Origin of the sequence: Acidiferrimicrobium sp. IK (assembly GCF_025499425.1) — a bacterium.
Taxonomy (GTDB): domain Bacteria; phylum Actinomycetota; class Acidimicrobiia; order Acidimicrobiales; family Palsa-688; genus Acidiferrimicrobium.
The window spans coordinates 1-56,221 of the sequence record NZ_JAIMCB010000007.1; the positions used below are offsets into that span (position 1 = coordinate 1).

The following is a 56,221-nucleotide window of genomic DNA, read 5'->3' on the forward strand; positions in this document are numbered from 1 at the left end:
GCTCCAAGCAGTCCACGTCAACCACGGACGCCGAAAAGGCTTACGAATCAACGTAAACGCCGCAGGACCTGGACTGTTCGACACACCCCGATGAAAGGAAACGCAGTGTCAACCACAGCCGACTGGGCCTACGAGACACACGTTCTCGTGTGCGTCGATCCACTCGAGGCCGCCCAGGTAGTCGAAGGTGGCGGGGGGCACCGACGAGGCGGCGACGTCGAACTCGTCGAGGGTCTTTCTCACCGGGAAGGCAGCGGCCTTCATCCGTCCGGCGGCGTTGGAGGCGTCGCGTGAGGTGATCTCGGCCTCGACCAGGGTGCGCAAGAGCTCCTCGGGGGTCCAGCGCTGGGTCTTGGCCACCACCAGCAGTTCGGGGGCCAGGCGTCGCATGGCGCCGAGGCGCAACCGGCGCAGCCCGGACTCCAGATCGGCCGGGAGAGCGGGCGGGGTGGTGTTCATGACGCACCGCCCACGGCGTAGTCGTCGAGCGAGCCGGTGCCGACCGCGGGCAGGGCGACGATGAGGGCGTCACCGGGGCCACGGGGTCGGGGCACGCCACGGCCAGCGGCCAGGATCGAGCGCACGTCCGCCGCCCGGAAGCGTCCGAACTCTCTGGCCCGGGCGATGGCGGCGAGGAAGGCGCTGGCGTCGTGGGCGGCCGCCATAGCCACCAGGTCCGCCAGATCAGCCGACAGGGTGGTGACCCCGTGAGCGACCGCCGCGGTGATGAAGTCCTCGGCCACTGGACCGAGCGCGCAGAACGCCTTTTCGGTGGCGGTCTTGGGCCGAACCGCCCGGTTAGGCGCCGGCCGCGCACCCCCGTAGTGGTCGTCGACAATGGACGTCTCACCAGGAGCAACGACGGTGTGGGCGGCGATGACCTCGCCCAGGAATACCACGATCACCTCGCCGTCGGCCACCTTCAACTCGACCGTGCGCCCGATATGGATGGTCGGCACCGAGTAGCGGGCCGACCCAAAACGCACACAGCTCAACCGATCGACCTTGCGGACCACCACCGTGCCGATCCGGGCCCGCAACGACGGCAGGGCGCCGAGCAGCGGCCGCTCGGTCTCGAGACGCTCGTTGGGGACGGCCACGATGTCGGCGTGCTCGTTGGCGTTCACCTCGGCGCACCATGCCCGACCCGCCTCATTCGCCGCCTTCAGGTCCGACACGGTGAGCCCGGCGGGGATCATCAGGTCGGACTTCACGTAGCCGACGAGATGCTCGACGATGCCCTTCGACGCCGGGTCCGCAGCCAGACAGAAATCCGGCCGGGTGCCATAGTGGGAGACGACGAAACGCACGTAGTCCGGTGTCGGCACGACCAGGCCGGCCACCGTGGTCGCCTTCAAGCACCCCATCCGGTCGGTCAACAGGGTCTTGGGCACCCCGCCGATCGTCTCCATGCACTGCGCCAGGGCCGACAGGGTGGCGTCGGCCCCCAGGTTGTCGGCGAAGCACACGAAGCGGAACCGGCTCCACGCCAGCACCGCGCAGAACACGAACAGCGGGCCGATCTCGCCCCAGTCGAACACCAACATGTCCCCCGGCGTCCACACCCCCGGGCGCCGGCCCCGATGGTGGTCGATGCGCCACTGCGCCTTCGCGTCGGCGACCGCCCGGCGCAAGTTGCGCGCCGACCCCGTGTAACCCGCGGCCCGAACCGTCGGCAGCAGGCGCTTGGCCGTGATCTTCCCCTTGGTCTTCTCGACCCGCTCGGCGATCACCGCGGCCACATCGTCATAGTTGTGCTCGACCGCACCAGCGCCCGGCGCCTCCCCAGCGGCAGTGGCCCGGGCCACCGCCCTCCTAACAGTCTTGTCCGTGCTGCCGCACACCTCGGCGGCAGCCCTATAGGAGCCGAGCTCCTTGTAGGCGGCATGCATGTCCATTCGTTCCCTCGCTGATTTCATGGAGGCGTCCCCTCAGTCGGTCCGGCGGTTGGCTAGCACCGCCACCGTGACCGGCCGGGGAGACCCCAAGGTGGATGCTTCAGCGAGAGGTGCGCACGCCTACAACGTCAACACTGCCGACACTCTCATGGCCACCAGTGCGGACTTTCCATGGCCATAAGTGCGGACTTTTTGGTGGCCATGGACATCGCCAACCGGAGGATGAGCCCGGTGGTGCCCTTCGCGGTGCCTGGCCGGCCGGGTCGGCGGTGCAGGTAGGTCCAGCGCTTGGCGACAAGGTCCCGGTGCCAGCGCAGCAGGGTCGCCGGTTGTATGAAGAAACGTCCGAGACCCTGGCGGGGGAGGAGTCGTGCGAGTCCCGCCAGCACCGCTCGGTCTGCCGGCTCCAGCTCCGGTCTATGGACCTGGCGTCGAAGGACCGCCACCTCGTGGCGCAGACGACGACCTCGACGGCGAGATCGGTGTCACGGCGAAAGAAGAGTCGGATCAGCTGGAGGACGCGGTAGAACGCCCGGTAGAGGAACGAGAGGGTCACGGCCGGATGCTCGCCGCGCCCGGCGCCAGCCGTCAAAGTCCAGCTCACAGCCGATAGATGACATTCTCGGCACGCACTAGTCGAGGTCAGGGAAAAGAGCGCCTGCGACTGCTCTCTAAGAGTTTCTAAGGGGGGGTGACCCGGGCTTAGACAGTGTTAGACTGGTCGCCACGCAGCGGCGGGACAATCCGTACACGCCGGGAGCGGGCCGCAAACCGCCCTATCTGGCCGGTCGGGACCGGGACCTCGAGGAGTTCAGCTCGCTGATCGAGATCCTCGCCTCGGGGGGCGCCGATCGCAGCCGGATCTTCTACGGCCTGCGGGGGGTGGGGAAGACCGTGCTGCTCATGGAGCTGGACCTCCTCGCCTCCGAAGCGGGGTGGGCCACGACCGACGTGCAGGAGGTCGGCTCCCAGCCCGACTTCAGGTCTACCTTCGCCCAAATGGCCGCCAGGTTGCTGCGGGAGATGAGCCGTCGGCACCGCATCCGCGACCGGGTCGAGCGGGCTCTCGGGGTGGTCAAGGCGTTCAGCGTGGTCGCTCCGGGTGGCGTGCAACTGAAGCTCGACGTCGATGCCGTCGCCGGCGTAGCCGACTCGGGGGATCCAGAACAGGACCTTGTCGAGCTGCTACGCGAGATTGGCCACACGGCGGCGAGCGTCCAGAGCGGCGCGCTGTTCCTCATCGACGAGATGCACAACCTCGACGCCGCTTCGCTGGCGGCGGTGTGCATGGCCTTCCAGGCTGTCAGCCGCGACGCCCTACCGGTAGCGTTGGCCGCGGCCGGTCTGCCGGATTTGCAGGTGCGCTTGATGCGGGCGAAGCCCTACGCCGATCGGCTCTTCGAGTACCGCGAGCTTGGCCGGCTACGGGATCCCGAGGCACGGGTGGCGCTGGTCAAGCCGGCCTCGCTGCTCGGGGTGGAGTTCGCTGCCGACGCCGCCGATGAGGTGGTGCGCCTGGCTGCCGGCTACCCGTACTTCTTGCAGGAGTATGGGAGGGAGCTGTGGAACGCTGCGGAATCCTCGCCGATCATCACGGCCGACGTCGAGGAGGTGCGCGACCTGGTTCAAGAACAGCTCGCACGCACCTTCTATGGCACTCGCTTCGAGATGGCGAGTGACGCCGAGCAGCGCTACCTGGCTGCTATGGCCTCGTTGGGCGGCCCGCCCTACGCCACGGCCGAGGTGGCCCGGGCATGGGGAGCGGAGAACCAGCGCCAGACCTCCCCGCATCGCGACAGCCTCATCCAGAAGGGCCTCATCTGGGCGCCTCGGCGGGGCCAGGTCGACTTCACCGTCCCGCTCTTTGCGGAGTTCCTCCTCGAACACCACCCGATTGGCGGTTTCGATGGCGAATTACCGCCGCGGGCCCTCGGGCCAGAACCGCGACTCGAAAGCAGAATCGACCCATGAAGGCACCGAAGCCAAGCTGCTGTCTCCCCTGGAAGATCTGAGCTTGGTTGGGTCCTCGGCTGATCACCCTGCCGGACGTAGACAGACGTATGCCGGTGATCACCGCTCAGCTCGACGACGGGTAGTTCACGGTGAGGACCGGATCGACCTCGGATGCGGAGGGGTCCTACAGGCGAGCAATGGTGTGGGTGCCGAGAACCCCGTCCACCCAGCTCAGGCAGCGATCCGGTACTCGTGGATGAGTCCGCCCAGGCGGTCGGGTCTTCGTAGCCGGGTGGGGTGGACATCGCCGATCGGCGCGGGAGGCGTGTCGAGCGCGGAGGGTGCACGTTGGTCCAGAGAGCGGTGCGGGCGGTGGACGTTGTAGTGCTCGACGTGCTCGGCAAGGACTGCTTGGAGGTGACGGCGGCCGAGGATGAGCATCCGGTCGAGGCGCTCGCGCCGGATGGTGCCGATCACGCGCTCACAGATGGCGTTCGCCCGGGGTGCCCGGACCGGGGGTCTGATGATCCTGGTGCCCTCTGCGGCGAAGATGGCGTCGAAGGAGGCGGCGAACTTGGCGTCGCGATCGCGGATGAGGAACTTGACACGGTTTGCCTGGTCGGCGACGTCCATCGAGAGATTGCGGGCCTGTTGGGTGACCCAGTCTGCGACCGGGTTGGATGACATTCTCGGCACGCACAGGTTGTGCGCGAGGACGGCGCAGGCGAGCCAGGCGCCGTTCGCGGCGAACACGCCGGAGGGGACGTGGTCGAGCCCGGCGTTTTCTTTGAGGTCGCGGATGGCGAGCTCGACCACGGCGTGATGCCGATGGAACGCGTCGACCTTGACGGTGCCGGCGGCCAGGTTGGTGAGGAACGAGTGGTGCCGCCAGGTCGGGAACAACGCCGGATGGTCGCCATCGGCGAGTCGGGTGCGTCGAACGATCAGACGCAAACCTTTGTAGGCGCATTCGGCGACCTGGGCGGCGCCGCCGTTGTCGGTGTAGTCGATGTCGACCCACGCCGCCTCGGCGATCCCAGCGATCGCTGCGTTGATGGCGACGTTGGAGCGGACCGTCATCGTGAAACGCACCCCGAGGCGGGTGAGGGTGGCGATGGTCTTGTTCGACCAGAACCCCGAGTCGACCCGCACCACGATCCCTCCGGTGGCCCCGGCCGAGCGGACTCTGGCGATGAGCTCCTCGACGAAACGGTTCGCTCCCCGGCTGGTGTTCGCGGAGCCTTTGCGCATCCGGGCGTGGAGGATCTCGCCGGTATCGGCCCTGGTCGCGAGCAGCGGGTGGTAGCCGTGGACCTTGGTGTAGCCGTAAGAGGCGCCGGCCTTCTTATGTCCGTGGACCTCGCAGATCGTCGAGTCGATGGAAGTCGAGAAACGCCGAGCGACGGTGCGGCGCTCGCTGGCACGGCTGACGTCCTCCCGGGTGAGTGCCCGAACGAGCGAGCAGATCGATCCTGACACCGGCGAGCGTTCTCGTGTCGAGTCCGTGGCGCCGACGCTGGACGAAGGGAGCGCGATATCGACTATGCGATGACAGGTCGCTGCGGAGAGCTGCTCCGGGCTGGAACGTTCGGTGCGGGGCTGCCGTTAGTCAGCTTCTCCTGCCGGTACGACCCACTGGGTGCGCTGGCCGGTGACCTCGGCGATGAGGTCGAAGTCGCTGTCGTAGTGGAGCACAGTCAGGTTGAAGGCTTCGCCGGCTGCTGCGATGAGCAGGTCGGGAATCTTGCGGCCTCGCTGGCTGCGATCCGCCAAGAGGCGCTGGACCTGCAAGGAGCGATGGAGGTGAGCCGCGGTGGTCTCGACGGGGGCGAAGACGGCGAGAGACTCCATGAGCTGATCCCATTCGGCGGCGTTGCGCGCCGAGTAGCCGATCTCGAGGTCGCAGATGGTTGGGCGCGCGACCTGGCCTTGCGCAGCGAGGGGTTCGACAGCCGCGCGCACGAGCGGCTGGCTCATCCGCATGAGGACGCTCGTGTCGATGAGGTGGGTTAGCGCCACGCTTCGGAGCGGTCGATCAGGTTGGCGCTCCCCAGCACGTCAAGGGCGGCGGCGACCTCGGTCTCGTGGTCTTCGCCCGCGCGGCGCAGTGCGGCGTTAACGGTGTCCTTGATGGTCGTGGTGCCGAGTCGGGCCTGGGCGACGCTCAGTGCGTCCTCGTCCAAGTCGACCAGGTGCTTGCTCATGGGAGCCAGTATATACGTAGCCTCGAGGTGGATATATTCTGCTCGCTGTCCGGCATCAACGAACCCGTCGTCGTCCATCAGCACCTACGTCGGCGTGCTCGCCGCCTTGATCGTCCTCCTGCTGGTCTTCGGCTCGTTCATCGCCGCCTCGCTCCCGCTGCTGAGCACCGCCATCGCCTTGCTGTCAGCGCTGTCGCTCATCGGCGTGCTGTCCAACTCGATCTCGATGGCCAGCTTCACGTCCCAGCTGTGCATCCTCATCGGGCTCGGTGTAGGGATCGACTATTCGCTGTTTATCCTCACCCGGACGAGGAGCGGCCTTCGCCGTGGGCTGACGGTCGACGAGGCAGTGGCCGCCGCCGGTGCTACCGCCGGGCGAGCGGTCCTCTTCGCCGGGATCACCGTGTGCATCGCCTTGCTCGGCATGCTCGTTGTCGGTGTCGGGGTGCTCTCCGGCGCAGCGATAGCCGCGTCTATAGCGGTCTTGCTGCCGATGGCTGCGGCGCTCACCCTCTTGCCCGCCTTCATTGGCCTGTTCGGCCGGCGGGTCCTGACCCGACGCCATCGCGCCGGCCTGGCCAGGGGCGAGACCGACGTCCCCGAGTTCTCCAAGCGTTGGAGTTCGTGGGCGACCACCGTGCAGGGGCGGCGGGTCGGCTTCGGGCTGGCCGCCCTCGCCGTCTTGGTCGCCCTCGGCGCGCCGTTCTTCTCGATGCGCCAGGGGACCGCGGACTACAGCACCGACCCCACCACGACCACCACCACCACCACCTACCGGGCCTACGAACTGCTGGTCAAGGGCTTCGCCCCCGGTTTTAGCGGCCCGCTGCAATTCGTCGCCCCGGTGTACAGCCAGGCCGATCAGGCGACGTTCGCGACTGTCGTAGCCGCCGCCGGGGCGGCCCCGGGGGCAGTGGCGGCGACCCCGCCCGCCTACTTCCCGGCCGGTCCAGGACATCCAGCGGTTGACGTAGCAGAGGTGTACCCGGCAACCAGCCCCCAGGCCGCCGCCACCTCACGGCTGATCACCAGCCTGCGGTCGACGACGATCCCCCATGCTCTTGGCGGTTCGCATCTCCAGGTGTTGGTGGGCGGCCAGACGGCCCTGGCGGACGACACGGCCAGCCAGCTGTCGTCCAAGCTTGCGATATTCGTCGGGATGATCGTGGCCCTGTCGTTCCTGCTGTTGATGGTGGTGTTCCGCAGCCTGCTCATCCCGGCCACCGCGGCCGTCATGAACCTGCTCTCGGCGGCCGCGGCCTTCGGCGTGGTGGTGGCCGTGTTCCAGTGGGGCTGGCTGGGCAGCCTGGTGGGCGTCACCCACACCGGCCCGGTCAGTCCGCTTGTCCCGATCCTGATGTTCGCCGTGCTCTTCGGTCTGTCCATGGACTACGAGGTGTTCCTTGTCAGCCGGATCCAGGAGGAATGGCTCAAGCGGCGCGACAACTCCGCAACGGTCAACCTCGGGCAGGCCATCACCGGGCGGACCATCACCGCCGCCGCCATCATGACGGTCGTCTTCGCATCCTTCACCCTCACCACTGACCGGACGATCAAGATGATCGGGCTCGGTATGGCCACGGCCATCGTCGTCGACGCTCTGATCATCCGGACCGTGCTCGTCCCGGCGGTCATGCACACCCTCGGCAAGCGCAACTGGTACCTCCCCGACGTCATCGACCGTCGGCTCCCGCCCTTGCGCCTCGAAGACGACGGGGTGCCCCGAGGCGACGACCGCGCCCCCGTCAGCGTCGCATAGGCCCCGCGTCTCGGGAAGCGCCTCCGGCGGGCTACGACCGGCCTCGCCCGCCGGAGGCGCAACGACCGAACGGTCCCTGTCGGGACCGACGGGGCCCTCACCCCCTGGGCGGCGCCGCTCCACGAGCACCGCCACCGTGGCCGTCGGCGGTTTCGGCGTCGAGCACCGCGAGGACCTTCTCGGCGGCTGAGGTGATGGCGTCCAGCTCGCTTCGGGTGAGCGAGTCGATGAACAAGCGGCGGACCGTGGCCACGTGGTGGGGCGCAGCAGCCTCGATCGCCTTGCGGCCCGGCGCCGTGATCACGACGAAGGCCCCGCGCCGGTCACCGTCGCAGCGCTCTTTTCGCAGCAGTCCGCGGGCGGTCATGCGCGTGACTTGGTGGGAGACGCGGCTTCGTTCCCAGCCGAGGGCCTCGGCCAGCTCGAAGAGGCGGGCCCGGCCCTCGGCCCGGTCGCTGAGCGCGACGAGGACCAGGTAGTCGGGGTAGGAGAGGTCGGAGGTAGCGGCCACATCGGCAGCCAGGCGGCCGGTGAGACGCAGCTGCATGAACTGGAGGGCCCTCCATGCTCGTTGTTCCTGCTCGTCGAGCCACCGAACCTCAGCCATGAGCCCAGTGTACGCCGGAATAGATGATCTATCACCTATGTTGTATGACATGTCCACTACATGAGGAGCAGACCTGTGAGCACGCCCACCATCCCCGCCACCCTGACCGGTACCTACACCATCGACCCAGCTCACAGCCGGATCGGGTTCGTTGCCCGCCACGCGATGGTCACCAAGGTCCGCGGCTCGTTCAACGAGTTCGAGGGCTCCGGCTACTTCGACGCCGCCAACCCGGGGAACTCCAAGCTGCAGCTTTCGATCAAGGCGGCCAGCATCGACACCCGCAACTCGGAGCGCGACACCCATCTGCGCTCGAACGACTTCTTTGACATGGACGCCTACCCCCAGATCACCTTCTCCTCGACCAGCGTCGAGCAGACCGGCGAGGGCCTATTCCGGGTCACCGGGGACCTGACCATCAAAGGAGTCACCCGCTCCGTCACCATCGACTTCGAGTACACCGGCAATGCCGTCGACCCGTACGGCAACCAGCGGATCGGCTTCGAAGGAACGACGGTCGTCAACCGCAAAGACTGGGGCGTCAACTGGAACGCGGCGCTCGAAGCCGGCGGTGTGTTGGTCAGCGAGAAAGTCACGCTGGAGTTCGATGTGTCCGCTATCCGCAGCGGCGAGACCGCTTGAGCGGCCTCCGAGGCCTTAGCGCTCCCGGTACCAAGACCGTCCACTCCGAGCCCGCCCCGCGGACCGTTGCCCGCGCCCCCGTCCGAAAGAACCCCAATGCCTGTGTCACCTGTACGTCTCAACCATGCTGTGCTCTTCGTCGCCGACCTCGAGCGCTCGGTCCGCTTCTACACCGAGGTGTTCGCCATGGAGGTGATTGCCCGTGAACCGCGCGCCGACGCGGCGTTCTTGCGCCTCCCGCGGTCGGGGAACCACCACGACCTTGGCCTGTTCGGCGTCGGAACCGCCGGCACCCAGAGGCGTCGCGGCGCGGTCGGCCTGTACCACCTGGCGTGGCAGCTCGACACCATCGACGAGCTGGCCGCCGCCCGCCAGACCCTCCTCGGTGCCGACGCGTATACCGGCGAATCAAGCCACGGTGCCACCAAGAGCGTCTACGGCGTGGACCCCGACGGCAACGAGTTCGAGCTGATGTGGATGCTTCCACGCGGCAGCTGGGGGGTCTACGAGAGCTCCGCTCCCATCGACCGTCTCGACCTGACCGGGGAGATCGAACGCTGGAAGGGCGTGGCCACCGCCGGCGAGACCACCGCAAAGACCGCGACAGCCAGCCTGCCCGGGGCGGTCCGGTCATGACCGCCTTCGCCCCGCCGGCGGTGGCCTGGCACGGTGACTCTGACGCGGCGGCCCCACTCGTAGTGCTGCTACACGGAAGGGGCTCCAACGAGACCGACATCATCGGCCTCGCCGATCATCTGCCCGCCGGAGCGGCCTACGCGGCGCTGCGGGCCCCGATCGGCGAGGGCGGCGGATACGCCTGGTTCGCCAACCGGGGTATCGGGCGGCCCACCGCGGCGTCACTCGCGGAGACCATGGCTTGGTTCCGGGCCTGGCTCGACCAGGTGGCGCCGCCCGGACGCCCGGTGGTGCCGGTCGGCTTCAGCGGCGGCGGGGCCTTCGCCGGCGGCCTGATCTTGTCCGACCCGTCGCGCTACGCCGGCGCCGGGATCCTCTACGCCACCTTGCCCTTCGACGCCGGCGTCCCCACCACCCCGGACCGGCTGGCCGGCCTGCCGGTGCTCGTCGCCCACGGCGACGCCGACAACGTCATCCCCCGCGAGCTGTTGCAGCGCACCTGGGCCTACCTCAACGGCGAGGCCGGCAGCCAGACCACCGCGGTACGCGACCCAGGCGGCCACGGCCTGAGCGCCGGTGTCGTCGAGGCCACGTCGGCCTGGCTGGACCGGCTGCTGGGGCTGGGGCAGGTCTCGGCATGACCGGCGGAGAAGGCCGGGGCTTCGAGATCGGGGTCTTCACCTTCGGTGAGGTCACCGGCGATCCGGTCACCGGCCGGGCTGGCGACCCGGCGCGGCGGCTGCGGGAGTTCGTTGACCTGGCCCGCATCGCCGATCAGGCCGGCCTGGATGTGTTCGGCGTCGGCGAGCATCACCGTCCCGACTTCGCCATTTCGTCCCCGCCGGTAGTCCTCGCCGCGGTGGCCCAGGTCACCGGGCGCCTCCGGCTCACCAGCACCGTGAGCGTGCTGTCCACCGCCGACCCGGTCAAGCTGTTCGAGGACTTTGCCACCGTCGACCTTCTCTCCGGGGGACGCGCCGAGATCACCGCCGGCCGCGGCGCCTACACCGAATCGTTTCCGCTGTTCGGCCACGACATCGCCGACTACGACGAACTCTTCGAGGAAAAGCTCGACCTTCTCCTCCAGCTGAACCGGGCAGAGCGAGTCACCTGGTCGGGACGCCACCGTGCCCCCCTCGCCGATGCCGGCGTCTACCCGAGACCGGTCCAGGGGCAGCTCCCCGTGTGGATCGCGGTGGGCGGCACCCCGGCCAGCGTGGTGAGAGCCGGTCGCCACGGTCTGTCGCTCTACCTCGCGATCCTCGGCCAGCCCGACCGCTTCGTCCCCCTCGCCGACCTTTACCGCCGATCCGGCGTCGGCGCCGGTCACGATCCTGCGGCGCTGCGTGTCGGGGTGACCAGCCACTTCTACGTGGAGGACACCTCCCAAGGCGCCCGGGACACCTTCTACCCCTACTACTCGCGCTACATCGGCGAAAACATGCCCGCCGCGCGCGGCCAAGTCCTCCCCCGAGACGCCTTCGACGCCTGGGCGGGCCCGCACGGTGCACTGGTGGCCGGCAGCCCGCAAGAAGTGATCGACAAGATCCTGTGGGAACACGAGCTGCTCGGCCACGACCGGTTCCTGGCCCAGATCGGCCTTGGCGGCCTCCCCTTCGCCGAGACCGCCCGGTCCATCGAACTCCTGGCAACCGAGGTCCTGCCAGTCGTGCGGCGAGAAACGGCGCCGGCGAGCCGGATGAACGTCGGATCCTGACGCCGACCTGATGAAGGCCGGCTTCGATGTCATCGGCTTGGATGTCATCGGCTTGGATGTCGTCGGCTTCGACGCCTTCAAGGGTGGTTTGCGACAAGGCGAGCGGGCCCGGCACGACGATGGTGCAGGCCCTGAGAGAGGTAGCGGGTCGAGCCGATGACGCGCTGATCTCGATGGTCCGTGACTACCCTCATAACCTGAACATCCTCTTCGGTGATGACGGCGTCGATCTGACTTCCGGCGAGACGCACTCGACTGGTCCGACGTGGCGAACCGGACGGCGGACACCGCGCTGGCTGTGATGCCCAAGGACTTGAAGTCCGCCCTCCTCGAAAGCGCCGAGTACAACGTGGCTCGCCCCGACCGCCACCCAGCTGCTCGATTTCATGGCAACGGGCAACCCCCAAGCGCACTGACCCGAGTCGGCGCGACGCGGCTAGGCGACTGGTCGCCGGCCGCCGAAGATGACGTGGTCCAGCTCCTTCCAGTAGACGTCGACCGCTTCGAAGCCCGCCGAACGGAGATACTCGAGCTGAGGGCCCAGCGGGATGATGTGGCGTACGTGGTTGTCCCAGCGGGCCTGCTCCTCGGGCGTCCGGTGGGCCCGCTTGAGGGCGGTCTGCGGATCCCGGCGATCCTGCACCCGCCTCCACGCGTCCTCCACCGCCGGGTCCTCGTTGGAGACGGGGTCGTAGTTGAGATACCAGCCTCCCGGGGCCAACCGGGCGAACACCTCCCGGAAGAGACCGTCCTTGCGCTCGTCGGTCAGGTGGTGCACGCAGAGGGAGGAGATCACCGCAGGCAGCCCCCCGGCTAGATCATCCGGCCACCGGCCGGCGGCCATGTCGATCTCGACGTAGCGGTAGCGCCCAGCGTATGCAGCGAGCGCCCGCTGCCCCTCCTGCATCATCTGCGTCGAGTAGTCCGCCAGAACGGCGGTAGCGGAGGGGTAGCGATCCAGCACGGCCCGCGACGCGGCGCCGGTACCTGCTCCCAGGTCTACGAAGGTGAACTCCTCGTGTTCGGCGAATGGCAGGAGCTCGGCCAGGAGCCGACGGGGCCAAGCCCGGGCCCGCTCCCGCTCCTCCTCGGTGGCGACCCACTGCGCCACGCTGGCATCCGACTTCCATACCGCTGCGTTTGACTCCGCGCTGCCGACCATGGCGACACCGTATCTCGGCGGCCCCCTCACCTCGCGGAATACCCCTAGGGGTATGATGGTTGTGTACTGCGTGGGCCGGGGATCCGGCCGGAAGAAACAGAGGAGGAGGCTCTCGTGGCCACTGTGGCGCTGACAAAGGACACCTTCGAGGAGACGGTGCAGTCCAACGACGTGGTGCTGGTGGACTTCTGGGCCGGTTGGTGCGGTCCGTGCCGGATGTTCTCACCCGTCTTCGAGGCGGCGGCGCAGCGACACCCCGACATGGTGTTCGCCAAGGTTGACAACGAGGCGGAGTCCGAGCTGGCCAGACAGTTGGGGATCATGTCCATCCCCACCCTGATGGTCTTCCGGGACCAGATCCTGTTGTTCTCCCAGGCCGGCGCCCTGCCCCAGGCCGCGCTCGAGGACCTGATCAAGCAGGTCAAGGACCTGGACATGGACGACGTGCGCCGCCGCATCGAGGAGCAGCACGCAAGTGCAGCTTCCTGAGGAGGTGACCGCCGAGGTCCGCACCCGGCTTCGCCGGATCGCCGGACAGGTTCAGGGAGTGGAGCGCATGTTGCAAGAAGGCCGCGACTGCAGGGAGATCGTGGCCCAGATCTCGGCCGCCACCAAGGCTCTTGAGCAGGCCGGGTTCCGCCTGGTGGCCGAAGGGCTGACCTACTGCATCCAGCGACCGGAGGAGGCCGAAGCCGACGGCTACGGCGTCGACGTGGTGCAGAAGATGTTCATGAAGCTGGCCTGACCGAGCGGGTAGGAGGTTCCCGTTGGGCTGTTGTGGCTGGAGTAGCGGTGGGGACGAGCCGGTAGGGACGGCGCGGCGGTCGACAAACCGCCGGGCGAAGGAGGAAACGATGGGATACGCGCGCATGGTGACGCTGGACGAACGGTTCGAAGAGGCGGTCACCAAGGTCAAGGAGGCGTTCAAAGATCAAGGCTTCGGGGCCCTGACCGAGATCGACGTCCAGGCCACGTTGCGGGAGAAGCTCGGCACGGAAATGGAGCCGTACCTGATCATCGGGGCGTGCAACCCCCAGCTAGCGCACCGGGCGATCGGAGCGGTGCCGGCGGTCGGGGTCTTCCTGCCATGCAACGTGGTCGTCCGGGCAGACGCCGGCCGTACGGTCGTCGAAGCGATGGACCCCGACATCATGGCCAAGGTGATCGCCGACCCGGTCTTGGAGAGCATCGCCGCGGAGGCCTCCGGTCGGGTTCAAGCAGCGCTCGATTCGCTAACTTCCAAATCCTCGACGTCACTGCCGCCGGACCACGAGTAGCAGGGTCGGGGTTCTCAGCCCGGGCCCCGGCGTCTGAACCGCCTTTGGTGCTAACCAGTCGGCGGGCTCGGCGCCGATCCGCCTGAGACCCTGTGGCGGGCGGGAAGCACCAGCCGGAAGGTGCTGCCCTTGCCTAGACCACTGGACGCGGCGGTCAGGTCGCCCCCGTGGGCGCGAGCGATGGAGCGGGCGATGGTCAGGCCGACCCCGCTCCCGCCGGCGTGGCGGCGTGAATCGACCCGGAAGAACCGTTCGAACACCCGATCCTCGTCGCCCGGCGCGAGACCGATCCCGGTGTCGGTCACGGTGATCGCGGCGGAGGCGTTCTGCCCTGGTTCCAGGCTGACCCGCACTGTCCCGCCCGCCGGGGTGTAGGACAAAGCGTTACCGATGACGTTGGTTAGCGCCTGGATTAGACGGTCGCGGTCCGCCCGGACCGGCGCCACCCGACCTGCGTCGACGATCAGCTGCACGTTGCGGTCTCGGTACTGGGCCCGCAGCCTTTCGGTGGCCGCTCCTACGATGTCTCCGAGATCGTCGTCGGCCAGGTGCAGATGTAGGGCCCCTTCCTCCGAGCGAGAAACGGAGGCCAGGTCGGCGGCCAGCCTCTCGAGTCTCTGCAGCTCCACCCCGATCTTGGGCAAGACCTCCTCGGCGGGGAAGATGCCGTCGGCCAGCCCGTCGGTGTAGCCCCTGACGGCGGTGAGGGGGGTGCGCATCTCGTGGGCCACGTCTCCTATCAGCGCGGCCCGGCGCCGCTCCGTGGCGTCGAGGGCGCGGCCGAGGGAGTTGACGTCGCGTACCAGAGCCGCCAGTTCGGGCTCGTGAGGCTCGGGGACGATCTGCTCGTAGTGCCCGGCGGCCAACCGGTGAGTCGCGTCGCGGATGGCGTCAATGGGCCGAAGCAGGCGACCGGCGACCAAGACCGCGGCGGCCACCGCGGCCACCAGGCTGACCGCCAGCGCCACCAGCAGGGCGCGGGTCAGCGCCCACCCGAAGGTGGCCTGGAGATCCGCCATGCCGGCCCCCGCGTGTCCGCCCATCTCGAAACCCATCCCGGTCATGTGGTGGTCGAACAGCTGGCGGCCCACGATCTCGATCACTGCGGCCATGACCGCCGCGCCGACCACGGCGACAAGGGCGTAGGAAAGAAACAGCCGTAACCGCAGCGTGAGGCGTCTCATCACCGCCCACCTCCCATCTTGTAGCCGACCCTCCGCACCGTTGTTATGAACCTCGGCCTGGCTACGTCGTCTGCCAGCTTGCGGCGCAGGTTGCGGACATGGACGTCGACCACCCGCTCGTCGCCGAAGAAGTCGTAACCCCAGATTCGCTCCAGCAGCTGGCGGCGGGTGAAGACGACCCCGGGGGAGCCGGCGAGGACCGACACCAGATTGAACTCCAGGGCAGTCAACTCGACCGGCTCGCCGTCCACCCTCACCTCATGACGGTCGCGATCAACCTCGAGCCCTGCCACCCGCAGCGTGCCGGCTGACGAAGCGGTCGCGGGGGAGCGGGGACGGCGGAGAACCGCCTTGACCCGCGCCACCAGCTCCCGGGGACTGAAAGGCTTGGTGATGTAGTCGTCTGCTCCCACCGCGAGCCCCACCAGCCGATCGAGCTCCTCTGCCTTGGCCGTCAGCATGATGACGTAGACGTCCGAGATGGCTCTGATCCGGCGCAGGACCTCGACGCCGTCCATGTCGGGCATCATCACATCGAGGATGACCACGTCGGCGGCCCGGGCGCCGAAGCGCTGCAGGGCTTCCTGGCCGTCAGCCGCCTCGACCACCTTGTATCCGTCCGCCTCCAAGTAGCGGCGGACTATGTCACGAATCGAGGCCTCGTCGTCGACGATCATGACCAGCTGTTCGTTCATTCGCGTTCCTTCGCGCCGCGGGCACCCCCGCCGATGGAGGCGAGGGTGGCCGCCGCGGCTTGCAGCGGGTCAGCTCGAGCTGCCCCATTGATGGCCGGTGCCGTCCATCGGCCGGTCGGCCCGCGGACCGGTACCGTCCAGGGCGCCGCTCATCTGCTGATGGCCCTGTCCCGAGCCGGGATGCGCCATCGTGGCTTCGCCGCTGTGGTGCCAACCGGACCCGTCCCGAGCCTGGAGCATCTGATGATCACCGGTGCAGGTGCGGGTGACAGCCGGGGCATTGCCCGACCCGGAATCGGTGGTGGCGGCCACCGCTACTCCCGAAGGAACGAGCACGGCAAGGGCGACTGCGCCGCCTGTGAGAGCCTTGTGCCAGCGTCTCATCTTTGTTCACCTCCTTCTCGTTGATCGGCTTCACTATCAGTGAACGCCCGGTCGGTGAAGGCGAGTCGTGGGCTCACGTGAAGCTTGAATGAAGCCGGCCGCAGGTGTAGAGGCCATACGACCCTATTGCGACCTAGGGCGGTCCCATCTGGATACGGTCAGCGCCGCTACGCCAGGGCCAGGAAGCTCAACTCCGCGGTGCTCGAGGGGGCGCGGGGCGAAGCTGTCGGAGGCTCTCATGGTGCCTTATCTGCCGGCGTGGTCAGCGGGAGCCCGGCGTCCGCAGCGTTGGAGTACTCGTCGTCCACCGCCACGACCTGCCTACCGGCTCGGCCCAGGATGGACGCGGCCAGCGACGCCCGGTACCCGGAGCGGCAGTGCACCCACACCTCCCCGTCGGGGATCTCATCGATGCGGTCGAGCAGCTGGTGTAGCGGGACGGCCACCGCTCCGGCGATGTGGCCCTCTTCCCACTCGAGCCGGCGGCGGACGTCGAGGATCACCGCCGACGGGTCTGCGGCGCGCAGGTCGGAGAACGTCGCCTGCCGGTACCCGGCCAGCGCCGCGTCGCCAGCCCAGTCCTGCGGGGTCCCGGTGGCGGCCGCGGCCGGCCGGTCGATCCCGATCCGGACTAGTTCCCGCTGCGCCTCGGCCACCTGGCTGGCGGTCTCGCCCAGCAGGGTCACAGGGGTCCCCCATGGGATGAGCCAACCGAGGTAGGTGGCAAAGCTGCCGTCCAGGCCGAAGTTGAGGCTGCCGGCGACGTGCCCCGTCGCGAACGCGGTGCGAGAGCGCAGATCGACCACCCACTCGCCCGCCTCGATCCGCCTCCGCAGTTCGTCAGGGTCGGCCAGAGCAGGAGGCGACAGGTCAGCGCCGTCCGGGCCGGACTGGTTGGCCGGCCCCATGTGGGCGTAGTAGGCCGGGAAGGCGTCCAAGCCGGCCATCAGTTCCGTCACGAAGTCGTCCTCGCTCAAGCGAAGCGCCGGGTTGGTTAGTTTCTCCTGGCCGATGGTGGACGATGTGCCCCCCGTCTGGGTGGCCGAGCAGAAGCTGCCGAACCCGTGGGTCGGGAAAAGCTCGGCTGATTCGGGCAGCTCCTCGGCTAGCCGGCGGGCCGAGGCGTGCTGGCGGCGGGCCAGAGCGTCGGCGTGCTCTACGCCAAGCAGGTCGGGTCGGCCGGTCGAGCCGTAAAGCAGCGACCCGCCGCTGAACACGCCGACTGGGCTCCCTCCCGTCGCCAGCACATAGGAGAGATGGGTGTAGGTGTGGCCCGGCGTTGCCAGGGCCCGGACGCTCAGGCCGGGCGCGACCTCGACCAGGTCACCGTCGTGGAGCCCCACATGCTCGAAGGACACAGGATCGTCGCCGTTGACGTGATAGGCAGCGCCGGTCACCCGGGCCAGGGCCAGTCCGCCGGTGACGTAGTCGTTGTGCATGTGGGTCTCGAATACGTGCGTGATGCGCACCCGTCGGCTCTCCGCCACGTCGAGGACCCGGTCGATGTCTCGTTGCGGGTCTATGACCAGCGCGACCTCCCCGTTGTGCACCAGGTAGCTGCGGTCGCCGAGGGTCGGAGTCTCGATGCTGACTATCTCGAACATCCCTTGCCTCCTCAGGTTGCGTTCTCGTGCGGGCCGGTGACGACCGGGAAGCCGGCGCTGACCCACCCGCCAGTGCCGCCGGCCACCGACACCGCGTCCACGCCGAGCGCCCCGAGCAGCAGCGCCGCGCTGCGGCTGCGATTGCCGCTGGCGCAGATCACGTACACCGGTTCGCCCTCGGGCAGACCGGCGGCGTAGTCCGCCATCGCGTCCGGCGGGATCAGCCGGGCGCCGGGCACATGGCCCGACACGTACTCGTACGGCTCCCGCACGTCTATGACGATCGACCCGTCGGCGTGGGCCGCAGCCAGGGCGTGGACGTCTACTTCCGTTACCACCAAGGACCTCTCTCGTTCTAGTTCCCGCTGGACCGTTATACCCCAGGGGGTATTATCGGAACTATACCGGCCCGGTGCGGGTCGCGCGAGCGGTCCTCCCGGCGGTGGCCGCGGTCCGATCCGGCCACGCCGCGGCTCGAGTCTCTCGGCGAGCTCGCCCAGGCCCGGCGGTGACGGGTCGCCTCAGCTCAACAGCGCCACCACCGCGTGGCGGGTCTCCGAACGCAGCTGCGGGGTAACGCCGCCGGCTGCTTGGCGGGTAGCTGCAGCCACCAGCCCGTCGATGAGGGCGAGGACCAGGGCCGGGTCGCGCTCGGGTTGGTCCTCGAGCGCCTCGGCCACCGTGGCCTCCAGGGCGTCGCGCAGTGGACGGTGCCCGTCGATGACCAACGCCTGGATCGGTTCGGGCAGATGGTCGAACTCGGCCATCAAACGGGCGGCCGCGCCGTCGCGAGGCTTGGCGGCAAAGTCCAGCTGCCCATCGAGCCACGTCGCCAACCGCGCTGCTGGGGGGCTGGAGCCGCCTAGGACGGACTGAGCTTCGGCCATCGCCGGCCGGAAGGCCCGCTGCAGCCACTGGGCGACGAGCTCGTCTTTGTGGCGGGCGTAGCGGTAGAGCGACGTCCTGGCCAGGCCGACTCGCTGGCCCACGGTGGCGAGCTCCACCCCCTCGTAGCCCTCCTCGGACAGGATCGCTCCCACGGCGTCGAGGATCGCCTCGTGCTGGTGATCGCGGTGCTCCTTGACGGTCGGCGCGCCGATGCGGGGCACGGCGACTATCGCTCCGGTACGGCGGCGGGTGCGAGGCGGCCGTCGCGCATCTCGATCACCCGGTCGGCGAGACCGGCCAGGGACCGGTCATGGGTCACCATCAGCGTTGCGATCTGGTGCCGGTGGGTCTCCTCGACGAGCAGACCCACGATGTCGATGGCCCGCTGGTGGTCTAGGGCCGAGGTCGGCTCGTCCACGAGGAGTACAGCTGGGTCGGCCATGAGCGCCCGGGCGATGCCCACCCGTTGGCGTTCGCCGCCCGAGAGTTGCCCGGGTCTACGCTCGGCCTTGGCGGCTAGACCGACCTCGCCGAGCAGAGCGAGTGCCTTGCGCCGGGTCGCAGCCCGGGGGGCCCGGCCGATCCGACCGACCAGTTCCAGCTGCTCCAGCGCGGTCAACGACGCCAGCAGGTTGGAGCCCTGGAAGACGAAGCCGACCAGGTCGTGACGCAGGTGGCAGCGCTTACTGGCCGCTGCGTCGGTCAGTGAGATCCCACCGACGTGGATGCGTCCGCTGTCGGGCTGGCGCATGGCTCCCGCCACGGCGAGCATGCTCGACTTCCCCGACCCTGACGCGCCGACGACGGCCACCATCTGCCCAGGTCGACGGTGAGCGACACCTCGTCGAGGGCGACGACCTCGCCGTCCCCGTCGCGGTAGCGGAGGCAGACCTGTTGCAGGCAGAGCCCGCCACGGTGGGCATCGGCGGTCGCTGCGCTGTCCCCGCCGCTCATGATGCCGCGCCCAGCGCGATGATCGGGTCGACGGCAGCGACCCGGCGCACGGCGACCAACGAGCCGGCCAGGCCGGCGACGGTGAGGATCACTGCGGCGGTGACGATGGCGTCGGCCTGCAGAGCGAAGGGGACGGTGCCTCCCTGGATGAGAGTGCCGACGCCGCTGCCGACGAGGGCGCCCGTCGCGGTGGCCCCCACCATCACCAGCGCCACCTGTCCGAGCGCGTCCCGAAGGACGAGACCGTTCGATGCTCCTAGAGCCGTCAGCAGGCCGATGTCGGCTTGGCGCTGGATGGTCCACACCGTGAAGAACGCGCCCACCACCAACGCAGCGATCACGTAGAGGAAGTCGATGATGAGGCTCATCGTCGCCGTCTCGGCGGAGTATCCGGGGGAGCCGGCGTATGCGTGCTGCTTGGTCACGATGTCCACGCCGAGGCGCTTTCCGACGCCGGAGAGGTTGACGCCGGAGCGCACCTGCAGCGCCGCTGCCGATGCCAGTCCCTGTGCGCTCGGAGGAAGGACGCCGCCGGTTACCTGACCGTAGGTCGCCTGCCGCCACAGAGAGATCGGCGCGTACACGACCGCGGCGTGACCGTAGGTCGCGGTCGGGGCGATCCCGACGACGTGCAGCGCGACTCCCGAGCGGGTGAGCGTGACGCGGTCGCCGACGTGCACGCCGTCGGCGGCCACGCCCCGAGAGACGATGACCCCGGCGGGGGTACCGCCCAGATGCGATCCCCCCACCAGGCTATTGGCCATGAAGCCACCGGGCTCGATGCCGACCAAGGCGATGGACACCGCGGTGCCGGTCGCGCCTTGGGCATTGAAGAACGTGAGGCCCAGCGGCTCTGCATCGATCCCGGGCTGACGACCAAGTGCGGCGATCGTCGGCGCGTCGAGGGTCGATTGGGAGAACGTCGAGTTGGTCTTCGGCTGGAACGCCAGGTCCGTGATCGGCATGGCCCGCAGCCCGGAGATCCCCGAGTTGACCAACCCGGTTGAGAGGCCGGTCAACAGAACCGTCAGTACGGCCACCAAGGCGATCACCGATCCCATCAACGCGAATCGCCCCCAGGCGTGGCGGAGGTCCCGCAGTCCTACAAACATCCCCGACCCTCTCGAGATGACGATGATGGCGACGACACGTCGCCATCATAGCGACACCGTGTCGCCAATATCCAACGTCGCCAACGTCGAAGGCGCCCACGAAGGGGAAATGGCAGCCACGAAGGGGGAGGGGTCTCGGGTCAGCCTCGACCGCTTGCGACGACGACCCGCCCCACCACTCGCCTGGTACCCTAGGGGGTATGTGCAGAGAGGTGAAGTGCCGGGAATGTGGTCGCTCGACATGGAAAGGCTGCGGTGCTCACGTCGAGCAGGTGCTGGCCCACGTCCCCCGAGCGGACCGTTGCCGCTGCAGGGAGGATCACGCCGCGGGCGGTTCGACCGCCCGGCGTGGGTGGTTCGCTTCGATGCGACGAGGCGCGGCCGGCGGTTCTCGGCGGCAGGTATGACCAGCGGCGCGGTGCGCGTTGAGCACCAAGGCGGCGACCGGTTCCGCATCGGCGTCCGCCAGCACACGCTGGAGGTCGACCAGCCCGAAGACGACGGCGGCACCGACGTAGCGGCCACCCCCACCGAGATGTTCGTGGCCAGCTTGGCGTCTTGCGTGGCGTTCTACGTCCGTCGCTACCTGTCTCGCCATGACCTGCCGACCGAGGGCCTGGTGGTGACCGCCACCTTCGCCATGGCCCAACGACCGGCCCGGGTGGGGGACATCGCCGTGCAGATCGACGTCCCCGACGGTGTGCCAGCCGAACGGCGCCCGGCTCTGCTGGCGGTGGCGGGACGCTGCACCGTGCACAACACCCTCGAGCAGCCGCCGCACGTGACGGTCGAAGTGACCGCCTGACAAGCTCGCGGCGGCGTGATGTCGGTCGTCGCTCGAATCGTTCCCGGACCGCTCAGCTCGGAAGCCGGCGAGCCCTCAAGGTGACATCGTCGACGTGGTGTGACGCCGACGCCGCGCCCCCGGGGCGAGCCTGCTTGGTGTGGGCGACTACCTCCCATCCCGGATCGTCGGCGAGGACGGCCGCGAAGTCCTCGGTGCGCAAGTAGGCGTCGGGGTCGAACGCCTGGCTCTGCGAGTGGGCGTCGATCGGCTGTCGCATCGGCTCGAGATCGTGGCCGACGACGAGCAGCGTCCCCCCGGGGGCCACCGCAGCGATGAGGTTTTGCACTCCTCGGCGGTCCGGCGTGCGGGGAATGGACGCGTATTGGGCCGAGACCAGGTCGTAGGCGGCGGAGTCGAAGGGATCGAGGGCGTTGGCGTCGCTTTGGTGGCATTCGACGCGCAGGCCACGACGGTCGGCTTCGGCTTGGATGCGGTCGAGGGCCCGCATCGAGATGTCGCTTGCGGTCACCTTCCAGCCCCGCTCCGCCAGCCAGAGCGCATCACCCCCCTCCCCGGCGCCGACGTCGAGGGCGCGGCCGGGGGCCATCGACGACACGTGGTTGACGAAGGACCCGTTGGGAGCGCCACTCCACATCTGGCCGCCTCCGTAGCGCCGATCCCAGTCGGCCTGGTTCGCCGAAGGTCGAGCGGCCATCCGCAGATCTTCACGGGCCAAGTCGAAGCTGATCATGGCTCCCACCCGGCTGCCGTCAGCTGCGGCGTGCAGCACCTGGTGGCTCGGATCGGTGATGTTGCCGGCGGCGTAGAGGCCGGGGACCGCGGTCGCGCCGGTCGCGTCAGTGTCGACGAAGTCGCCCAGCCCGCTCGGGTGCGGCTCGGGTCGAAGTCCGAGAGCCACGAAGGGCTCGGCCCGCGCCGCGAACCGCGGGCCCACCGCGATGGCGTCGACGTCGAGGATCTCTCCGTCGTCCAGCTCGACTGCTGCGGCCCCGCCCGTGCTCGACGCCACGATCCGGCGGACCGGACCGGGGCGGACCGCCACCCCTCCGGCGCGCAGCGCGTCGAGGTCGCGCCCGTCGACCTCCGGCCGGTCGTGGAGCACGACGGTGAGGCGACTGGTCAGCTGGCGGAACAGTCCGGCGGTGTGGAGCCCCGCCGGGTGGGTGACGATGTGGGCGACGCGCCGGTCCCGGACCTCGAACCCGTGGCAGAACGGGCAGTGGATGACCTCGCGTCCCCACCGCTCGGCCAGGCCTTCGATGTCAGGGAGCTGGTCCACGATGCCGGTGGCGGCCAGTACCCGCCGGGCGATGATCGTGTGACCCCCGACCAGGTCGAGGCGGAAGTCGCCGTCGCCGGCGCGGGTCACCGCGGCGACCCGCCCGGCGAGGACCTCGCCGCCGTAGCTGCGGACCTCCTCGCGCCCGGCGCCGGTCACCGCTGATGGCGCTGCGCCCTCAGGGCTCAGATAGCCGTGCATGTGGCTGGCCGGGAGGTTGCGGGGCTCGCCGCTGTCGATGATGATCACCGAACGGCGTTGGCGGCCCAGCTGGAGTCCGGCGGCCAGGCCGGCGGCCGATCCGCCGACGATGGCCACGTCGCAGTTGCGTTCGACGGTGCGGGGCAGGGGATCGATCATGGCCGTACGGTACAGTGGCCTTCCCAAACCGCAACGGAACTTGCGGAATTCGCAAGGATGGATCGTGGCTGACGGAAGTGACATCGAGGCGGTGGTGCGGAGCCGGCTGCGGGCCCTGCGCACCACATTGGGTATGTCGCTAGATGAACTAGCCGGTCGCACCCACCTCAGCCCGTCCACCATCAGCCGGATCGAGACCGGCAAGCGGACGATCAGCCTGGACGTATTGCTGCCGTTGGCCAGCGCCCTCCAAGTCGACCTCGACGAGCTCCTCGCAGCGCCGGGCGACGACGACGTGGTCATCCGTCCGGCGCCGTGCCGCTCCGGTGAGCACACCACCTGGGCGCTCAGCCGCCCGACGGGAACGACGCTGGCGGCTCGGATGCGCCTGGAGCCAAGCGAGCGGGCCCCAGACCAGCGCGTTCACCCGGGACACGACTGGCTGTTCGTCCTCGAGGGACGGATACGGCTCTGGCTCGGCGAGCGGGCCATCACGGTGGAAAGAGGCGAGGCTGCCGAGTTCGCCACCATGACGCCCCACGCCATCACCGCGGTCGACCACCCAGCCGAGTTGATCATGATCTTCGACCGAGAAGGCCAGCGCTCCCATGTGTTGGCCGATCACCCGAGGGCGTAGCTCAGGCGGTCACCTCGGAGCCACCGTCGACCACGGTGGTCATCGGAGAAGCCGTGAGCTTCTGGCTCGCAGCGGCGACCGCAGGCGCCCCCCAGGGGGCCGGCGCGCCTCGCTGCGGTCCCACGCCAACGCTGGCAGGGTGAAGTGCACGATCGGTCCGATGGCCACCGCGTACAGGACGGTCCCGACGCCCACGTTTCCCCCGAGCAGCCATCCGGCGGCAAGTACCGTCAACTCGATCCCGGCGCGCACCATCCGCACCGAATACCCCCGCCCGGCGAGCCCGGTCATGATGCCGTCCCGGGGACCGGGCCCCAGGCCCGCTCCTATGTACAGTCCGGTGGCGACCGCGTTGAGCGCGACCGCCCCGACCAGGACCGGTACCCGCACGGCCAGGGCTGAAAGGGCCGGCACCGCGGCCACCGTGGCGTTGAGGACCAGTCCTATCAGCACCACGTTGAGCACGGTGCCGAGGCCAGGGCGCTGGCGAAGGGGGATCCAGACCAGGAGCACCAAGGCGCCGACGATGATGGTCCAGGTGCCGACCTGCAGGCCGACCGACCGGCTGAGGCCTTGGTGCAAGACGTCCCAGGGGTCGACGCCCAGGCCGGCCCGCAACAAGAAGCCGTCGCTGATGCCGTAGAGGGTCAGTCCGCCGAGCAGCCTGGCCAGTCGGTGGGGGCGGCGGCCGGGGGGCAGCGCGACGGGCAACGCGACGGGCAACGACACCGCCCCATTATGGAGGCCGTGGCCTGCTCGTCAGCAGGCCAATCGGGATAACGTGGCCTGGTGGACGGGTCGAGACTGCGCGACGTTCTGGCCCCGGGGATCGCCGCTGGGCCCCGCGCCGGCGGGCTGGTCGCGGCGCTGCGTTCGGCGATCGTCGAGGGCAGGGTGCTGCCCGGTTACCGGCTGCCGGCGGAGCGCTCGCTGGCTGTGTCGCTCGGCTTGTCGCGCTCCACGGTGACGGCTGCTTACGACCAGCTACGGGGAGAGGGCTACCTGATCAGCCGCCGGGGGTCCGGGACCTTCGCGGCGCTGCCCGACACCACTTCTGGATGGCGCCCCGACGACGCTCCCGCGGACGCCGCCTCGGCGCCGCTTGATCTCACCATCGCAGCGATGCCGGCTCCGCCGTTGCTGGCCGAAGTGGCGGCCGCAGCCGCCGCCGCGCTGCCGGCGTACCTGGCCGGCAGCGGACTGGCCCCCGCCGGGCTGGCCGAACTGCGCGAGGTTGTCGCCCGCCGCTACAGCGAACGGGGATGGCCGACCAGCGCCAACGAAGTGCTCATCACCTCCGGCGCGCTGCACGCCTGGGACCTCCTGCTGCGGACCGTGGCCCGGCCGGGAGCGGTCGTGGCGATGGAGCAGCCGACCTATCCCGGGGTCATCGATGCCGCTCTCGCCCATCGGGCCCGGATCCGGCCCGTGGTCGTGGACGCCGCCGGCTGGCACCCAGGCGAAGCGGCCGACCGACCCGCCGTGCTGGCCCACCTCACCTTCGACGGTCACAACCCCACCGGCCAGTGGGCGCCCGACGCCGAACGCGAACGGGTGCTGGCGTCGTTCGACAGCTCGACTGTGGTAGCCGTCGACGAGTCGCTGCTCGACTTCCGCCACGACGCGCCGGTCACGTCGCCAGCGGCGCTACTGGGCCGGGCCGGAGCCACGGTGGTCGCCATCGGAACCATGAGCAAGTCCTTCTGGGCGGGTCTCAGGGTCGGGTGGATCCGGGGACCGGCTCCGTTGATCCACGCCGTGGCGGCCACCCGGGCAGGGCAGGACCTCTCGGCCCCGGTCCTCGAACAGCTGATCGCGGCCGGGCTGATCGGCCGGCGCAGCGAAGTCCTGCCCGCGCGGCGCGCGACCGTGGCGGGCCGCCGGCAGGTGCTGCTCGACGCCCTGGCCGTCCACTGCCCCGCATGGCACGCCGACCCTCCCGCCGGCGGCCTCGCGGCGTGGGTCGACCTCGGAGGGGGGTCCAGCAGTCGGCTGGCTGACGAGGCCCGCCATCACGGGGTCCGGGTCACGCCCGGACCGCGCTTCACCGTCCACGGCACCCACGACCGGTGGGTGCGGATCCCCTTCGTCCTCCCGCCCCAGCAGCTCGAAGACGCGATACGGCGGCTGGCGGCCGCCGCCGTCGACCTTCAGCCCGCTCGACCCCGGCGCCACGCCGCAGCGGACAAGGCCTGGACGGCGTAAAGGCGTTGGCCCGGACCGCTCCGAGCGGCCCGGGCCACCGGAGTGGGCTCAGGCCCGCAGGCCGGCGGCGAGGAGGTCGAGCAGCCGGTCGATGCGGGCGCGGTCGGCCGGTCCGTCGGTGGCGAGGAACACCCCGAGGAGGGCGGTCACGACGTCGTCGGGATCGACGTCGGCCCGCAGGGACTTCGCCTCGGCCCCCGCGGCGAGGATCGCCGCTACCGCGCCGGTGACCGCGTTTCGGGTGAGGGCAGAGGGGATCGCCCCGGCGGTGAAGACCGCCCGGAGGGTGTCAGCCATGTGGCGTTTCGTGGTGACGAAGTCGGCGTAGTTCCCCATCCACTGGCGCAGGGCCGCGGACGGTTCGTGGGCCGCGAGGAGGTCCTGCGCCTTCTCGCAGAGCGCATGCAGCTCGCTGCGATAGACCGCCTCGACGAGCGCCTCCCGGCTCGGGAAGTGGCGGTACAGCGTCCCGATCCCGACGCCGGCCTCGGCGGCGACGGCCTCCAACGCCGGCTCGTCGCCGGCGCCGAACGCTGCCGCCGCGGCGCGCAGCAGGCGGTCGCGGTTGCGCCGGGCGTCGGCGCGCTGGGGCGGTACTTCCTCGGAGATCAAGCGGAGGGGCCTCCGTTTTCGGTGGTAGGGTCGGCGATAAGCGGAGGGTACTCCGCTTAGTTGCTGTCTGCGTCTCCCGAGAGGATCCGATTCGATGAAAGAGCCTGCTTCCCGCCCTCACCCCGGCGCCCTCGGGTGTCTCGCCGGCCGTCCCGTCGCCCGCATCGGCTTCGGCGCAATGCAACTTGACAGCGGTCCCGGGGACGAGGGCGTCGCCTTGCTGCGCGCCGCGGTCGATCTGGGGGTCGATCACCTCGACACCGCCGAGTTCTACGGAGCGGGAGCGGTCAACAGGCTGATCCGCTCGGCGCTGCAGCCTTTCCCCGAGCAGCTGGTGGTCGTGACCAAGGTGGGGGCGGCACCGGACCCCGCCGGAGCGGTCGGTCTGCGCGCCGCGCAGCGGCCTTCGGAGTTGCGAGCCCAAGTCGAGGCGAACTTGGCGTCGCTCGGGGTCGAGAGACTCGACGTCGTCAACCTTCGCCGGATGGACACCCGCCCCGGGCTGCTGGCCGAGGGCGACCAGCGCGTCCCGCTCGAGGATCAACTAGCCGAGCTGAGCGCGCTCAGGGAGGAGGGCAAGCTTGCCGCGATCGGGCTGAGTCACGTCTCCGCCGAGCAGGTCCGCGTCGCGCTGGCGGCGGGCATCGTTTGCGTGCAGAACGCCTACAGCGTGGTCGATCGCAGCAGCGACGAAGTGCTCGAGACCTGCGTCCAGCACGAACTGGCGTTCGTGCCGTACTTCCCTCTCGGCGGGGCATTCCCCGGCAGGCCCAAGGTGGTCGAGCACCCCGACGTGGTCGCCGCGGCGCTCCGTCTCGGCGTCAGCCCGGCTCAGGTCGGGCTGGCGTGGTTGCTCGGTCGCGCTGCAAATACGCTTCTCATCCCAGGCACCCGCCGGATCGTGCACCTCCGGGAGAACCTGGCGGCCGGCGACATCGTGCTCGACGGCGACCCGATGAGCGCCTTGAACCGCCGGTAGCGCCGCCGGCGGCTCTTGGTGCCCGACCATCCGCCTTGGGATGGCGCCGGCTCAGCCCGCGTCGCCGTCGTCGCGCTGGGGTGCCTCGGACTCGGCCTCAAAGTGGTTCGGCTGGGACGGCAGCGCGGCCAGCCCGGCGCTGAGAGCTCGGCTGGCCACCCGCACGAGGTCGTCGTCGGACACGCTCGACACGCAGCGCAGACGGAGGAAGTGGCGGGCCACGGTCAGGCCGAGGATGCTGCTCACCGCGACGGCGGCCCGCAGCTCGGCGTCCGGGCCGCCGATCGCGGCGGCCAGGTTGGCGATCCGCTCGTCGAGGTGGCCGCGGAGGGCGTCGGAGGCCTCGGGCGCGGTCAGCATGGAGCGGACCAGCGCCCGCATCTCGGGGGGAAGCGGACCGGCCCGAACCTTGAGGACTTCGGCCAGATGCTCGGCTGCTTCGGACGGCTCGCCCGCTGGGAGCTGGATGGCGGCAGTGAACAGCGCCGCCTTCGATCCGTAGTGCTGCAGCACCAGCGACGGGTCGACCCCGGCCCGGCGGGCGATGTCGCGCACCGTTGTCGCCGCGAAGCCTCGGTCGCCGAACTCCTGGCGGGCCGCGTCGAGGATCCGCACCTGCGATGCGGCCCGACGGGTTGCCCGGCTCGTCTTTTGCCCCGGCCCCGCCCCGCCATCCGCTGCCACAAGTTCACTCTATGCGCGTTGAGTGAATCCTTACTCGTCGATACATTTGCTCAACACCTGTTGAGCAATCGGACCGGAAGGAACTGCGATGCCCGCACTTGTGGAGGCGACCACACCCGATGGCCGGCCTGCGCCGTCCCCGATGAGCGGCGGGCGGCGGCGGTGATCTCGGTGCCTACCAACGCCACCGTGCTCCTCATCGGCGCATCCCGAGGTCTCGGGCTGGCCATCGCCAAGGAATACGTCGCCAAGGGCGCGCAGGTGGTCGCGACCGTGCGGGGACCGGGCCGCACCGGGTTGCACGACCTCGAGGCGACCTCCGGGGGCCTCCTCGCCGTCGAGCAGGTGGACATCAACCTCCCCGAGCAAGTCGAGTCGCTCCGCCACCGTCTCGGGTCGCGCCGCTTCGACTTGCTCTTCGTAAACGCCGGGGTCGCCAACCGGCCGGAGGAGACCGTCGCAGACGTGGCCACCGAGGAGTTCACCCGTCTGATGGTCACCAACGCGCTGAGCCCCATGCGGGTGATCGAAACCCTCGGCGATCTCGTCGTCCCCGACGGCACCGTCGCGGTCATGTCCTCGGGTCAGGGCAGCGTCGCCAACAACCGGAACGGCGGCTTCGAGATCTACCGGGCTAGCAAGTCGGCTCTCAACCAGCTGATGCGCAGCTACGCAGCCCGCCACCGCGATGACGCGCGCACCCTCCTGCTAATGGCTCCCGGTTGGGTCAGAACCGACCTCGGCGGCCCCGACGCTCGTCTCACCGTCGACGAGAGCATCCCGCTCCTCGTGAGGACCGTGGACGCCCAACGGGGCCGGGCCGGCTTGCACTACCTGGACTACCGCGGCGCCGTCGTGGCGTGGTGAGCCCGGCCACCGGGATGGCCGGCGGGCGAGCTAGGAGGCCGAGCCGGGGACGGGGCGGGCTTGGTCGGGTCGTCGGGCGGGTACCCCAGACGGAGGGGAGGCGCCTGCCTCCCCTCCCAACCCTCAGAGGAGTCCCGTGCCCGACATCTGCGATCTGATCCTGGACGACCACGAGACGCTTCGACGGCGCTTCGCGGAGATGGACCAGAGCCGGTCCGACCCGGCCGCCTTGGCGCGGGTCTGGTCGAAGCTCGGCCCGTTCCTTGACCTTCATGCCGCAGCCGAGGAGGAGGTGTTCTACCCGACCCTTGTCAGGCACGGCGACGACGGCGAAGACGAAACCCTCGACGCCATCCACGACCACAACAAGATTCGCGACGCAGTGGCGGCCGCGGCCGGGGCGGAGATCGCCTCCGGCGCCTGGTGGGCCGCGGTCGAGGAGGCCCGGAACCAAAACAGCGATCACATGGCCGAAGAGGAGCGCGGCGCGCTGGCCGACCTGCGGTCCGGGACCGAACGGACCCGTCGCGACGAGCTCGGAGCCGCGTTCCTCGCGTTCAAAAGCGAGCACCCCGACGGCAGCCACCTACACGTCGAGGACAAGGATCCCGCCGGCTACGTCGACCAGCAGCGATGATCCATCCGCCTGCGGCTGGAGGGCCTGCTGGCGGCGACCCGCCCGAGGCCTTCGACCACGAACCGGCCGGACCTCGACGGCGGGGTCACTGCCCCTTGCGCCCGTTGATCGGGGCGGGCCGGGATTAGCGGACCCGTCGCGCCGGCCGCCGCGAGCCCCAGCATCGGCGGGGGAGCGCGGCGGTCACGGCGGCCGCTTTAGGGTGGGGCCAGGCGGGCCCAGGCCGCGAACACCCTCCGGTCCCAGGCGTCGATCTCGACGCCCAGCTCCCCGGCGAAGGAACGTCGATAGATGGTGTGCCCGAGCGCCAACGCCACTCCGGCCATGTGCCGGTTGGTGGGACGGAACCGGGGGGACACCCGACCGAACGGCTGGTAGGAGTCGTCGCCGTCGAGGGCCAGCAGCGCCATCAGCCGGGCCGGTTCGCCGTCGTTGATGCCGGCCGAGAACAGCAGGTCGCCGGGGACCCCCCCGTTGCTCGTCGGGTCGCCGCTCTCGGCCAGGCGGCTGCGCAGCGCAGCCAGCAGCAGCTCCCGGCGCGAGCCGAAGTGGTGGTAGACCAACCCTCGGTGGACCCCGGCCCGCTCGGCCACCTTGCGCAGGTTGAGCCCGGCCAGGATTCCCTCCTCGTCGATCAGGTCGACCGCCGCCTGCTCGAGCAGCCCGGCCGTCGAAGGGTCGGGCGACGACCGCCGAGAGGGAGGACAGGCGGGGATCTCAGCCGGCGGGGTGGACCACTCGAGCGCAGCGGCGCGACCCCCGATGCCCCCCACCAGGCGCAGGAAACGGGTGTCGAGCGTCGTGGTGTCGGTGTCCATCTGGCGGGCCAACCCGTCCCGGAACAGCACGTAACCGTATAGCAGGGAGTTCTGCACCCCAAACAGCGCCTCGATGTCGGTGTCGGCCGGCAGCGTCGCCTCTCGTACGTCGCGCTGGAAGTCGCTCATGGTCTGCTCCAGGAGCGGCATCGTGCGCAAGCGAGGATCGCGGTCGATCAGCAGCAGCGTCATGAGCTGCACCGCCGCCGGGTAGGTGAGCGTCGCTTTGGCCAGGACGCTCAGCCGGCGGCGGTAAACCGAGTACGGGATGGCCCGGAACGTGGTCTGCAGCTCTATGGCCCCGTGCCGCAAGGCCGATCGCATCAGGGCCTGGCGGTTCTGGAAGTAGTGGTACACCAGCGCCTTGGCCACGCCGGCCTCGTCGCCCACCTGCTGCAGGGTGAACCCGGCCAGCAGGCCGCCGTCGGTCAGTAGGCGCAACGCGGCACGCTCGATGGAACGATCGGTGGGCTCCCCGGTGACTCGAGCGTCCGAACGGGCCGCTGAGCGACCAGGGTTCACTCAGTCAACTTCCCATCGGTGCAGATCGGGGTCCTCCCGTACGGCGAGCAGGTTCGCCAGCCACCCTACATTGACGGTGTGTCAGGAGTCGACCAGGCAGAGACGGCCCCCTGCTCGAGCAGCCGTCCGATGTCGTCGGGGGGGTAGCCCAGATCCGCCAGCACGCTCCGGGTGTGCTCGCCGACGCCCGGCGCGGGGCGTGACTCCGGCCGGGCGTATCCCCCGAAGTGGTAGGGCGGGGCCGGGTATCGGTAGCCGCCGGAGCTTTCCGTTGTGGTGCTCGGGAACGACCCCAGGCGGGCGGCGTCGGGACCGTCGACGACCTCGCGGTAGCTGCGGATCGCTCCCGCGACGATCCCTTGACCGCTCAAAAACTCGACGGCTTCGGCCGGCCCCCGCGGGTTGAGGGCTTCGGCGATGAAGCAGCGCATCGCCTCGCGGTTGGCGATGCGGGCGTCGTTGGTCGCGAAACGGGGGTCGGCCACCATCTCCGGGCGCTCCAGCGCCTCGCACAGCCGGGCCCAGTGCGCCGGCGTGTAGGCCGACACGACGATCTGGCCGCCGGTGAGGGTGATGACCTCCGCAGCGGGCGCCGCGCTCGGGTAGCCGTTGCCCTTGCGGACCGGTTCGGACCCGGTGGCGAACATCTGCACCCACGCAGAGCCCTGCATGTGCAGCGCGACCTCGAGCAGGGACGTGTCGATGACCGTGCCGCGGCCGCCCTCGCCGTGCTTGTCGCGCCGGTAGAGCGCGGCGAGCACGGCCATCGCCCCGGCGTAGGCGGTGGCTTGGTCGACGACCGCGAACCCGACCCGTTGCGGCTCGCGGTCGGCGTCGCCGGTGACCGACATCATCCCGCTCTCCGCCTGGGCCGCGATGTCAAGGCCGGCCCGGCGCGGGTCGGCGCCGGCCCCGAACGCGGTGATGGACAGGTAGACCACCCGAGGGTTCAGCTCCAGGGACTGCGCTGGCCCGAGCCCGAGGCGGTCCATGGCTCCTGGGCGCATGTTCTGGATCACGACGTCGCTGGCGGCGACCAGACGCCGGCCGACCTCGAGGCCCGCCGGCTGGCGGAGGTCCACTGCGAGACCCAGCTTGTCTCGGTTGTTGGTCGCCACCATGGCATCCCCGAGCGCCCCGGCGTCGCGGGCCGCCTCGCCGCCGACCGGTTCGACCTTCACCACCACCGCGCCCATGTCGGCGAGGATCTGCCCGACGGCGGGACCGGCGATGAACTGCCCGAAGTCCGCCACCCGCACACCCTGAAGCGGCCCGCTGGTCATGAGCGCTCGCCACCAGACCCGGTCGCGGCCGCGACCGCCGACGCGAACCCGCCGGCGTCGCCTCTGGCCAGGCGGAGGCTTTGCTTGGTGGAGCGACCGGCCCACGCTGGGTAGGAGGCGATGTCCGACGCGAGCCGGCGGGCGTGATCCAAGACCTCCTCGTCGGCTGTCACGTCGAGCGCGATGCCGAGGCGGCGCAGGTCGGGACCCTTGAACCGCCGGCACGACAACGCCAGCTGCATCCCAACGGCGGGCGGGTAGCGCAAGGCCAGCCACGCCGCGTTCATGGGCATCGGTACACCCATCGCGGCCTCGGTCATCTGCAGGTATGCGTGCTCGCCGGCGACGATCAGGTCCGACGCCAGCGCCAGGGCGGCTCCGGCGTTGATGGCCCCTCCCTCCAGGCAGGCGACGACGGGGATCTCCAGGTCCGACAGGGCTTGGTGCACGGCCCCCCACACCGGCAGCGACAGGGTGGAGGGGTCGACCTCGTCGAGGTCCAGGCCGGAGCAGAAGAAGCCTTCGGCTCCGCGCAAAAGCACCGCCCCGGCGTCGCTGACGGCCAGAGCGGAGAAGACGTCCCGCAGCGAGGCGATGCTGGTGGCGGTCAAAGCGTTGCGGCGAGCGGGCCGGTTGAGGACGACCTCGGCGACCGCGCCGAAGCGTTCGACTAGGACCGGTCCCGCCGTGTTGTCGATCATCGTGGGTCCATTCACCGGGCCGGGTCGTCGCGGAGGGAGTTGCGCAGCTCGCGGAGCAGCGCCAGATGATCCCCGGTCAGCTCGTCGGAGGTGCCGTCGTCGCCGACGCGGGGAGGTACGGGGGTGTCGGCCGCGAACTTCCCGCCGCTCAGCACGATCACCCGGTCGGCGAGGAGTACCGCCTCGTCGAGGTCATGGGTGACGAATATGACGCTTCGGGCCGGGCCGTCGGCCAGGAGGGCCCGGAACTTCAGCCGGACGCTCTGGCGGGTGTCGGCGTCGAGCGCCGCGAAGGGCTCGTCCATGAGCAGCAGCTCCGGTTCGACGGCCCACGCCCGCACCAGTGCCACCCGCTGGCGCATCCCCTGCGACAGCTGCCACGGCCACCTGCTCGCGGCGTCCTCCAACCCCACCAGGTGGAGGTAGTGCTGGGCCCGGCGTCGACGCTCATCGCGCTCGACGCCCCGCAGCTCCATCCCGTACTCGACGTTGCGCGCCGCGTTTCGCCACGGGAGCAGGGCGTCGCGAGCGGGAACGAACCCGATGGAGGCTCGGGCCTCGGCGGGGGGCATGCCGAGCACCGACACCCGCCCCGCCGTCGGTGCCAGCAGCCCGGTCAACACGTTGAGGATCGTGGTCTTGCCGCCACCCGATCGACCGACCAGCGCGATGAACTGGCCCCGCGGGACCTCCAATGAGAGGTCACGCAGTACTTCGTGGCGGCCACCGTCGGGGTGGGTGAAGGTCACCGACAGGCCCTCGAAGGCCACCGCGGGCCCGGCCGCGGCCGGCGCGGAGGCGTCGGGGAGGTGCTTATCGGGGCCCGAACGCATCGTCAGCGGCTCAGACATCGTCGGGGCGCCAGCGCAGCAGCCAACGTTCGGCGGTCGCCATGATCATGTTCAACACGCTGGCGATGACCGCCAGGACCAGAAGAATCCCGTAGACCGCGTCCATCTGGTAGTTGTTCGAGTACAAGGTGATCAGCTGCCCCAGACCGATCTGGGAGGCGATGATCTCGGAGCCCACCACGCCGAGCAGGGCGTACACCAGCCCGAGACGCAGACCGGAGAAGATCGCCGGGACCGACGCGGGCAGCAGAACCTTGTAAAACAGCTGCGGTTTGGTGATGCCGAAGACCGCTGACATCCGGAGCACCTCCGGGTCGGCGCTGCGCACCCCGGCCTGCGCGGCGGCCACCACGATGAAAACCACGATGCTGAAGGCGAGGGCGACCTTGGCTCCGATCCCGATGCCCAACCAGACGATGAACACCGGTGCGAGTGCGATGCGGGGCATCGCGTTGGCCGCGTCGAAGGAAGGTGTAACGACCCGCTCGACGCCCCGCAGCAATCCGAGGGTGATCCCGATCGCCACGCCGACCACCGACGCCAGCCCGAACGCCACGACCACCGCCTCCATGGTCGCCGCGGTGCTCCGCCACAGCTGCCCCGAAGAGGCCGATCGGTCGAGGAACGACAGCACCTGGGAGGGGGACTTGCCGATGATCGGGTCGACCAGACGCGTCGAGATGACCAGCTGCCATATCCCGACCAGAGCCGCGAGCACCACGAGCTGCCAGAGGCGCAGCACCACCTTCGAGCGGGTCACCCACCGCCGCGGCGCGCGGCCCATCGACGCCGGGTCCCTCACGGGCGGTGCCGCGGCTTGCACCGCGGTTGCCTCACTGACCACAGGACGCGTCCACGGTAGTGCTGTACGCCGGTGTGGTACCGCCGGTCAGCCACGACGGCTGGGCGCCCCACACCGATTCGGGCAGCGCGCTCGAGTAGGTGGGGAGAGCGTCTTTCAGCTCGCTTTGCGCCTCCGGTACCGGGATCGACAGCTGCTTGGCCACGATCTGAGAAGCCGCGTCGAGGTTCGCGGGGTCCTCGGTCCACGACACCGCCTGCCTCATCGCTTTGCAGTAGTTGTTGAGGGTCGCGGCGTGCGCCTGCATGAACGACCGCGACGTGGTGTCCAGCTCGCCGAGGGCGTTGTCGGCGGCCGGTCCGGCGTTGCCTTTCATGTCGGGGTTGACCACCTCGACCGCGTCTACGCCAGCCTGCTGGATCGTCTGGGGAGGGTTGGCCACCAGCGCGTCGACCTTGCCGTTTTTCAACGCGAGGATGGCCGAGGTCACGGTGCCGGTGGCGATGTAGGTCACGGAGTCGGGCGAGACCCCCGCCGACTGCAGGACCGCGTCCATGTACTTGTTGACGATACCGCCGAGCGCGGTCACCCCGATCTTGAGCCCCTTGAGGGACTTCACGTTCGCCGGGAAGCCGGCGTCGGCGGAGCTGGTCGCCTTGGCCTTGGCCACCACGACGGGATAGGCGATGTACTGGACGAAATCACCGAGCACCTCCAGGTTGGAGGACTGCCTGGCCACCGCGAAGCTGACCGACGAGGCGCCGTAGGCGACGTCGACGCTGCCCGAGACCACCGCCGCCGCCAGAGCCGGGCCGGTGGTGAAATCTATGAAGTCGGCCTTCACCCCGTGCTGCGCGAAGAAGCCCTTCTGGTCGGCGATGACCCAGATGCTGCTGCTGGTGTTCCCCGGGAAGATCCCGATCTTGACGGTGGTCGGCGACGGCCCGGCGCCAGCGGCCGCCGGGCCGGCGCTCGACGGGGTGGCGCTCGACGGGGTGGCCGAGGGCGCCTTGCTCCCGCTGGAGCAGCCGGCGAGCAGTGCGCCGACCAGCACGGTCGCCACCGCGCCGTGGATCTTCCTGACCTGAAACCGGCTGCTTGACGGCCGCATGGATGTCCTCCCCTGGGCTCCTTGGTGAGCGCGGACCAACTGTAAACAACGCCTGACGAAGTGTCAAGGAGTAGTGACGGTATGGCAAGGGAAGCTGACGTTGTGTCAGTCAGCCGCCGAACCCCGACCGTCCCCCTTCCACCCGCGGCTATTTCAACAGATGTAGAGTTCAGTGGATGCCGGGCCGTTCGGAAACCGGGCCGTGAGGAGATCCGCATGCGGGCGATGGTCGTCAAGGAGTTCCGCCAGTTGCTACGCGACAGGCGAACGCTCGGCCTGTTGGTGGCGCTCCCGGTCGTGTTGCTGGTCGTCTTTGGTTACGCCGCCAACTTCGACGTGTCGAACGTGCGGACCGCCGTCGCCGGCCCGCACGCGGCCGAGGTCGCTGCGCAGCTCCACGCCCCCTTCGACGTGACCGCGGTCGACCCCGGGGGTACGAGGGTGACCCTCGAGCACCAGCTGCGCGACGGGAACGCAGCGGTCGGGGTGCTCGCAGGACGGGCTTCGACGGAGGTGCTGATGGACGGCACGCAGCTGTTCGCGGTCCAAGCGGCCCGGGCGGCCCTCGCCCGCAGCGCCCAGGCGGGCGCTCCCCCCGGCGCGGCGAGACCGGCCGCCACCGTGCGGGTGCTCTACAACCAGAGCCTCAAAACGTCATGGATCATGATCCCCGGGCTGACCGGGCTGATCTTGCTGTTCATCGGCACCCTCATCACCAGCCTGGGGATCGTCCGGGAGCGACAGGCCGGCACCATCGAACAGCTCGCGGTGATGCCGTTTCGACCCTGGGACGTGATCGCCGGCAAAATCTTGCCGTACCTCCTCCTCGCGTCGATCGATCTGATCGCCATCGTGGCGGTGGGGATAGGCCTCTTCGGCGTGCCCTTCGTCGGCAGCGTGGCCACCTTCGCGCTCGGGGCCGTGCTGTTCCTCCTCGTCGCGTTGGGCATGGGAGTGCTCATCTCCACCGTCTCGCAGAACCAGGGCCAGGCCATCCAGCTGGCGCTCATGTTCGTCGTTCCCCAGATCCTCCTTTCCGGGCTGATCTTCCCGGTGGGTGCCATGGCGGTCGGGGTTCAATGGATCGCCCACGCCCTCCCCCTCACGTACTTCGTGGAGGTCAGCCGCGGCGTGATGCTGAAGGCCGAGCCGCTCGTCGCGCTGTGGATACCGATCGTCGTGCTGCTCGGCATGGCCATCGCGGTCCTCGGCCTGGCGGTCCTGCGGTTCCGGCGGGACCTCGCCCCGAGCGCCAGGCGGGGCTCGATCGACGGTCCGCAACCCTCGGCCGCGCCGCGATGAGCGAAGGAGGGCAGCGATGACGTGGGGAGTGGAAGGCGCCACGGTGACCTTCGGCCGGAGGGTCGCGCTCGACGGGGTGTACCTCGATGTCGCCCCTGGCTCGGTCACCGTCGTCGTCGGGGGCGACGGGGCGGGGAAATCCACGCTGCTACGGGCGATGGTCGGGTTGGTCCGCCTCTCCGCTGGTCGCGCATCGCGCCCGGCCAAGGCGCGCATCGGTTACGTCCCGGCGACCGCCGGGCTCTATGTCGACCTGACGGTGCAGGAGAACCTGGCTTTCGCCGGACGGGCGTACCGCGTGGGAGCCGAGGAGTACCGGGCCCGCTCCGAGGAGCTAATCGAGCGGATCGGCCTCGCCGATGCCCGCGGCCGCCTCGCCGGCCGGCTCTCGGGTGGCATGCAGCGCAAGCTGGCCGTGGCGATGGCCCTGCTGCACCGCCCCGCCCTGCTGGTCCTCGACGAGCCGACGACCGGCGTCGACCCGGTCAGCCGTTCGGAGCTGTGGCGGCTCATCGCCGGGGCGGCCGCGCAGGGCGCCGGGGTGGTGGCCGCCACCACCTACCTCGACGAGGTCACTCGCGCCTCGAGGGTCCTTCTTATGGAGGACGGCAGGACGATCGCCACCGGCTCACCCTCCGAGGTCCTCGCCGCGGTTCCCCGGTCGGGGCACGCTCCTGGCCGGGACCGCAGCGCCGATTGCCCCCGAGGGGGCGGTCAAGTCGCTCTGGTAGGGGCCCGATCGGCCACCATCCGCTTCGGGGAGGTCACAGCCGTCGACGGCGTCGACCTGGAGGTCGGCGCCAGCGAGGTCGTCGGATTGCTCGGGGCCAACGGCGCGGGCAAGACCACCCTAATTCGGATGCTGCTCGGCCTGCTCCCACCGTCGAGCGGATCGGTGTCGCTCTTCGGCCGGCCGCCGTCGCGGGCCGGCCGCCGTCGGCTGGGGTACGTGCCCCAAACCCTCGGGCTCTACGCCGACCTGACCGTCGACGAGAACTGGTCGTTCGTCGCGTCGGCCTTCGGGATCGGGGGCTTGGCCCTTCCCGACAGCCTGGCCGGCTGGCGCCACGAGCCGGTGGGGCGCCTGTCGCTCGGGGTGCAGCGACGGGTGGCGTTCGCGGTGGCATTCTCCCACGACCCCGAACTCCTCGTCCTCGACGAGCCGACGTCGGGGGTCGGCCCGCTGTCTGGCTCGCGGTTGTGGGAGGACATCCACTCCAGCGCCCAACGAGGCACCGGGGTGGTGATCACCACGCACAGCATGGAGGAAGCGGAGCACTGCGACCGGTTGGTCGTGATGGCGGCGGGACGGGTGGTCGCGTCCGGCACGGTGGCCGAGGTGATCGGGCAACGCACGGTGGCCCAGGTCGACTGCGACGACTGGAGACGGGCGTTCGCCGTGTTGGACGGCGAAGGCCTCACCGTCCAAGCACGCGACGGCCGGCTGCGGGTACCGGGCACCCCGGAAGGGATCCGGCACCTGCTGGAGCGCCATCACATCCGAGGCGACGCGGCGGTGGTGGCCGCCAACCTGGAGGAGGCCTTCGTCGACATCGTCACCAACCGGCCGCGACGATGACTCGCTCAGGACGGCGCCCCGGGTCCCCCGAGACCCGGGCCCATATCGTGGCGGTGGCCCGGCGGGCCTTCGGGGCGCGAGGCTACGAGGCCACCTCACTGCGCAGCATCGCGGCGGGCGCGGACGTGGATCCCGGCCTCCTGGTCCACTACTTCGGCACCAAACAAGGGGTGTTCCGCGCCGCCCTCGACGACACGATCCGTCCCGGCGAGCTGTTCGCCGGGCTCGAGGGGCTGGGCCGGCGGGAGACCGCCGATCGCATCGTCGGCCGCTACCTGTCGATGCTGGGGCGGCCCGACGCCCGGGACGTCATCATGGGCTTGGTCCGCTCGGCGGTCTCCAGCGACCACGCCGCGAACATGCTGCGGACGCTGCTGGTCCAAGAGGCGCTGACGTCGCTCAGCGCGCTCGCCGGGGGACCCGACGCCCAGCTTCGCGCCTCGCTCATCGTGTCTCAGCTGATCGGCATCGCCATGCTCCGCTACGTGGTGCGAGCCGAGCACCTGATCAGAGCCACCGACGATGAGCTGATCGAGTCGGTCGGCGCCGCCATCGAGCAGTACCTGCGGTAGGGGAACGGTCCCCGGCTTGGCGCTCGGCGGACCCGTACGCGCCGCGCCGGGAACCGTCTGGCAGCGTCGCCAAACGCGCAATCGCCGCGTAATGCGAACGCCTTGGTGGCGCCTGCCCCCTCGAGGGTGCAAGCTGTGCCGTGGCGGATGGACGCGCCTACCCACACCACGGAGCGGAGCAGGGGATATGGACATCGACAACCAGACCAGCCGGTGGGCTTCCCACTCGGTCCTGTCGCTGTTGTTGAGGGCCGCGATCGTCCTCGTGCCTGCCGGTGTCGCGGTGGCCGTAGGGGCGGTGGCCAGCCATGTCGTGCCCGCGCCTTCCGGGCTGGGGCCGCGTCTGGCGTGGCTGGCGGTGCTCCTCTTGCTGTCGACCTTGCTGCTCGTCGTGGTGGACCGCCAGCTGCGGCGCCTGCTGCCTCTCGCCGTTCTCCTCAAGCTGAGCTTGGTCTTCCCCGATCGGGCGCCGTCGCGGTTTCGTTCCGCGATGCGGATGGGGTCCGCCCGCCAGATCCAGGACCGCTTGGAGCAGGCCCGAGCCGGCGGGCGGCCGGGCGAGACGCTCGACGAGGCCGCGCTTCGCATCGTCGAGCTGGCCACCGCCCTGCGGGTCCATGACCGCCGCACCCGGGGCCACTCGGAGCGCGTCCGGGTGTACGCCGACATGCTCGGCGAGGAGCTCGGCCTCAGCCCCGATGACCGGTCCAAGCTGCACTGGGGGGCGTTGCTGCACGACATCGGCAAGCTCGGCGTCCCGACCCAGATCCTCAACAAGGCCGGGAAGCCGAGCGCCGACGAGTGGACGGTGCTGCGCGGCCATCCCATGGCGGGCAAGGAGATCCTGTCGCCGCTGGCGCCGTGGCTCGGCGAGTGGGCCTCCGCGGCGTGGGAGCATCACGAGCGGTGGGACGGAGCCGGCTACCCCCTGGGACTGGCCCGCGCTGACATCAGCGTCGCCGGGCGGATCGTCGCGGTGGCCGACGCGTTCGAAGTGATGACCGCCACCCGTTCCTACAAGAAGCCGATGTCGGCTGCGGAGGCCCGCCGGGAGCTGACCCGCTGCGCCGGCTCCCACTTCGACCCCGACGTCGTACGGGCCCTGCTCACCTTGTCGGTAGGCCGGCTCCGAGCCGCAATGGGCCCGATGACCTGGTTGGCGCAGCTGCCGCTGCTCGGCTGGACCGCGCCGGCGGGGATGCCGGCGACCATCGGCACCACGATCGCCGGAGTGGGGCGGACCATCGTGTTGGCCAGCGCCATCCACTCCGTGGTTCCCGCCGCGGTCGGCACCCTCGGACCGGTGGTCGAGGTGTCCGCCACAGCGCCGGCGGCCGCTCACACCTCCAGCGGCCATCCAGCTCCGGCGGTCACGACCGGCGCGGTCCGCGGCCAGCAGATCAGCCTCGACGCCCGGATCAACGCAGAGGTGGCGGGCGGCGCGGCGCCGACCGCCGGCGCCGGGTCGCTGGCGTCGACCGCCGGCGCCGGGTCGCTGGCGCCGACCGTAGCCCGCTCCGTCGCGGCGACAAGCTCGCCCGGCCAAGGCGGAGACGGGCACGCTTCGCCGCTCGGGCAGAGCAGCTCCGACGGCCCGGCGACGCAACCGGGCTCTGCGTCGGGCGCCGGCCGCTCGGAGGAAGCGTCTCCAGGCGTCCCGGCGAGCTCTGAGCGGTCCTCCCGTGGCGCGCAGCCGACGACCCCGTCGCAGTCATCCAGCGGTGGCCACCCGACCCACCCTGTGACGCCCGGGGCCACCGACGGCGCTCCCGGCAACCGGCCCGACGCGCCCCCCGTCGGCCCACCTGCGTCCGCTGGCCCACCCGCGTCGGCCGGCGCTCCTGCGTCCGCTGGCGCTCCTGCGTCCGCTGGCGCTCCTGCGTCCGCCGGCCCACCCGCGTCGGCCGGTGCTCCTGCGTCCGCCGGCGCTCCGGTGAGTCATGGATCGCCTACGGTCGCCCCGTCCTCTCCGACCGCCGTCCCAGGCGCTGGCGCAGCGGCTAGTGGTAGCAGCGCGGCGGGGAACGGGCGCAGCTGGTCGGGGAGCGGTAATGGCGCCGGCCAGTCGAGCGGTACGCCCGGCGGGGTAGCCCACCCCTAGCCCTCGCGAACGCGGACCACGAAAGGACCTTCGCCTCTGGGGCGCGCCGCCTCCGGGCGCCGATGCTCTTGGCCATGTGCGACTACTGCGACTGTCGGGACGTGGCCCCCATCCGGGAGCTGTCGGAGGAGCACGACGCCATCGGCGTCATCGCAGCCCGGGTGCGCAGAGCCATCGGCGACGGCGATCATGCGGCGGCCGGGGCGGAGTTGCGCCAGCTGCAAGCCGCGCTGGCCCCCCACCTCCAGCGAGAGGAGGCGGGGATCTTCGCCCAGCTGGCCGCCCGGGACGGGTTCGCGTGGTACCTGAGCACGCTGATGGCCGACCACGCCTCGGCGCGCGCCGATCTGTTGGGGGTGGACCCGGACGGCGCAGGGTGGGACGGGCGGGTGCTGGCCGGCCTCGACGCCCTGGCCGAGCACATCAGCCTCGAGGAGTACGACCTGTTCCCGGCCAGCCGGATGATGATCGACGACCACGGCTGGGCCGAGGTCATCGCCGCCCACGAACGGCTGCGCCACGCCGCGGCCGCGCCCGCCGGCCGTTGAGCCAGGCGGTTCCCGCAGCCCGCTCAGCGTGTGGCGGTAGCGCCGACCGAGGAGGCCTCGAGGTCCCGGGCCGCGGGGAACAGCACCGAGTTTTCCTTGAGCACGTGGAGGTGGGTGTCAGCCTCCAGGTGGGCGAGGCGCTGGTAGAGCAGCCGGTAGCTGGCGCAGCCGTCCTCGGGGACCTGGTACCCGCCGGTGCGGCCCCGCAGCTCGCCGAGCAGCTCTCCGACGGTCTCGTGCTCGGCGGTCATGACCGCGATCGGGTTGGCGATCGTCCCGAACCCGAAAGTCGCAGGCCCCGCTGCGAGCGCCTCGATGGCAGGGAACAACACCCGGTCCTCCTTCGCCATGTGCGGGAGCAGGTCGTCGCTCAGGGCGGTGACGAGCCGGTCGACCTCGACCAGCTCGGGGTGGCGGCCGGCGTGGACCCCGGCGACCTTGGCCGCCAGGGCGACCAGCTCGGGCAGCTCGCTTTGGAGGTAGTCGTGGTGGACGGCCTGGATGTGGCGGGCCAGCTGCGAGGGTCCGTAGCCCGCCCAGTCTGCGCTCGGGGCGGTCACGGTCGTCTCCAGCGCCGCGGTGGCCTCGGCCAGCGGGACGCCGGCGGCCGAGCAGGCCTCAGCCAGCGTGGCTTCGCCGTGGCAGCAGAAGTCCAGACCGAGCCGGTCGAGGGTGGTGGCCAGTGCGGGGTTGGCCAGGATCAGCTGCTCGAGGGATGTGTCGGCGGGGACCGGCATGGGGGTGCCTTCTTTCAGTTGGTGTTCACGGTCGGGTCGGGAGTGTCGGTCAGGTGGACCACGCACAGCAGCGGGTCGGACTGCACCAGGGGATCCAGACCGGCCACCGCTACCGGTGCGCCGAGGGCCTGGAAGGTCTGTCGGAGCATCCCGAGATGAACGCCGCAGACCACCGCGCGCTGCTCGCGGGCCAGCTCCGCGAACGGGCAGCGTCGCAACAGGATCCGCTTGTCGTCGGCGACAGGCGAGAAACCCAGGCGCTCCATGATCCCGGTTACCGCGTCGACCGCTTGGGCCGCGTCGACCCCGCCCACGGGGAGCCCGGCGCCGCTGACCGCCGCGCTCCAGCGCCGGCCGGCCCGCTCCGCTTCCGCTGCGGGGTCCGGCGCGCTGGCCAGCTGCGCCGCCAGGACCCGGGCCAGCTCCCGGTAGTCGGCGTCGTCTTGAGCCTCGACGCTGTCGGGTGGCGTAGGCCCGCCAGCGGTCGTCACCCTCGAGTACAACACCCGCGGCCGGCCCGGCTGGGTCCGGTCCTCACTGGCCCTCTCGACCAGGCCGGCGTCGGTCAGCTGCTCGAGGTGGACCCGGGCGGTGTTGCGGTGCAGACCCACCAGCTGGCCTGCCTCAGCCGCGTCGAGCGGCCTGGCGGCCGCCGAGAGGGCCTCTAGGAGCTCCACCCGGCTGTCAGCGGCCAGCGCTTTGCGGGTCACCGAATCAGAGATGTGCCCTACGCCACGGCCAGCCACCCTTGAAGTATGGCTCATGACCATGTTAAAAACAATCGATACGAGGAATATTCCCATGACCGCATTCGAGAAGAAGGAACGATGACCCCCTCACCCGCCCCCCAAGTCAAGGCCTCGACCGCCGCAGTGATGCTGGCGTTGGCCACCGTCGGGTTCACCGTCAACTTCTGGGCGTGGGCCCTCCTCAGCCCGCTCGGAGCCACCTACCGCAAGTCGTTCCATCTCAGCTCCTTCGAGCAGGCGTTCCTCGTCGCCATCCCGGTCCTGGTCGGCTCGCTCGGCCGGATCCCCGTCGGGGCGCTCACCGACCGCTTCGGGGCGCGGATCATGTTCCCCCTCATCACCGCCTTGACCATCGCCCCTGTCGTGTTCATCGGCTCCTCGGGTGACAGCTACGTCAAGGTGGTCGCCGCCGGCTTCTTCCTCGGGCTGGCCGGGACGGTGTTCGCCATCGGCATCCCGATGGTCAACGCCTGGTTCGGCGCCGCCAAGCGCGGCCTGGCGCTCGGGATCTTCGGGATCGGGATGGGCGGCACCGCCATCTCCGCGCTCAGCACCGTCAAGCTGGCCGACCACCACGGCCGGGCGTTCCCCTTCTACCTCGCCGCCGCGGCCCTCGCCGCCTACGCGATCCTCTCCGCCGTTTTGCTCCGCGACGCCCCCGGGCGGACCCCGGTCACCGCAGGGATGTGGGCCCGCACCGCCTCCGCCATGCGGCTCAGGGTCACGGTGCAGCTGTCGTTTCTCTACTCGGTCGGCTTCGGCGGCTTCGTGGCCTTCAGCGTCTACCTGCCGACGTTGTTGAAGACCTCCTACGGCCTGTCGCCGGGATCCGCCTCTGACCGCGCTGCGGGGTTCGTACTGGTCGCGGTGGTCATGCGCCCCGTCGGCGGATGGCTCTCCGACCGGTTCCACCCGATCCCGGTGCTCATCGCCAGCTTCGCGGCGGTGGCCGCCCTGGCCCTGGTGGTCGCCACCCACCTGGCCCTGGTCCCCGGCGCCACCGCGTGCTTCTTGGCCATGGCCGCCGGGCTGGGCGCCGCGGCCGGCGCGTGCTTCGCCCTGGTCGCCAAGGTCACGCCCGCCGACAAGGTGGGCGCGGTCACCGGGGTGGTCGGCGCCGCCGGCGGGCTCGGGGGCTTCCTCCCTCCGCTGGTGATGGGCGCGGTCTACGGCTGGACCCACAGTTACGCCATCGGCTTCGTCCTGCTCGCCGCGGTCGCGGCGGCCGCCGCGCTCTACACCGGCCAGGCGATGCTCCAAGCCGGCCAGGACCGGGCGGCGACGGTGGCGCTGCCCTTCGCGGCGTGACCCGCCGGACCCGCCGCCGCGCCCGGCCGCCTAGGTTGGCCGGCGCGGCGATGCATCTGACACCGACGGGCCGCGCCCGGGAGACGACGTGACTTCAGTAGAGGACCAGCCCTCCGGCGCCACCGAAGGCCGGATGGATCCGTTGACCGAGACGCTCGTGCGGGCCGGACGGTACTTCCGGCCCGGCGACGTCTCCCAGGACCTGCGCACCATCACCCGGGTCGGGGGCCGGGAGGCCGACTCCTTCTACCGGGACCGATGGAGCCACGACAAGGTGGTCCGCTCCACCCACGGGGTCAACTGCACCGGCTCGTGCTCCTGGAAGGTGTACGTCAAAGACGGCATCATCACCTGGGAGTCCCAGCAGACCGACTACCCCTCCGTCGGCCCGGACCGGCCCGAGTACGAGCCGCGGGGCTGCCCTCGAGGGGCGGCGTTCTCCTGGTACACGTACTCTCCGACCCGGGTCCGCTACCCCTACATCCGGGGAGTCCTCCTCGAGATGTTCCGTGAAGCCCGCCACCGCCTCGGCGATCCGGTCGCGGCGTGGGCCGAGATCACCTCCGACCCCGACAAGCGCGCCGCGTACGTCACCGCTCGGGGCACCGGCGGCTTCGTGCGGGCCACCTGGGAGGACGCGGTGGACCTGGTCGCGGCCGCCCACGTCCACACCATCGCCTCCTACGGACCGGACCGCATCGCTGGGTTCTCGCCGATCCCGGCGATGTCGATGGTCTCCCACGCCGTCGGCGCCCGGTTCATGAGCCTGATCGGCGCGCCCATGCTCTCCTTCTACGACTGGTACGCCGACTTGCCGGTCGCCTCCCCGCAGGTGTTCGGCGACCAGACCGACGTCCCCGAGTCGGGGGACTGGTGGGACGCGTCGTACCTGATCATGTGGGGGTCGAACGTCCCCGTCACCAGGACCCCCGACGCCCACTGGATGGTCGAGGCTCGCTACCGGGGTCAGAAGGTCATCGCGGTGTCCCCGGACTACGCCGACAACGTCAAGTTCGCCGACGAGTGGCTGGCCGCCCAGCCCGGCACCGACGGCGCGTTGGCCGTGGCCATGGGGCACGTCATCTTGAAGGAGTTCTTCGTCGACCGCCAGACCCCGGCGTTCGAGGACTACGTGCGCAGCTACACCGACCTGCCGTTCCTGGTGGAGCTGGTCGAGCGCGACGGGCAGTGGCTGCCGGGCAAGTTCCTCACCGCCGCGGACATCGGTGACAGCTCGCAGCACGCGGAGTGGAAGACCGTCCTGCTGGACGCGGCCACCGGATCGGCGGTGGTGCCCAACGGGTCGCTCGGGTTCCGCTACGGGGAGGAAGGCGAGGGCCGCTGGAACCTGGACCTCGGCGACACCGTCCCGCTGCTCAGCGCCTACCAGGAGGGCGGTGACACGAGGACCGTCGCGCTGCCCCGCTTCGACGACCCGGCCGGCCCGGCGGTGATGGAGCGTGGAGTCCCGGTCCGCACCGTCGAGGGGCGGACCGTCACCACCGTGTTCGACCTGCTCCTGGCGGCCTACGGCGTGGCCCGGCCCGGGCTTCCCGGTCAGTGGCCGTCCGGCTACGACGACGGCTCCGAGCCCGGCACCCCGGCATGGCAGGAGCCGATCACGTCGGTGCCGGCCGCCACCGCGGCGCGCATCGCCCGGGAGTTCGCGGCCAACGCCGAGGTATCCGGTGGGCGATCGATGATCATCATGGGGGCCGGCACCAACCACTGGTTCCACTCCGACACCATCTACCGGGCGTTCCTGGCGCTGGTCACCCTGACCGGCTGCCAGGGCCGCAACGGCGGCGGGTGGGCCCACTACGTCGGCCAGGAGAAGGTCCGGCCGCTCACCGGCCACGCCCAGATGGCCACCGCCGCCGACTGGCAGCGACCGGCCCGCACGATGATCGGCACCGCGTTCTTCTACCTGGCCACCGACCAGTGGCGCTACGACCCCTTCACCGCGGACGCCACCGCGTCGCCGCTGGCGTCGGGATCGCTGCAGGGAAAGTCCACCGTGGACGTCATCGCCACCTCGGCCCGCCTCGGGTGGATGCCGTCGTACCCGACCTTCGACCGCAACCCGCTCGGACTGGCGGACCGGGCCGAGAGCTCCGGGCGCAGCGTCGAGCAGTTCGTCACCGACGAGATCGGAGCCGGGCGGCTCAAGTTCGCCTGCGAGGACCCCGACGCCCCCGAGAACTGGCCCCGCATCCTCACCGTCTGGCGGGCCAACCTCCTCGGGTCCTCGGCGAAGGGCAACGAATACTTTCTCCGCCACCTCATCGGCGCCGACTCCTCCGTCCGGGCGGCGGAGACCCCCGAAGCGGACCGCCCCGAGGACGTGACGTGGCGGGACCAGGCGCCGACCGGCAAGCTGGACCTGCTGCTGTCGCTCGACTTTCGGATGACCTCCACGACGCTGTTCTCCGACGTCGTCCTCCCGGCGGCCACCTGGTACGAGAAGCACGACCTGTCCTCCACGGACATGCACCCCTTCGTCCACGCGTTCACCCCGGCGATCAGCCCGCCGTGGCAGACCCGCACCGACTTCGACGCGTTCAGCGCCGTCGCGGCCCGCTTCAGCCAACTCGCGGAGGACCATCTCGGGGTGCGCCGCGACGTGGTCGCGGTGCCCCTCACCCACGACACCCCAGACGAGATGGCCACCCCGCACGGCGTGGTGGACGACTGGAGGGTCGAGGGCACGACCCCGGTACCAGGCCGCAACTTCCCCAAGCTGGTGGTCGTCGAGCGGGACTACCCGAACGTCGCGGCCAAGCTGGCTGCCCTCGGGCCGCTCGCCGAGCGGCTGGGTGCCACGACCAAAGGCGTCACCTTCGAGCTCGGCGCCGCGGTGCAGTACCTGGCCGCCAAGAACGGCCGGACGGTCGGCGGAGTCGCCGACGGCCGGCCGTTGCTGGCCCGCGACCAGCACATGTGCGAGGCCATCCTGGCCCTGTCGGGCACCACCAACGGGCAGCTCGCGGTGCAGGGGTTCAAGGCCCTCGAGCGGCGCACCGGTGTCCGTCTCGCCGACCTGGCCGCCGAGCACGAAGGCAAGCAGATCACCTTCGCCGACACCCAGTCCCGGCCCACACCGGTCATCACCTCCCCGGAGTGGTCCGGCTCCGAGCACGGAGGCCGGCGCTACAGCGCGTTTGTGATCAACGTCGAACGGCTCAAACCGTGGCACACCCTCACCGGCCGGCAGCACTTCTACCTCGACCACGACTGGATGGCCGAGGTCGGCGAGCAGCTGCCGGTGTTCCGGCCGCCGCTCGACATGCACCAGCTCTTCGGTGAGCCGCGCATCGGGGCGATGGGGGAGCTGGGCGTGACCGTCCGGTACCTGACGCCGCACTCGAAGTGGTCGATCCACTCCGAGTACCAAGACAACCTGCTGATGCTGTCGCTGTCGCGTGGCGGCCCGACCATCTGGATGAGCCCGGCGGACGCCGAGAGGATCTCCGTCTCCGACAACGAATGGATCGAGGCGGTCAACCGCAACGGCGTCATCGTCGCCCGGGCCATCGTCTCCCACCGCATGCCCGAAGGGACCGTGTACATGTACCACGCCCAGGAACGGGTGGTCGACGTGCCGCTCGCCGAGACCACCGGCAAAAGGGGAGGGATCCACAACTCCGGGACGCGGCTTTTGATCAAGCCGTCCCACCTGATCGGCGGCTACGCCCAGCTGTCGTACGCCTTCAACTACCTCGGGCCGACCGGCAACCAACGCGACGAGGTCACCGTGATCCGCCGCCGCGGCCAGGAAGTGACCTACTGATGCGGGTCATGGCACAGATGGCCATGGTGATGAACCTGGACAAGTGCATCGGCTGCCACACCTGCTCGGTCACCTGCAAGCAGGCGTGGACCAACCGGTCGGGCGTCGAGTACGTCTGGTTTAACAACGTCGAGACCCGCCCCGGGCAGGGTTACCCCCGCACCTACCAGGACCAGGAGCGCTGGCAGGGGGGCTGGACCCTGAACCGCCGGGGGCGCCTCACCCTCAAGGCCGGCGGCCGGGTGAAGAAGCTGCTCAACATCTTCTCCAACCCGCTCATGCCGTCGATCCAGGACTACTACGAGCCGTGGACCTACGACTACGAGCATCTCACCACCGCGCCCGCCGGCCAGGCCACCAGCCCCGTCGCCCGCCCGAAGAGCCTCCTCACCGGTGCCGACCACAAGATCACCTGGTCGGCGAACTGGGACGACGACCTCGGCGGCGGGCCGGAGCTGACCGTCAACGACCCCCTCCTGGCCCGGGTGTCGGAGAAGATCCGCCTGGACTACGAGCGGGCGTTCATGTTCTACCTCCCCCGCATCTGCGAGCACTGCCTCAACCCGTCGTGCGCCGCGTCTTGCCCGTCCGGCGCGATCTACAAGCGGACCGAGGACGGGATCGTGCTGGTCGACCAGGACCGGTGCCGGGGCTGGCGGATGTGCGTCACCGGGTGCCCGTACAAGAAGGTGTACTTCAATCACCGGACCGGCAAAGCCGAGAAGTGCACGTTTTGTTACCCCCGCATCGAGGTGGGCATACCGACGGTGTGCTCCGAGACCTGCGTCGGTCGGCTGCGCTACATCGGGGTGGTCCTCTACGACGCCGACGCGGTGCTCACCGCGGCGGCCACCCCCGACGTCAAAGACCTCTACCAGGCGCAGCGCGAGGTGCTGCTAGACCCCGACGACCCTGCAGTCCAGGCCGCCGCCGAAGCCGCGGGCATCCCCCGCGACTGGGTCACCGCCGCGCAGCGCTCCCCGGTGTGGGCGCTGATCAACCGCTTCCAAGTCGCGCTGCCGCTGCACCCGGAATACCGGACCATGCCCATGGTCTGGTACATCCCCCCGCTGTCACCGGTCGTGGACCAGCTGCGCGAGACCGGCCACGACGGGGAGGACGCCGGCAACCTGTTCGGGGCGATCGAAGCGCTGCGCATCCCGATCGGCTACCTCGCAGAGCTGTTCACCGCCGGCGACCCGGCGCCGGTGGACGGGGTGCTGCGCCGCTTGGCCGCCATGCGCTCCTACATGCGCGACATCAACCTGGGTCAGCCGCCGCGCCCGGAGATCGCCGCCGCGGTCGGCATGTCCACCGCCGAGCTGCAGGACATGTTCCGGCTTCTGGCGGTGGCCAAGTACGACGAGCGATACGTCATCCCCCCGGCGCACCCCGAGCTCGGTGACCTGCGGGAGCGGGCCCACGAACTCGAGGAGCTGGCCTGCTCCCTCGACTACGACGACGGCCCCGGGATGGGCGGCTCCGGTCCATTCGGGGAGTCGTCGGGTGGCCCGGCGCCGGTCGCGGTCGAGACGTTCCACGCGTTGAAGACCCGCCAGACCTCCGACCGGCTCACCGACGCGTCGAGCAGCCGCGGGCGGGTCAACCTCCTCAACTGGGACGGCAAGTCGTCCGAGGGTGTCTTCCCGCCCAAGCCCACCGCCAGCAGCACCGACGAAGGGGACGCCCCGTGAGGTTCCGCAACCAGCCGACCGCAGCCCCAGCCCCGGCCCCGGACCCGGCGCTCGATCGGACCCGGGTGCTCGCCGCGGTGTCGCTCCTCGTCGGCTACCCCGACGAGGAGCTCCTCGCGCAGATCCCGTCCCTGGCCGCCGCCGCCTCCCAGATCGGGGAGCCGGCCGGTCCGCTCCTGTCCCGCTTCGTCACCCACCTGGCGACGACCCCCCTCGACCGGCTGGGAGCCGACTACGTCGACACCTTCGACCTGCGTCGCCGCTGCTGCTTGTACCTCACCTACTACGCGCACGGCGACACCAGAAAGCGCGGCGCGGCCCTGGTCCGCTTCACCCACGCCTACCGCCGCGCCGGGTGCGCTCCGCCCGACGGCGAGCTCGCCGACCATCTCGGCGTGGTCTGCAACTTCGCGGCGCTCACCGCCGACGGTGTCGAGCTGCTCGACGAGCACCGAGCCGGCGTCGAGCTGCTGCGAGCGGCGCTCGCCGAACGGGATTCTCCCTATGTCGACGTGGTCGACGCCTTGCGCGCCGTGCTCGGCGAGCCAACCGAGTCGGACCTGACCGCGATGCTGGAGCTGGCCCGCAGCGGGCCGCCCGGCGAGGAGGTCGGACTCGAACCGTTCGGGCCGCCCGAGCAGATGGGAGGCCGGCGGTGAGCGCAGGCAACATCCTCCTGTGGGTGATCGTCCCCTACATCTGCATCGCCACCTTCGTGCTCGGCCACATCTGGCGGTACCGCTACGACAAGTTCGGGTGGACGACCCGCTCCAGCCAGTTGTACGAACGCCGGCTGCTGCGCATCGGCAGCCCGCTGTTCCACTTCGGGATCCTGCTGGTCATCCTCGGCCACGTCGTCGGGATCCTCATCCCGGAGTCGACGACCAAAGCCCTCGGCGTCTCCGAACACGCCTACCACCTGTCGGCGGTCACCCTCGGCACCGTGTCGGGGGTCATGACCGTCGCCGGCATGGCGATCTTGATCTACCGGCGGCGGACCACCGGACCGGTGTTCTCCGCCACCACCACCAACGACAAGATCATGTACGTGCTCCTGGCGCTGACCATCGGGCTGGGGCTGGCGACCACCGTCCTCGGCAACGCGACCGGCGCCGCCCACGACTACCGCGTCGACGTCGCCCCGTGGTTCCGGTCGGTGCTGTACTTCGACCCCCACACCCATCTGATCGTCGCCGCACCGATCGGATTCGAGATCCACGCCATATCAGCGTGGCTGCTGTTCGCCTTCTGGCCGTTCTCGAGGCTGGTGCACGTCTTCTCCGCCCCGGTCGGGTACCTCACCCGCCCATACATCGTCTACCGCTCCCGCGAGGCGGTGACGCCCCGGCGGGGGTGGGAGGGCTCCCGCCTCCCGGTGGAGCCGCCCGGGTAAGTCCTCACGCCCCGACCGGGTCGGCGTGCGGATGCGGTCACGAGCGGGTCACGGTCGGGAAACCGAGAGGAGACGCCCGCCCGGTACAAGTAGGCCCATGGCGACCTACGACGACATCGGCGGTGCGCCCGCCGTCACCGCAGCAGTCGACATGTTCTATGCCAAGGTGACCGGCGACCCGTCGCTGGCCGGCTACTTCGAGGGCGTCGACCTGGCCCGGCTCAAAGGTCATCAGCGGGCGTTCATCGGCGCCGCCCTCGGCGGCGCCGACGGTTACTCCGGCCGGGACATGGGCGCCGCCCACGCCTCTTTGGCCATCACCGACGCGGACTTCGACGCCGTCGTCGGGCACCTGGCCGACACCCTCGCGGCGCTCGCGGTGCCCGGCGACACCATCGAGCGGATCGGCGCGGCCCTCGCCCCGCTGCGCGCCGATATCGTCACCCGACCGGCCGTCGCCTGACTCCCGGCCCCGCCCAGCGGCCGGCACCCCGCCGCGCCGCCGACACGAGTTCGCGCGCTGTTCATCGCCAGCCGGGACCGGGCGGATACGGTCGGACGGTGGAGCCTTCCCTCCCCCTCGAGGGGTTCACCGTCGCGGTCACCGCCGACCGGCGCAGCGAGGAGCAGAAGCTGATGCTGACGCGCCTCGGCATCGACGTGTTCCACGCGCCGACCATCAAGACCATCCCCGTCGGTGACGACGACCGGCTCCGGGCGCTGACCGAGGAGGTGATCGCTCGGCCCCCCGACTTCCTCGTGGCCAACACCGGGCTCGGTATCCGCAGCTGGTTCGGGCTGGCGTCGAGCTGGGGTCTGGACCAGGCCCTGCGCAACGCCCTGTCCAGCGCGCGCATCGCGGCGCGCGGCCCCAAGGCGGCCGGCGCGATCGGCATCGCCGGACTCGACCTTTGGTGGCGGGCCAAGTCCGAGAGGCTGGCCACCGTCGGGGACCGCCTGGCCGAAGAGGGCGTGGCCGGCAAGCGCGTCGCTTTGCAGCTCCACGGCGACGGACGCCAGGAGCTCACCGCCCAGCTGCAGGAGCAGGGCGCCGAGGTGATCGAGATCCCGGTCTACCGGTGGGTCGTCCCCGAAGACGACGGGCCGGTCCAGCGGCTGATCACCCTCTGCTCGGAGGGCGCCATCGACGCGGTCACCTTCACCGCCGCGCCGGCGGTGCGCAACTTGATCGAAATGGCCGAGCTCACCGGCCGGGCCCGTCAGCTGCTGCGGGCGCTCAACGGGGGGATCCTCGTGGCCTGCGTCGGCCCGGTGTGCTCCGCCGCCGCGCTCGACGAAGGCATCACCGACCCGGTGACCCCCGAGCACTGGCGGCTCGGGTCGTTGGTCCGCCTCGTGTCGGAGGAGCTGGCGGCCAGACGCCGACAGCTGGGGGCCGTCGACGGGCAGCTGGTGCTGCAGGGCAGCGTGCTTCGCGGCGCGGCCATCGAGGCGGTCCGACTGTCGTCTCGGGAGCGGGTGATCCTCGCCTGCCTGGCCGAGCGGCCGGGGGCCGCGGTCGGACGCCACGTGCTGATGCGCCGGGCGTGGGACGAGCGCGACGTCGACCCTCACGCTCTCGAGGCGGTCATCGGCCGGCTGCGAGCCAAGCTCGGGGAGCACTCCGGCCTGATCGAGACCGTCCACCGGCGCGGCTACCGGCTCAGCACCGCCGGCTGAACGTGTTTCCGCCCGGTTTCCTGGGCCGCATCACCGCGGCCGGGACGGGCGAGGCGCCAGCAACGTGGGGTTCCCCGTCGCGTCACGGCAGCGACCCAACAGTCGAGTTGGCTCTCCGGCATGGACACGCTGCGCACCATCCCCGAGGATGCTCCCGCCCCCCGGACTGCCCGGCGCAAGGGCCGCTGGATCGATGACTGGGAGCCCGAAGACCCGGCCTTTTGGGCCCGCAGCGGGCGCTTCGTGGCCCGCCGCAACCTGCTGCTGTCGATGTTCGCCGAGCATCTCGGGTTCTCGATCTGGGTGGTGTGGACAATCGTCGTGCTCAACTTGGCCAACATCGGCATCAAGTTGTCGGTGTCGGAGCAGTTCCTCCTGACGCTGCTGCCCAACCTGGTCGGGTCGCTGCTGCGGATCCCCTACACGTTCGCGGTGCCCCGCTTCGGGGGCCGGGCGTGGACCGCGTTCTCCGCCAGTCTGCTCCTGGTCCCCGCCCTGGCGCTGGCGGTGGTGGTGCCCAGCCGCTGGTTGGCCCACCAGGCGCACGGCACCCAGCTGTGGGTGCTGGCGCTTTGCGCGGCGACCGCGGGCGTCGGCGGGGGCAACTTCGCGTCGTCGATGGCCAACATCTCCTACTTCTATCCGGAGCGGCGGAAAGGGTGGGCGCTCGGGCTCAACGCGGCCGGCGGCAACATCGGCACCGCGGTCGGGCAGCTCGTCGTGCCGCTGGTGCTGATCGTCGGCGTCCCCGAGGCGCTGGCCAAGCTCCCCAACCACCACGTGCACATGGCCTACGCCGGAGCGGTCTGGATTCCGTTCATCGTCGCCGCGGCCCTCCTCGCCTGGTGGCGGATGGACAGCCTCAGCCAGGCCAGCTTCGACGGCGGCGCCTACCGGGCGGCGCTGCGCACCACCCACACCTGGCTGCTGTCGTTCATCTACATCGGCACGTTCGGCTCGTTCATCGGGTTCTCCTTCGCCATGCCGCTGGTCATCAAGTACAGCTTCCCGACGTTTCTCGCCGACCACACCTTCATCGCCACCTACCTGGCCGGCCTCGGCTTCACCGGCGCCCTGCTCGGATCCCTGAGCCGCCCGCTCGGAGGGTGGATCGCCGACCGGGTCGGGGGTGCGGCGGTCACCCTGGCGTCGTTTGTCGGGATGGCCGGATGCGTGGCGGTGGCCATCGCCGGCGTCGCCAACCGCAGCTTCCCCATCTTCTTCGTGGCGTTCCAAGGGCTGTTCGTGCTGAGCGGCATCGGCAACGGTTCGACCTACAAGATGATCCCGTCGGTGTTCGCCGGCATGGCCGCCAAGGCCGGCGGCACCCCCGCCGCCCGCCTCGAGCACAAACGCCGGGCCGCGGCGGTGATCGGCATAGCCGGCGCCGCCGGCGCCCTCGGCGGCGTCGCGGTGCAGGTCGTCATACGCCAGTCCAGCCTCCACGTGTCGTCGCTGATCACCGCGGCCAAGACCCCGGCGGCCAAGGCCGCGGTGGCCGCCGCCCACTCCACCTGGTCGGTCCCGGCGCTGTGGTTGTTCCTCGGGTCCTACGTGGTGTTCGCGTCGGTGACCTACGCCGCCTACCTCCGCCGCCAGGACCCCGCCGGCGCCGAGGCAGCGGTACCCGCCGCGGCGGTGGGCGCATGAGCGGGCCCGGCACGCCGGCTGAGCGCCCGGTGATCCTGGTCGTCGGGCACGGCATGGTCGGCAACAAGCTGGTCGAGGTCCTGGTCCGTCGGGGAGCCACCCGCAGCCGGGACATCGTCGTGGTGGGGGAGGAGCGCGAGGGCGGCTACGACCGGGTGCACCTCTCCGCCCTCTTCGACGGCGGGACCCCCGACGACTTGAGCATGATCGACCCCGACGTGGCGGCCGACCCGGCGGTGCGCATCGTGACCGGCGAGCGGGTCACCCATCTCGACCTGGCCGGCCAGGTCGCGCTGACCGACGCCGGGCGGACCATCCGCTACGAGCACGCCGTGCTCGCGACCGGCTCCTACCCGTTCGTGCCTCCGGTCCCCGGGAGGGCCACGCCCGGCTGCTTCGTCTACCGGACCATCGACGACGTCGACGCGATCAAGAGCTGGGCGCACGGGCGGGCGCACGGCGTCGTCGTCGGAGGCGGGCTTCTCGGCCTCGAGGCCGCCGGCGCGCTGCGCTCCTGCGGCCTGGCCACCGAGGTCGTCGAGTTCGCGCCCCGCCTGATGCCGGCCCAGGTCGACCCCGTCGGCGGGGAGCTGCTCGGTCAGCGCATCCGCGGCCTCGGGTTGGCTGTGCACACCTCGACGACGGTACGGCGCGTCGTCGCCGGCGCCGACGGGTCGGTCGCCGCGGTGGAGCTGTCCCCCGCAGGCGCCGATCCCGGGGACCCCGCCGACGCGCTGGCCACCGAGATGGTGGTCTTCGCGGCCGGGATCCGCCCCCGCGACGACCTGGCCCGAGCGTGCGGCCTGGAGGTCGGGGAGCGGGGAGGGGTCGTGGTCGACGCACAGTGCCGCTCCAGCGATCCTCACGTCTTCGCGATCGGCGAGTGCGCCCTCGCCGGTGGTCGGGTCCACGGTCTGGTCGCCCCCGGCTACCAGATGGCCAGGGTCGTCGCCGACACCATCTGCGGGGTCCGCGCCGCGTTCGAGGCGACCGACACGCCGACCAAGCTGAAGCTGCTGGGCGTCGACGTAGCCAGCTTCGGCGACGCGCACGGCGCCGGTCCCGGCACCTCGACTGTCACCCTCACCGACGCGGCCCGGATGGTCCACAAGCGCCTGGTGGTCGACGCGGCCGGAGCGGTCGTCGGCGGGGTGCTGGTCGGGGACGCCTCCGCGTTCGACACCCTCGCCGCCATCGCGGCCGGCGACGCCGACAGTCCCGACGACCCCGCCAGCCTGCTCGCGCCGGCCGGGCCAGCCGACGCGGACCCCGCGGGCAGGGGGATC

General features: G+C 70.4%; 56 protein-coding genes and 1 pseudogene (1 of these 57 cut by a window edge). 30 read left to right on the top strand and 27 right to left on the bottom strand.

Annotation, left to right across the window (positions count from 1 at the left end; genetic code table 11):
• Positions 1-111: 111 nt before the first annotated feature.
• Both K6U06_RS12615 and istA read right to left on the bottom strand, forming a co-directional pair.
• Positions 112-459: pseudogene (locus K6U06_RS12615) on the bottom strand (ATP-binding protein); the annotation flags it as partial.
• The gene (istA, locus tag K6U06_RS12620; protein WP_262322297.1) at positions 456-1,919 is read right to left on the bottom strand and encodes an IS21 family transposase; all 1,464 of its coding nucleotides are present in this window, start codon (positions 1,917-1,919) and stop codon (positions 456-458) included. The pseudogene K6U06_RS12615 and the gene istA, both read right to left, overlap by 4 nt.
• 759 nt (positions 1,920-2,678) lie before the next feature.
• On the opposite strand from istA, the gene K6U06_RS12625 reads away from it, so the two are divergent.
• Positions 2,679-3,869, top strand: a complete 1,191-nt coding sequence (locus K6U06_RS12625) for an ATP-binding protein (RefSeq protein WP_262322542.1) — start codon at positions 2,679-2,681, stop codon at positions 3,867-3,869.
• A 213-nt stretch (positions 3,870-4,082) separates the two neighbouring features.
• On the opposite strand, the gene K6U06_RS12630 is transcribed toward K6U06_RS12625, so the two are convergent.
• The 3 genes from K6U06_RS12630 to K6U06_RS12640 all read right to left on the bottom strand — a co-directional run bounded on the left by K6U06_RS12630 (position 4,083) and on the right by K6U06_RS12640 (position 6,055).
• Positions 4,083-5,330 carry an IS1380 family transposase gene (locus K6U06_RS12630; RefSeq protein ID WP_262322298.1) on the bottom strand — a complete coding sequence of 416 codons (1,248 nt, stop codon included), beginning with the start codon at positions 5,328-5,330 and terminating at the stop codon, positions 4,083-4,085.
• A 126-nt stretch (positions 5,331-5,456) separates the two neighbouring features.
• Positions 5,457-5,870: a PIN domain nuclease gene (locus K6U06_RS12635; RefSeq protein WP_262322299.1), complete on the bottom strand. Its 414-nt coding sequence runs from the start codon at positions 5,868-5,870 to the stop codon at positions 5,457-5,459.
• Positions 5,861-6,055, bottom strand: a complete 195-nt coding sequence (locus K6U06_RS12640; RefSeq protein ID WP_262322300.1) for a hypothetical protein — start codon at positions 6,053-6,055, stop codon at positions 5,861-5,863. Before K6U06_RS12640 ends, K6U06_RS12635 begins: the two co-directional genes overlap by 10 nt.
• Between K6U06_RS12640 and K6U06_RS12645 the strand changes: the two genes are divergently transcribed.
• Positions 6,054-7,814: an MMPL family transporter gene (locus K6U06_RS12645; RefSeq protein WP_262322301.1), complete on the top strand. Its 1,761-nt coding sequence runs from the start codon at positions 6,054-6,056 to the stop codon at positions 7,812-7,814. The two genes, K6U06_RS12640 and K6U06_RS12645, sit on opposite strands and share 2 nt — an antisense overlap.
• Before the next feature lie 97 nt (positions 7,815-7,911).
• Here K6U06_RS12645 and K6U06_RS12650 read toward each other — a convergent pair whose 3' ends face one another.
• Positions 7,912-8,421 carry a MarR family winged helix-turn-helix transcriptional regulator gene (locus K6U06_RS12650; protein WP_262322302.1) on the bottom strand — a complete coding sequence of 170 codons (510 nt, stop codon included), beginning with the start codon at positions 8,419-8,421 and terminating at the stop codon, positions 7,912-7,914.
• 75 nt (positions 8,422-8,496) lie between these two features.
• On the opposite strand from K6U06_RS12650, the gene K6U06_RS12655 reads away from it, so the two are divergent.
• The 4 genes from K6U06_RS12655 (at position 8,497) to K6U06_RS12670 (ending at position 11,416) form a co-directional block, all read left to right on the top strand.
• A complete protein-coding gene (locus tag K6U06_RS12655; RefSeq protein ID WP_262322303.1) occupies positions 8,497-9,063 on the top strand; it encodes a YceI family protein in 567 nt (188 codons plus the stop codon).
• Positions 9,064-9,159: 96 nt separating this feature from the next.
• Positions 9,160-9,699, top strand: coding sequence for a VOC family protein (locus K6U06_RS12660; RefSeq protein ID WP_262322304.1), 540 nt, complete (start codon positions 9,160-9,162; stop codon positions 9,697-9,699).
• Positions 9,696-10,340: an alpha/beta hydrolase gene (locus tag K6U06_RS12665; RefSeq protein WP_262322305.1), complete on the top strand. Its 645-nt coding sequence runs from the start codon at positions 9,696-9,698 to the stop codon at positions 10,338-10,340. The genes K6U06_RS12660 and K6U06_RS12665 overlap by 4 nt, the downstream gene beginning before the upstream one ends.
• Positions 10,337-11,416 carry an LLM class flavin-dependent oxidoreductase gene (locus K6U06_RS12670; protein WP_262322306.1) on the top strand — a complete coding sequence of 360 codons (1,080 nt, stop codon included), beginning with the start codon at positions 10,337-10,339 and terminating at the stop codon, positions 11,414-11,416. The genes K6U06_RS12665 and K6U06_RS12670 overlap by 4 nt, the downstream gene beginning before the upstream one ends.
• 436 nt (positions 11,417-11,852) lie before the next feature.
• Here K6U06_RS12670 and K6U06_RS12675 read toward each other — a convergent pair whose 3' ends face one another.
• Positions 11,853-12,578, bottom strand: coding sequence for a class I SAM-dependent methyltransferase (locus K6U06_RS12675; protein WP_262322307.1), 726 nt, complete (start codon positions 12,576-12,578; stop codon positions 11,853-11,855).
• Between the two features lie 114 nt (positions 12,579-12,692).
• On the opposite strand from K6U06_RS12675, the gene trxA reads away from it, so the two are divergent.
• The 3 genes from trxA (at position 12,693) to K6U06_RS12690 (ending at position 13,855) form a co-directional block, all read left to right on the top strand.
• The gene (trxA, locus tag K6U06_RS12680) at positions 12,693-13,067 is read left to right on the top strand and encodes a thioredoxin (protein WP_262322308.1); all 375 of its coding nucleotides are present in this window, start codon (positions 12,693-12,695) and stop codon (positions 13,065-13,067) included.
• Entirely contained in the window at positions 13,054-13,323 is a 270-nt protein-coding gene (locus K6U06_RS12685; RefSeq protein ID WP_262322309.1) for a metal-sensitive transcriptional regulator, read from the top strand. Before trxA ends, K6U06_RS12685 begins: the two co-directional genes overlap by 14 nt.
• A 109-nt stretch (positions 13,324-13,432) precedes the next feature.
• A complete protein-coding gene (locus K6U06_RS12690; RefSeq protein WP_262322310.1) occupies positions 13,433-13,855 on the top strand; it encodes a DUF302 domain-containing protein in 423 nt (140 codons plus the stop codon).
• Between the two features lie 50 nt (positions 13,856-13,905).
• On the opposite strand, the gene K6U06_RS12695 is transcribed toward K6U06_RS12690, so the two are convergent.
• The 8 genes from K6U06_RS12695 to K6U06_RS12730 all read right to left on the bottom strand — a co-directional run bounded on the left by K6U06_RS12695 (position 13,906) and on the right by K6U06_RS12730 (position 20,676).
• Complete coding sequence (locus tag K6U06_RS12695) at positions 13,906-15,039, bottom strand: sensor histidine kinase (RefSeq protein ID WP_262322311.1); 1,134 nt, start codon at positions 15,037-15,039, stop codon at positions 13,906-13,908.
• A complete protein-coding gene (locus K6U06_RS12700) occupies positions 15,039-15,734 on the bottom strand; it encodes a response regulator transcription factor (protein WP_262322312.1) in 696 nt (231 codons plus the stop codon). The genes K6U06_RS12695 and K6U06_RS12700 overlap by 1 nt, the downstream gene beginning before the upstream one ends.
• Before the next feature lie 69 nt (positions 15,735-15,803).
• The gene (locus K6U06_RS12705; RefSeq protein WP_262322313.1) at positions 15,804-16,046 is read right to left on the bottom strand and encodes a hypothetical protein; all 243 of its coding nucleotides are present in this window, start codon (positions 16,044-16,046) and stop codon (positions 15,804-15,806) included.
• A gap of 308 nt (positions 16,047-16,354) precedes the next feature.
• Positions 16,355-17,722 carry an MBL fold metallo-hydrolase gene (locus tag K6U06_RS12710; protein WP_262322314.1) on the bottom strand — a complete coding sequence of 456 codons (1,368 nt, stop codon included), beginning with the start codon at positions 17,720-17,722 and terminating at the stop codon, positions 16,355-16,357.
• A gap of 11 nt (positions 17,723-17,733) precedes the next feature.
• Positions 17,734-18,060 (bottom strand): rhodanese-like domain-containing protein, encoded by a 327-nt coding sequence (locus K6U06_RS12715; protein WP_262322315.1) that lies wholly within the window; start codon positions 18,058-18,060, stop codon positions 17,734-17,736.
• Positions 18,061-18,243: 183 nt separating this feature from the next.
• On the bottom strand, positions 18,244-18,831 hold the full coding sequence (locus tag K6U06_RS12720) for a TetR/AcrR family transcriptional regulator (RefSeq protein ID WP_262322316.1): 588 nt from the start codon (positions 18,829-18,831) through the stop codon (positions 18,244-18,246).
• A gap of 5 nt (positions 18,832-18,836) precedes the next feature.
• Complete coding sequence (locus K6U06_RS12725) at positions 18,837-19,424, bottom strand: ABC transporter ATP-binding protein (protein WP_262322317.1); 588 nt, start codon at positions 19,422-19,424, stop codon at positions 18,837-18,839.
• Positions 19,425-19,560: 136 nt separating this feature from the next.
• The gene (locus K6U06_RS12730; protein WP_262322318.1) at positions 19,561-20,676 is read right to left on the bottom strand and encodes an ABC transporter permease; all 1,116 of its coding nucleotides are present in this window, start codon (positions 20,674-20,676) and stop codon (positions 19,561-19,563) included.
• A gap of 403 nt (positions 20,677-21,079) precedes the next feature.
• On the opposite strand from K6U06_RS12730, the gene K6U06_RS12735 reads away from it, so the two are divergent.
• Complete coding sequence (locus tag K6U06_RS12735) at positions 21,080-21,481, top strand: OsmC family protein (RefSeq protein ID WP_410051039.1); 402 nt, start codon at positions 21,080-21,082, stop codon at positions 21,479-21,481.
• 52 nt (positions 21,482-21,533) lie between these two features.
• Here K6U06_RS12735 and K6U06_RS12740 read toward each other — a convergent pair whose 3' ends face one another.
• Complete coding sequence (locus tag K6U06_RS12740) at positions 21,534-23,123, bottom strand: bifunctional NAD(P)/FAD-dependent oxidoreductase/class I SAM-dependent methyltransferase (RefSeq protein WP_262322320.1); 1,590 nt, start codon at positions 23,121-23,123, stop codon at positions 21,534-21,536.
• Positions 23,124-23,187: 64 nt separating this feature from the next.
• Here K6U06_RS12740 and K6U06_RS12745 point away from each other — a divergent pair, with 64 nt between their 5' ends.
• Positions 23,188-23,760 (top strand): helix-turn-helix domain-containing protein, encoded by a 573-nt coding sequence (locus K6U06_RS12745; protein WP_262322321.1) that lies wholly within the window; start codon positions 23,188-23,190, stop codon positions 23,758-23,760.
• A 39-nt stretch (positions 23,761-23,799) separates the two neighbouring features.
• Here the strand turns inward: K6U06_RS12745 and K6U06_RS12750 are convergent, their stop codons facing one another.
• Positions 23,800-24,489: a YczE/YyaS/YitT family protein gene (locus tag K6U06_RS12750; RefSeq protein WP_262322322.1), complete on the bottom strand. Its 690-nt coding sequence runs from the start codon at positions 24,487-24,489 to the stop codon at positions 23,800-23,802.
• 60 nt (positions 24,490-24,549) lie between these two features.
• On the opposite strand from K6U06_RS12750, the gene K6U06_RS12755 reads away from it, so the two are divergent.
• On the top strand, positions 24,550-25,965 hold the full coding sequence (locus K6U06_RS12755) for a PLP-dependent aminotransferase family protein (protein ID WP_262322323.1): 1,416 nt from the start codon (positions 24,550-24,552) through the stop codon (positions 25,963-25,965).
• A 48-nt stretch (positions 25,966-26,013) separates the two neighbouring features.
• Here the strand turns inward: K6U06_RS12755 and K6U06_RS12760 are convergent, their stop codons facing one another.
• On the bottom strand, positions 26,014-26,577 hold the full coding sequence (locus K6U06_RS12760; protein WP_262322324.1) for a TetR/AcrR family transcriptional regulator: 564 nt from the start codon (positions 26,575-26,577) through the stop codon (positions 26,014-26,016).
• Positions 26,578-26,671: 94 nt separating this feature from the next.
• Here K6U06_RS12760 and K6U06_RS12765 point away from each other — a divergent pair, with 94 nt between their 5' ends.
• Entirely contained in the window at positions 26,672-27,556 is an 885-nt protein-coding gene (locus tag K6U06_RS12765; protein WP_262322325.1) for an aldo/keto reductase, read from the top strand.
• A 51-nt stretch (positions 27,557-27,607) separates the two neighbouring features.
• Here K6U06_RS12765 and K6U06_RS12770 read toward each other — a convergent pair whose 3' ends face one another.
• Positions 27,608-28,240 carry a TetR/AcrR family transcriptional regulator gene (locus K6U06_RS12770; protein WP_262322326.1) on the bottom strand — a complete coding sequence of 211 codons (633 nt, stop codon included), beginning with the start codon at positions 28,238-28,240 and terminating at the stop codon, positions 27,608-27,610.
• 171 nt (positions 28,241-28,411) lie between these two features.
• Between K6U06_RS12770 and K6U06_RS12775 the strand changes: the two genes are divergently transcribed.
• Complete coding sequence (locus tag K6U06_RS12775) at positions 28,412-29,107, top strand: SDR family NAD(P)-dependent oxidoreductase (protein ID WP_410051042.1); 696 nt, start codon at positions 28,412-28,414, stop codon at positions 29,105-29,107.
• 136 nt (positions 29,108-29,243) lie between these two features.
• Complete coding sequence (locus tag K6U06_RS12780) at positions 29,244-29,744, top strand: hemerythrin domain-containing protein (protein WP_262322328.1); 501 nt, start codon at positions 29,244-29,246, stop codon at positions 29,742-29,744.
• A 197-nt stretch (positions 29,745-29,941) separates the two neighbouring features.
• On the opposite strand, the gene K6U06_RS12785 is transcribed toward K6U06_RS12780, so the two are convergent.
• The 6 genes from K6U06_RS12785 to K6U06_RS12810 form a co-directional block, all read right to left on the bottom strand.
• Positions 29,942-31,003, bottom strand: coding sequence for a TetR/AcrR family transcriptional regulator (locus K6U06_RS12785; protein ID WP_262322329.1), 1,062 nt, complete (start codon positions 31,001-31,003; stop codon positions 29,942-29,944).
• Positions 31,004-31,149: 146 nt separating this feature from the next.
• The gene (locus K6U06_RS12790) at positions 31,150-32,367 is read right to left on the bottom strand and encodes a CaiB/BaiF CoA transferase family protein (protein ID WP_262322330.1); all 1,218 of its coding nucleotides are present in this window, start codon (positions 32,365-32,367) and stop codon (positions 31,150-31,152) included.
• Positions 32,364-33,068 (bottom strand): enoyl-CoA hydratase/isomerase family protein, encoded by a 705-nt coding sequence (locus K6U06_RS12795; RefSeq protein WP_262322331.1) that lies wholly within the window; start codon positions 33,066-33,068, stop codon positions 32,364-32,366. The genes K6U06_RS12790 and K6U06_RS12795 overlap by 4 nt, the downstream gene beginning before the upstream one ends.
• Before the next feature lie 11 nt (positions 33,069-33,079).
• Entirely contained in the window at positions 33,080-33,919 is an 840-nt protein-coding gene (locus K6U06_RS12800) for an ABC transporter ATP-binding protein (protein WP_262322332.1), read from the bottom strand.
• Entirely contained in the window at positions 33,912-34,763 is an 852-nt protein-coding gene (locus K6U06_RS12805; RefSeq protein ID WP_262322333.1) for an ABC transporter permease, read from the bottom strand. The genes K6U06_RS12800 and K6U06_RS12805 overlap by 8 nt, the downstream gene beginning before the upstream one ends.
• A complete protein-coding gene (locus K6U06_RS12810; protein ID WP_262322543.1) occupies positions 34,753-35,643 on the bottom strand; it encodes an ABC transporter substrate-binding protein in 891 nt (296 codons plus the stop codon). Before K6U06_RS12810 ends, K6U06_RS12805 begins: the two co-directional genes overlap by 11 nt.
• Between K6U06_RS12810 and K6U06_RS12815 the strand changes: the two genes are divergently transcribed.
• From K6U06_RS12815 to K6U06_RS12840, 6 genes are all read left to right on the top strand, one after another.
• Positions 35,549-35,809 carry a hypothetical protein gene (locus tag K6U06_RS12815; RefSeq protein WP_262322548.1) on the top strand — a complete coding sequence of 87 codons (261 nt, stop codon included), beginning with the start codon at positions 35,549-35,551 and terminating at the stop codon, positions 35,807-35,809. The two genes, K6U06_RS12810 and K6U06_RS12815, sit on opposite strands and share 95 nt — an antisense overlap.
• Positions 35,810-36,048: 239 nt before the next feature.
• Positions 36,049-37,134: an ABC transporter permease gene (locus tag K6U06_RS12820; RefSeq protein WP_262322334.1), complete on the top strand. Its 1,086-nt coding sequence runs from the start codon at positions 36,049-36,051 to the stop codon at positions 37,132-37,134.
• A 16-nt stretch (positions 37,135-37,150) separates the two neighbouring features.
• On the top strand, positions 37,151-38,713 hold the full coding sequence (locus tag K6U06_RS12825; protein ID WP_262322335.1) for an ATP-binding cassette domain-containing protein: 1,563 nt from the start codon (positions 37,151-37,153) through the stop codon (positions 38,711-38,713).
• Complete coding sequence (locus K6U06_RS12830; RefSeq protein WP_262322336.1) at positions 38,710-39,285, top strand: TetR family transcriptional regulator; 576 nt, start codon at positions 38,710-38,712, stop codon at positions 39,283-39,285. Before K6U06_RS12825 ends, K6U06_RS12830 begins: the two co-directional genes overlap by 4 nt.
• A gap of 187 nt (positions 39,286-39,472) precedes the next feature.
• Positions 39,473-41,386, top strand: coding sequence for an HD-GYP domain-containing protein (locus K6U06_RS12835; protein WP_262322337.1), 1,914 nt, complete (start codon positions 39,473-39,475; stop codon positions 41,384-41,386).
• Positions 41,387-41,487: 101 nt separating this feature from the next.
• Complete coding sequence (locus tag K6U06_RS12840; RefSeq protein ID WP_262322338.1) at positions 41,488-41,934, top strand: hemerythrin domain-containing protein; 447 nt, start codon at positions 41,488-41,490, stop codon at positions 41,932-41,934.
• 23 nt (positions 41,935-41,957) lie between these two features.
• Here the strand turns inward: K6U06_RS12840 and K6U06_RS12845 are convergent, their stop codons facing one another.
• Entirely contained in the window at positions 41,958-42,671 is a 714-nt protein-coding gene (locus K6U06_RS12845) for a DUF542 domain-containing protein (protein WP_262322339.1), read from the bottom strand.
• A gap of 14 nt (positions 42,672-42,685) precedes the next feature.
• Positions 42,686-43,381 (bottom strand): helix-turn-helix transcriptional regulator, encoded by a 696-nt coding sequence (locus tag K6U06_RS12850; protein ID WP_262322340.1) that lies wholly within the window; start codon positions 43,379-43,381, stop codon positions 42,686-42,688.
• A 117-nt stretch (positions 43,382-43,498) separates the two neighbouring features.
• Between K6U06_RS12850 and K6U06_RS12855 the strand changes: the two genes are divergently transcribed.
• The 9 genes from K6U06_RS12855 to nirB form a co-directional block, all read left to right on the top strand.
• A complete protein-coding gene (locus K6U06_RS12855) occupies positions 43,499-44,728 on the top strand; it encodes an MFS transporter (RefSeq protein WP_262322341.1) in 1,230 nt (409 codons plus the stop codon).
• Between the two features lie 133 nt (positions 44,729-44,861).
• Positions 44,862-48,518, top strand: coding sequence for a nitrate reductase subunit alpha (locus K6U06_RS12860; protein ID WP_410051043.1), 3,657 nt, complete (start codon positions 44,862-44,864; stop codon positions 48,516-48,518).
• A complete protein-coding gene (narH, locus tag K6U06_RS12865; protein WP_410051040.1) occupies positions 48,518-50,212 on the top strand; it encodes a nitrate reductase subunit beta in 1,695 nt (564 codons plus the stop codon). Before K6U06_RS12860 ends, narH begins: the two co-directional genes overlap by 1 nt.
• Positions 50,209-50,871 (top strand): nitrate reductase molybdenum cofactor assembly chaperone, encoded by a 663-nt coding sequence (gene narJ / locus K6U06_RS12870; protein ID WP_262322344.1) that lies wholly within the window; start codon positions 50,209-50,211, stop codon positions 50,869-50,871. Before narH ends, narJ begins: the two co-directional genes overlap by 4 nt.
• Positions 50,868-51,605, top strand: a complete 738-nt coding sequence (narI, locus tag K6U06_RS12875) for a respiratory nitrate reductase subunit gamma (protein WP_262322345.1) — start codon at positions 50,868-50,870, stop codon at positions 51,603-51,605. The genes narJ and narI overlap by 4 nt, the downstream gene beginning before the upstream one ends.
• Before the next feature lie 97 nt (positions 51,606-51,702).
• The gene (locus K6U06_RS12880; RefSeq protein ID WP_262322346.1) at positions 51,703-52,068 is read left to right on the top strand and encodes a group I truncated hemoglobin; all 366 of its coding nucleotides are present in this window, start codon (positions 51,703-51,705) and stop codon (positions 52,066-52,068) included.
• A gap of 98 nt (positions 52,069-52,166) precedes the next feature.
• Positions 52,167-53,285 (top strand): uroporphyrinogen-III synthase, encoded by a 1,119-nt coding sequence (locus K6U06_RS12885; protein ID WP_262322347.1) that lies wholly within the window; start codon positions 52,167-52,169, stop codon positions 53,283-53,285.
• 120 nt (positions 53,286-53,405) lie between these two features.
• Positions 53,406-54,935, top strand: coding sequence for an MFS transporter (locus K6U06_RS12890; RefSeq protein ID WP_262322348.1), 1,530 nt, complete (start codon positions 53,406-53,408; stop codon positions 54,933-54,935).
• Positions 54,932-56,221: the 5' end (the start) of a nitrite reductase large subunit NirB gene (gene nirB, locus K6U06_RS12895; protein WP_262322349.1), read on the top strand. The gene runs 1,362 nt beyond the window's last position; 1,290 of the gene's 2,652 nt are visible here — the first part of the coding sequence; its start codon is at positions 54,932-54,934; the stop codon falls past the right edge of the window. The genes K6U06_RS12890 and nirB overlap by 4 nt, the downstream gene beginning before the upstream one ends.

Bases quoted from the DNA above. Each gene is read 5' to 3' on its own strand.
- K6U06_RS12695 (WP_262322311.1), bottom strand. From the start codon at position 15,039: ATGAGACGCCTCACGCTGCGGTTACGGCTGTTTCTTTCCTACGCCCTT.
- K6U06_RS12660 (WP_262322304.1), top strand. From the start codon at position 9,160: ATGCCTGTGTCACCTGTACGTCTCAACCATGCTGTGCTCTTCGTCGCC.
- K6U06_RS12650 (WP_262322302.1), bottom strand. From the start codon at position 8,421: ATGGCTGAGGTTCGGTGGCTCGACGAGCAGGAACAACGAGCATGGAGG.
- K6U06_RS12670 (WP_262322306.1), top strand. From the start codon at position 10,337: ATGACCGGCGGAGAAGGCCGGGGCTTCGAGATCGGGGTCTTCACCTTC.
- K6U06_RS12860 (WP_410051043.1), top strand. From the start codon at position 44,862: ATGGATCCGTTGACCGAGACGCTCGTGCGGGCCGGACGGTACTTCCGG.
- narH (WP_410051040.1), top strand. From the start codon at position 48,518: ATGCGGGTCATGGCACAGATGGCCATGGTGATGAACCTGGACAAGTGC.
- K6U06_RS12740 (WP_262322320.1), bottom strand. From the start codon at position 23,123: ATGATCGATCCCCTGCCCCGCACCGTCGAACGCAACTGCGACGTGGCC.
- K6U06_RS12675 (WP_262322307.1), bottom strand. From the start codon at position 12,578: ATGGTCGGCAGCGCGGAGTCAAACGCAGCGGTATGGAAGTCGGATGCC.
- K6U06_RS12880 (WP_262322346.1), top strand. From the start codon at position 51,703: ATGGCGACCTACGACGACATCGGCGGTGCGCCCGCCGTCACCGCAGCA.
- K6U06_RS12730 (WP_262322318.1), bottom strand. From the start codon at position 20,676: ATGTTTGTAGGACTGCGGGACCTCCGCCACGCCTGGGGGCGATTCGCG.
- K6U06_RS12835 (WP_262322337.1), top strand. From the start codon at position 39,473: ATGGACATCGACAACCAGACCAGCCGGTGGGCTTCCCACTCGGTCCTG.
- K6U06_RS12890 (WP_262322348.1), top strand. From the start codon at position 53,406: ATGGACACGCTGCGCACCATCCCCGAGGATGCTCCCGCCCCCCGGACT.
- K6U06_RS12700 (WP_262322312.1), bottom strand. From the start codon at position 15,734: ATGAACGAACAGCTGGTCATGATCGTCGACGACGAGGCCTCGATTCGT.
- K6U06_RS12815 (WP_262322548.1), top strand. From the start codon at position 35,549: ATGAAGTCGGCCTTCACCCCGTGCTGCGCGAAGAAGCCCTTCTGGTCG.
- K6U06_RS12640 (WP_262322300.1), bottom strand. From the start codon at position 6,055: ATGAGCAAGCACCTGGTCGACTTGGACGAGGACGCACTGAGCGTCGCC.
- K6U06_RS12855 (WP_262322341.1), top strand. From the start codon at position 43,499: ATGACCCCCTCACCCGCCCCCCAAGTCAAGGCCTCGACCGCCGCAGTG.
- K6U06_RS12735 (WP_410051039.1), top strand. From the start codon at position 21,080: ATGACCAGCGGCGCGGTGCGCGTTGAGCACCAAGGCGGCGACCGGTTC.
- istA (WP_262322297.1), bottom strand. From the start codon at position 1,919: ATGAAATCAGCGAGGGAACGAATGGACATGCATGCCGCCTACAAGGAG.
- K6U06_RS12725 (WP_262322317.1), bottom strand. From the start codon at position 19,424: ATGGTGGCCGTCGTCGGCGCGTCAGGGTCGGGGAAGTCGAGCATGCTC.
- K6U06_RS12645 (WP_262322301.1), top strand. From the start codon at position 6,054: ATGGGAGCCAGTATATACGTAGCCTCGAGGTGGATATATTCTGCTCGC.
- K6U06_RS12830 (WP_262322336.1), top strand. From the start codon at position 38,710: ATGACTCGCTCAGGACGGCGCCCCGGGTCCCCCGAGACCCGGGCCCAT.
- K6U06_RS12820 (WP_262322334.1), top strand. From the start codon at position 36,049: ATGCGGGCGATGGTCGTCAAGGAGTTCCGCCAGTTGCTACGCGACAGG.
- K6U06_RS12800 (WP_262322332.1), bottom strand. From the start codon at position 33,919: ATGTCTGAGCCGCTGACGATGCGTTCGGGCCCCGATAAGCACCTCCCC.
- K6U06_RS12710 (WP_262322314.1), bottom strand. From the start codon at position 17,722: ATGTTCGAGATAGTCAGCATCGAGACTCCGACCCTCGGCGACCGCAGC.
- K6U06_RS12690 (WP_262322310.1), top strand. From the start codon at position 13,433: ATGGGATACGCGCGCATGGTGACGCTGGACGAACGGTTCGAAGAGGCG.
- K6U06_RS12765 (WP_262322325.1), top strand. From the start codon at position 26,672: ATGAAAGAGCCTGCTTCCCGCCCTCACCCCGGCGCCCTCGGGTGTCTC.
- K6U06_RS12665 (WP_262322305.1), top strand. From the start codon at position 9,696: ATGACCGCCTTCGCCCCGCCGGCGGTGGCCTGGCACGGTGACTCTGAC.
- K6U06_RS12845 (WP_262322339.1), bottom strand. From the start codon at position 42,671: ATGCCGGTCCCCGCCGACACATCCCTCGAGCAGCTGATCCTGGCCAAC.
- K6U06_RS12825 (WP_262322335.1), top strand. From the start codon at position 37,151: ATGACGTGGGGAGTGGAAGGCGCCACGGTGACCTTCGGCCGGAGGGTC.
- K6U06_RS12790 (WP_262322330.1), bottom strand. From the start codon at position 32,367: ATGACCAGCGGGCCGCTTCAGGGTGTGCGGGTGGCGGACTTCGGGCAG.
- K6U06_RS12795 (WP_262322331.1), bottom strand. From the start codon at position 33,068: ATGATCGACAACACGGCGGGACCGGTCCTAGTCGAACGCTTCGGCGCG.